This is a genomic window from Psychrobacter sp. 28M-43, assembly GCF_014770435.1.
In the GTDB taxonomy this organism is placed as follows: Bacteria; Pseudomonadota; Gammaproteobacteria; order Pseudomonadales; family Moraxellaceae; genus Psychrobacter.
Genome location: NZ_CP061739.1, coordinates 1,036,863 through 1,094,533 on the forward strand (window position 1 = coordinate 1,036,863; position 57,671 = coordinate 1,094,533).

The 57,671-nt window shown below is 42.4% G+C and carries 48 protein-coding genes and 2 tRNA genes (2 of these 50 cut by a window edge); 17 read left to right on the forward strand and 33 right to left on the reverse strand.

Annotated features, from left to right (window positions below; translation table 11 throughout):
* From IEE84_RS04505 to IEE84_RS04595, 20 genes are all read right to left on the reverse strand, one after another.
* Window positions 1–599 carry the 5' portion of a glycosyltransferase family 2 protein gene (locus IEE84_RS04505; protein WP_191115013.1) on the reverse strand. It extends 76 nt beyond the left edge of the window, so only the first 599 of its 675 coding nucleotides appear in the window; the start codon lies at window positions 597–599; the stop codon falls past the left edge of the window.
* A gap of 44 nt (window positions 600–643) precedes the next feature.
* A complete protein-coding gene (locus IEE84_RS04510; RefSeq protein ID WP_191115014.1) occupies window positions 644–1,372 on the reverse strand; it encodes a class I SAM-dependent DNA methyltransferase in 729 nt (242 codons plus the stop codon).
* Window positions 1,356–2,216 carry a PIG-L deacetylase family protein gene (locus tag IEE84_RS04515; RefSeq protein ID WP_191115015.1) on the reverse strand — a complete coding sequence of 287 codons (861 nt, stop codon included), beginning with the start codon at window positions 2,214–2,216 and terminating at the stop codon, window positions 1,356–1,358. Before IEE84_RS04515 ends, IEE84_RS04510 begins: the two co-directional genes overlap by 17 nt.
* Window positions 2,204–3,205, reverse strand: a complete 1,002-nt coding sequence (locus IEE84_RS04520) for an acyl-CoA dehydrogenase (RefSeq protein ID WP_191115372.1) — start codon at window positions 3,203–3,205, stop codon at window positions 2,204–2,206. The genes IEE84_RS04515 and IEE84_RS04520 overlap by 13 nt, the downstream gene beginning before the upstream one ends.
* A 103-nt stretch (window positions 3,206–3,308) precedes the next feature.
* Window positions 3,309–4,868: an alpha,alpha-trehalose-phosphate synthase (UDP-forming) gene (locus tag IEE84_RS04525; RefSeq protein ID WP_191115016.1), complete on the reverse strand. Its 1,560-nt coding sequence runs from the start codon at window positions 4,866–4,868 to the stop codon at window positions 3,309–3,311.
* A gap of 21 nt (window positions 4,869–4,889) precedes the next feature.
* On the reverse strand, window positions 4,890–5,777 hold the full coding sequence (otsB, locus tag IEE84_RS04530) for a trehalose-phosphatase (protein WP_191115017.1): 888 nt from the start codon (window positions 5,775–5,777) through the stop codon (window positions 4,890–4,892).
* Between the two features lie 567 nt (window positions 5,778–6,344).
* Window positions 6,345–7,355 (reverse strand): Csu type fimbrial protein, encoded by a 1,011-nt coding sequence (locus IEE84_RS04535; RefSeq protein WP_191115018.1) that lies wholly within the window; start codon window positions 7,353–7,355, stop codon window positions 6,345–6,347.
* Window positions 7,352–9,778 (reverse strand): fimbria/pilus outer membrane usher protein, encoded by a 2,427-nt coding sequence (locus IEE84_RS04540; protein ID WP_224737898.1) that lies wholly within the window; start codon window positions 9,776–9,778, stop codon window positions 7,352–7,354. Before IEE84_RS04540 ends, IEE84_RS04535 begins: the two co-directional genes overlap by 4 nt.
* Entirely contained in the window at window positions 9,750–10,511 is a 762-nt protein-coding gene (locus IEE84_RS04545) for a fimbrial biogenesis chaperone (RefSeq protein WP_191115020.1), read from the reverse strand. The genes IEE84_RS04540 and IEE84_RS04545 overlap by 29 nt, the downstream gene beginning before the upstream one ends.
* A gap of 5 nt (window positions 10,512–10,516) precedes the next feature.
* Window positions 10,517–11,059: a spore coat protein U domain-containing protein gene (locus IEE84_RS04550; protein WP_191115021.1), complete on the reverse strand. Its 543-nt coding sequence runs from the start codon at window positions 11,057–11,059 to the stop codon at window positions 10,517–10,519.
* 672 nt (window positions 11,060–11,731) lie between these two features.
* A tRNA-Leu gene (locus tag IEE84_RS04555) sits at window positions 11,732–11,818 on the reverse strand.
* 124 nt (window positions 11,819–11,942) lie between these two features.
* Window positions 11,943–12,016, reverse strand: a tRNA-Cys gene (locus tag IEE84_RS04560).
* A gap of 181 nt (window positions 12,017–12,197) precedes the next feature.
* Complete coding sequence (locus IEE84_RS13090; protein ID WP_211181310.1) at window positions 12,198–12,332, reverse strand: putative transporter small subunit; 135 nt, start codon at window positions 12,330–12,332, stop codon at window positions 12,198–12,200.
* Between the two features lie 84 nt (window positions 12,333–12,416).
* The gene (locus IEE84_RS04565) at window positions 12,417–14,066 is read right to left on the reverse strand and encodes a sodium:solute symporter family protein (protein WP_224737969.1); all 1,650 of its coding nucleotides are present in this window, start codon (window positions 14,064–14,066) and stop codon (window positions 12,417–12,419) included.
* A 782-nt stretch (window positions 14,067–14,848) separates the two neighbouring features.
* Entirely contained in the window at window positions 14,849–15,931 is a 1,083-nt protein-coding gene (locus tag IEE84_RS04570) for a formate dehydrogenase accessory sulfurtransferase FdhD (protein ID WP_224737899.1), read from the reverse strand.
* A gap of 94 nt (window positions 15,932–16,025) precedes the next feature.
* Window positions 16,026–18,347, reverse strand: a complete 2,322-nt coding sequence (locus IEE84_RS04575) for an FdhF/YdeP family oxidoreductase (RefSeq protein ID WP_191115022.1) — start codon at window positions 18,345–18,347, stop codon at window positions 16,026–16,028.
* Window positions 18,348–18,561: 214 nt separating this feature from the next.
* Entirely contained in the window at window positions 18,562–19,356 is a 795-nt protein-coding gene (locus IEE84_RS04580; protein WP_057759272.1) for an ABC transporter ATP-binding protein, read from the reverse strand.
* A 64-nt stretch (window positions 19,357–19,420) separates the two neighbouring features.
* Window positions 19,421–20,320 carry an ABC transporter permease gene (locus IEE84_RS04585; protein WP_101204314.1) on the reverse strand — a complete coding sequence of 300 codons (900 nt, stop codon included), beginning with the start codon at window positions 20,318–20,320 and terminating at the stop codon, window positions 19,421–19,423.
* Between the two features lie 442 nt (window positions 20,321–20,762).
* A complete protein-coding gene (locus IEE84_RS04590; protein WP_114700879.1) occupies window positions 20,763–21,803 on the reverse strand; it encodes an ABC transporter substrate-binding protein in 1,041 nt (346 codons plus the stop codon).
* A gap of 77 nt (window positions 21,804–21,880) precedes the next feature.
* On the reverse strand, window positions 21,881–22,930 hold the full coding sequence (locus IEE84_RS04595) for an ABC transporter substrate-binding protein (protein ID WP_102094939.1): 1,050 nt from the start codon (window positions 22,928–22,930) through the stop codon (window positions 21,881–21,883).
* Between the two features lie 604 nt (window positions 22,931–23,534).
* On the opposite strand from IEE84_RS04595, the gene IEE84_RS04600 reads away from it, so the two are divergent.
* Complete coding sequence (locus IEE84_RS04600; RefSeq protein WP_191115023.1) at window positions 23,535–23,936, forward strand: hypothetical protein; 402 nt, start codon at window positions 23,535–23,537, stop codon at window positions 23,934–23,936.
* A gap of 96 nt (window positions 23,937–24,032) precedes the next feature.
* Here the strand turns inward: IEE84_RS04600 and metG are convergent, their stop codons facing one another.
* Window positions 24,033–26,126 carry a methionine--tRNA ligase gene (metG, locus tag IEE84_RS04605; RefSeq protein ID WP_191115024.1) on the reverse strand — a complete coding sequence of 698 codons (2,094 nt, stop codon included), beginning with the start codon at window positions 26,124–26,126 and terminating at the stop codon, window positions 24,033–24,035.
* Window positions 26,127–26,465: 339 nt separating this feature from the next.
* A complete protein-coding gene (locus tag IEE84_RS04610; RefSeq protein ID WP_191115025.1) occupies window positions 26,466–27,881 on the reverse strand; it encodes a GntP family permease in 1,416 nt (471 codons plus the stop codon).
* A gap of 408 nt (window positions 27,882–28,289) precedes the next feature.
* Here IEE84_RS04610 and IEE84_RS04615 point away from each other — a divergent pair, with 408 nt between their 5' ends.
* From IEE84_RS04615 to dcd, 8 genes are all read left to right on the forward strand, one after another.
* Window positions 28,290–29,630: a short-chain fatty acid transporter gene (locus IEE84_RS04615; protein ID WP_191115026.1), complete on the forward strand. Its 1,341-nt coding sequence runs from the start codon at window positions 28,290–28,292 to the stop codon at window positions 29,628–29,630.
* 267 nt (window positions 29,631–29,897) lie between these two features.
* Window positions 29,898–30,611 carry a CoA transferase subunit A gene (locus IEE84_RS04620; protein ID WP_191115027.1) on the forward strand — a complete coding sequence of 238 codons (714 nt, stop codon included), beginning with the start codon at window positions 29,898–29,900 and terminating at the stop codon, window positions 30,609–30,611.
* Window positions 30,612–30,752: 141 nt separating this feature from the next.
* The gene (locus IEE84_RS04625; RefSeq protein WP_191115028.1) at window positions 30,753–31,382 is read left to right on the forward strand and encodes a 3-oxoacid CoA-transferase subunit B; all 630 of its coding nucleotides are present in this window, start codon (window positions 30,753–30,755) and stop codon (window positions 31,380–31,382) included.
* 141 nt (window positions 31,383–31,523) lie between these two features.
* Window positions 31,524–32,324, forward strand: a complete 801-nt coding sequence (locus tag IEE84_RS04630; RefSeq protein WP_191115029.1) for a 3-hydroxybutyrate dehydrogenase — start codon at window positions 31,524–31,526, stop codon at window positions 32,322–32,324.
* Window positions 32,325–32,520: 196 nt separating this feature from the next.
* The gene (gene apbC, locus IEE84_RS04635; RefSeq protein ID WP_191115030.1) at window positions 32,521–33,744 is read left to right on the forward strand and encodes an iron-sulfur cluster carrier protein ApbC; all 1,224 of its coding nucleotides are present in this window, start codon (window positions 32,521–32,523) and stop codon (window positions 33,742–33,744) included.
* Between the two features lie 64 nt (window positions 33,745–33,808).
* Window positions 33,809–34,246, forward strand: coding sequence for a hypothetical protein (locus IEE84_RS04640; protein ID WP_191115031.1), 438 nt, complete (start codon window positions 33,809–33,811; stop codon window positions 34,244–34,246).
* A 12-nt stretch (window positions 34,247–34,258) separates the two neighbouring features.
* Window positions 34,259–35,428, forward strand: a complete 1,170-nt coding sequence (locus IEE84_RS04645; RefSeq protein WP_191115032.1) for a DUF2804 domain-containing protein — start codon at window positions 34,259–34,261, stop codon at window positions 35,426–35,428.
* Between the two features lie 128 nt (window positions 35,429–35,556).
* A complete protein-coding gene (dcd, locus tag IEE84_RS04650) occupies window positions 35,557–36,132 on the forward strand; it encodes a dCTP deaminase (protein ID WP_058024138.1) in 576 nt (191 codons plus the stop codon).
* A 149-nt stretch (window positions 36,133–36,281) separates the two neighbouring features.
* Here the strand turns inward: dcd and IEE84_RS04655 are convergent, their stop codons facing one another.
* The 6 genes from IEE84_RS04655 to IEE84_RS04680 all read right to left on the reverse strand — a co-directional run bounded on the left by IEE84_RS04655 (window position 36,282) and on the right by IEE84_RS04680 (window position 42,652).
* Window positions 36,282–36,719 (reverse strand): ClpXP protease specificity-enhancing factor, encoded by a 438-nt coding sequence (locus IEE84_RS04655; RefSeq protein WP_102078541.1) that lies wholly within the window; start codon window positions 36,717–36,719, stop codon window positions 36,282–36,284.
* A 132-nt stretch (window positions 36,720–36,851) separates the two neighbouring features.
* The gene (locus tag IEE84_RS04660; RefSeq protein WP_058024136.1) at window positions 36,852–37,466 is read right to left on the reverse strand and encodes a glutathione S-transferase N-terminal domain-containing protein; all 615 of its coding nucleotides are present in this window, start codon (window positions 37,464–37,466) and stop codon (window positions 36,852–36,854) included.
* A 195-nt stretch (window positions 37,467–37,661) separates the two neighbouring features.
* Window positions 37,662–38,375: a cytochrome c1 gene (locus tag IEE84_RS04665; RefSeq protein WP_191115033.1), complete on the reverse strand. Its 714-nt coding sequence runs from the start codon at window positions 38,373–38,375 to the stop codon at window positions 37,662–37,664.
* Window positions 38,375–39,580, reverse strand: a complete 1,206-nt coding sequence (locus IEE84_RS04670) for a cytochrome b (RefSeq protein ID WP_191115374.1) — start codon at window positions 39,578–39,580, stop codon at window positions 38,375–38,377. The genes IEE84_RS04665 and IEE84_RS04670 overlap by 1 nt, the downstream gene beginning before the upstream one ends.
* Before the next feature lie 22 nt (window positions 39,581–39,602).
* A complete protein-coding gene (petA, locus tag IEE84_RS04675; protein ID WP_057759305.1) occupies window positions 39,603–40,187 on the reverse strand; it encodes a ubiquinol-cytochrome c reductase iron-sulfur subunit in 585 nt (194 codons plus the stop codon).
* Between the two features lie 521 nt (window positions 40,188–40,708).
* Window positions 40,709–42,652, reverse strand: a complete 1,944-nt coding sequence (locus IEE84_RS04680; protein WP_191115034.1) for an ATP-binding cassette domain-containing protein — start codon at window positions 42,650–42,652, stop codon at window positions 40,709–40,711.
* A gap of 231 nt (window positions 42,653–42,883) precedes the next feature.
* Here IEE84_RS04680 and IEE84_RS04685 point away from each other — a divergent pair, with 231 nt between their 5' ends.
* The 3 genes from IEE84_RS04685 (at window position 42,884) to IEE84_RS04695 (ending at window position 46,286) form a co-directional block, all read left to right on the forward strand.
* A complete protein-coding gene (locus tag IEE84_RS04685; RefSeq protein WP_191115035.1) occupies window positions 42,884–43,141 on the forward strand; it encodes a SlyX family protein in 258 nt (85 codons plus the stop codon).
* Window positions 43,142–43,360: 219 nt separating this feature from the next.
* Window positions 43,361–44,560 (forward strand): OmpP1/FadL family transporter, encoded by a 1,200-nt coding sequence (locus IEE84_RS04690; protein ID WP_191115036.1) that lies wholly within the window; start codon window positions 43,361–43,363, stop codon window positions 44,558–44,560.
* Between the two features lie 382 nt (window positions 44,561–44,942).
* Window positions 44,943–46,286 carry an outer membrane protein transport protein gene (locus tag IEE84_RS04695; protein WP_191115037.1) on the forward strand — a complete coding sequence of 448 codons (1,344 nt, stop codon included), beginning with the start codon at window positions 44,943–44,945 and terminating at the stop codon, window positions 46,284–46,286.
* Between the two features lie 577 nt (window positions 46,287–46,863).
* On the opposite strand, the gene putP is transcribed toward IEE84_RS04695, so the two are convergent.
* Window positions 46,864–48,363 (reverse strand): sodium/proline symporter PutP, encoded by a 1,500-nt coding sequence (gene putP / locus IEE84_RS04700; protein WP_160020915.1) that lies wholly within the window; start codon window positions 48,361–48,363, stop codon window positions 46,864–46,866.
* Window positions 48,364–48,821: 458 nt separating this feature from the next.
* Complete coding sequence (locus tag IEE84_RS04705; RefSeq protein WP_057759318.1) at window positions 48,822–49,694, reverse strand: LysR family transcriptional regulator; 873 nt, start codon at window positions 49,692–49,694, stop codon at window positions 48,822–48,824.
* A gap of 374 nt (window positions 49,695–50,068) precedes the next feature.
* Here IEE84_RS04705 and leuC point away from each other — a divergent pair, with 374 nt between their 5' ends.
* The 5 genes from leuC to IEE84_RS04730 all read left to right on the forward strand — a co-directional run bounded on the left by leuC (window position 50,069) and on the right by IEE84_RS04730 (window position 55,789).
* On the forward strand, window positions 50,069–51,487 hold the full coding sequence (gene leuC, locus IEE84_RS04710; RefSeq protein ID WP_057759320.1) for a 3-isopropylmalate dehydratase large subunit: 1,419 nt from the start codon (window positions 50,069–50,071) through the stop codon (window positions 51,485–51,487).
* Between the two features lie 141 nt (window positions 51,488–51,628).
* Window positions 51,629–52,279 carry a 3-isopropylmalate dehydratase small subunit gene (gene leuD / locus IEE84_RS04715; RefSeq protein ID WP_057759322.1) on the forward strand — a complete coding sequence of 217 codons (651 nt, stop codon included), beginning with the start codon at window positions 51,629–51,631 and terminating at the stop codon, window positions 52,277–52,279.
* Window positions 52,280–52,416: 137 nt separating this feature from the next.
* Window positions 52,417–53,136, forward strand: a complete 720-nt coding sequence (locus IEE84_RS04720; RefSeq protein ID WP_191115038.1) for a hypothetical protein — start codon at window positions 52,417–52,419, stop codon at window positions 53,134–53,136.
* Window positions 53,137–53,199: 63 nt separating this feature from the next.
* Window positions 53,200–54,303: a 3-isopropylmalate dehydrogenase gene (gene leuB / locus IEE84_RS04725; RefSeq protein ID WP_057759326.1), complete on the forward strand. Its 1,104-nt coding sequence runs from the start codon at window positions 53,200–53,202 to the stop codon at window positions 54,301–54,303.
* Window positions 54,304–54,667: 364 nt separating this feature from the next.
* Complete coding sequence (locus IEE84_RS04730; RefSeq protein ID WP_191115039.1) at window positions 54,668–55,789, forward strand: L,D-transpeptidase family protein; 1,122 nt, start codon at window positions 54,668–54,670, stop codon at window positions 55,787–55,789.
* 260 nt (window positions 55,790–56,049) lie between these two features.
* Here IEE84_RS04730 and infA read toward each other — a convergent pair whose 3' ends face one another.
* From infA to IEE84_RS04745, 3 genes are all read right to left on the reverse strand, one after another.
* Window positions 56,050–56,271, reverse strand: a complete 222-nt coding sequence (gene infA, locus IEE84_RS04735) for a translation initiation factor IF-1 (RefSeq protein ID WP_021814850.1) — start codon at window positions 56,269–56,271, stop codon at window positions 56,050–56,052.
* Window positions 56,272–56,392: 121 nt separating this feature from the next.
* On the reverse strand, window positions 56,393–57,226 hold the full coding sequence (gene truA / locus IEE84_RS04740) for a tRNA pseudouridine(38-40) synthase TruA (protein ID WP_191115040.1): 834 nt from the start codon (window positions 57,224–57,226) through the stop codon (window positions 56,393–56,395).
* A gap of 43 nt (window positions 57,227–57,269) precedes the next feature.
* A protein-coding gene (locus IEE84_RS04745) for an asparaginase (RefSeq protein WP_191115041.1) crosses the window boundary here: on the reverse strand, window positions 57,270–57,671 show its 3' end. Its footprint extends 699 nt past the window's final position; 402 of the gene's 1,101 nt are visible here — the last part of the coding sequence; its start codon lies beyond the right edge, outside the window — the gene reads right to left on this strand; it ends in the stop codon at window positions 57,270–57,272.

The following is a 57,671-nucleotide window of genomic DNA, read 5'->3' on the forward strand; positions in this document are numbered from 1 at the left end:
CTAGTCGATACACGGACACGATTGCTCCAAGTAATCGCATAGCATTGAGCTTCAAACCTACTTACTAGATCTACATCTTCATGACAAGTCAAAGGTGCAAAGCCGCCAATAGCTAGATATGCTTCTTTGCTAAAACTTAAATTTGCCCCATGAACATGACGATGCCCCATCTTGTCTTGATAATGCGTAATATAAGCTTGTTGTGTTTGTGATGACAAATGGCCCCAGTTATCGATAGACACCACGCCGCAAATCATATCGGTCTTCTGCTGGTCAAAATGTTCCATTTGCTGCACTAACCAATCCATAGGTACTGTTGAGTCAGCATCAGTACAGGCAAGCCATGTTGCACCATTAGCGATTGCGTAGCGAATGCCCATATCCCTAACTTGTCCCACGCACTGATAATAACAGCATAAGTAATCGACCCCTGCCGCTTGGACAATTCTCAATGTGTCATCAGTGCAGCTATCTAGTACGACCAACGAAGAGGCTTGAACAGTTGGAGGCAGTTGTTCAATCGCGATCTGTATAGAGGCTATGCATTGGGCGATAGCCTCTGCTTCGTTATGTGCAGGAATTACAATACTAATTTTCATAATATCTACCAATCCCGATATAATTTACGATTATTTCTGGTTTTCTATCTTAGGTTTTCTTGCATAGCAACTGACGTGGAAGAACGTTGCCAAATATCTAGTAAAAAGTCGCTATCTATCATTTGGCTCTGATGATTGAAAGCGTGATGATTTTTTTCGTTTGCAACGCTAAAGGCTTGATGCAAACGTTGATGTACAACCTCACCTGTCATTGCAAAACCATCAATAGCATATCGCCAGTGGCAGCACAGCAGAGTGCCATTTAGAGTAAGATTGTGTAGTACCCAATTGATGACTGCATCGATATCTTTGGATGATAAATAGTATAAAATCTCACTAATAACGATTAAATCAAAGGGGGGTTGATTGATAGAATTATCGTCTGATGACAAACTTTGCTGTCCCACTAGTTCCTTTAAAGAAAATAGTTTCTCGGGAACAATGCCCTGTATGACTTTGGCATGAGGTAGCGCTGCTAAACGCTCTTTAGCAAGTTCTACTGCCCGACGGTTGCCATCAATACTGATTAAAGCCTGAGAGCGATGCGCCAATAACTTGCTTAGTACGCCATTACCGCAGCCTAATTCAATCGCACATTTATAATGTGGTTGGGGTAGTAGAGCCAAGCAAGTATTACGTTTTCGTTCTTCATACCAACGAGTTTGATATTGCCATGGGTCGGCATTGTCATTATATAATTCGTCAAAATATGAATCCGAATAGGCGCTGTACTGACTTGAATTAGCCAAGCTGTCTTTAGAGGTATGGTTCATATATATAAACTTCCCAAGGTTGGCTGATTCGAGTAATCGTTTGCTTAGTTAGAATAGGCGAGTTGCCTGTACTTACATCTTTAGTGGTTTGGCTTTTGAAGCAGTGGATAGCTTGGATTTTTTTCTCTAATTGCTCAGGCGTTAAGTCCACTCTCACAGTATGGTGCCAAGGGATTCGACTGTCATCAGGTTTTGACCAATGCCACGCCCATATCAGTACTTGATAGCAGCGCAGGCGATATTGCTTGGCAAATGAGGTGACCACTTGCCCTGTAGCTTCATGGTCAGGATGCCCATCATGTGTGAAAGTCGTGACTAAAATGTCATCAGGTTGGAGGATGCTTGCTAATTTCTGATAAAAGTGAGCTTGTTGCGCGAATACATCGCCATCTGTTAAGTCTAAAGCAAGTGTCGTAACCTGGTGGTTCACGCTCAATGCTTTTAGAGCTTCAACACTTTCTTTTGGACGGATAATGTTCAGCTGTTCTGGAGAGTAAATCTTCGAGTTTGGATGACTTTGGGTACCATTAGTCACGTGGATAAGGACTATAGGGTTACCATTATCTGTTAATTGCTGTAATAATCCGCCACAGCCTAATATCTCATCATCAGGATGCGGTGCAAAGATACAGACGCGTTGATGTGAGCCGAAGCTAGTCTGAATATTCAATTGAGGCAGTTTTTGTAATCCCGTCCAGTTTTGCCATGTGTCTGAGCTAGTACCAGCACCTTCAATAATACGGTTTCCTACGATCGGATGAGCGTGACGAAGCAGGGTAGTAGGCCTAACGCTATTATCTTTGGGGGTAAGCTGTGTATACTTATCTAATTCTATAGTTGCCATACGTTTGCCTGCTCATAAGTCGAATTACTGTGTAAAAGGTTGTTCAATTCACCAATTTTCTGTAAGTCAAAAGCACCATGACTTTGGCGAATGAACACGGGAAGATCTGCTGATAATTGTGCAAAATGAGCATTATGGCAAAATGGTGCGGCTCCTAATGCTTGACCCACTACCTCTACTGTGTAGCGCGCGACTTTTTCAATTTGAGCTCTCAATTGACGTATAGTAAGTTCATGGCAAAGCGATGGCTCTGTATCTATTAGATCGGCGACGTAATAAAGATATTGTTGAGTAACTGCTAATGCAGTGCCAACTTCACCTAAATACATTGCCTTATAGTCATTCGGTTTTTGCTGATAAGCAGTGGTCAAATAGCTTGCTAGGCAAGCTGCTGCGCCATACCAACACGCAGCAACCCCTGCAGCCCCGTGCCAAAACCCTGCACGTTCTAGATAGGCATTCTCTTTTCCAACTAAACTTGCTGATACACCACAAAACTTCACAGTAGCTGTATCTGTGGCTTGCATACCTACTGCCTGCCACTCACTACTGTTAATTTCAATACCTGCCTGATGCATGTCTATAATTGCTAGTTGTGATTGATTATTGCTATTAAGATAAGTAACGAGGGCATAATCTACCATGCTAGCTCCTGAACACCATGCTTTGTGACCAATGGCTTTTCCTTGTTCATAACGTAGCGGGTCGGGATGGCCTTCTGCTGCCCAAACGGCCCATAAACCTTCATCTATCTTACTATAGCCGATTTCATGCAGAATACTTAAAGCATCTAAATGCGACTCGAACCATTTAGCAATCGTTAGATCAATACTTGCAACATATGCCAAAACTTGCCAACGGATTAAAGTATTTGAAAGCCTACTATGCTCAGCCATACCGCTTGCTGGATGAGGGATATTTTCGCTATAACTCACCAATGTTTTTAAAATTTCGTAGCGTAACGTATCGCTTAGACTAAGCGTACTCATCGCTTGGTTGTCAGTAGCTATTATTCTATCGACAGCGACTTTAATATCTTTCAATAAGTCATTTTTTATATTTGTCGATCGCATGAGAGTCTCCTAGTTATCGTTATGAGTCAGACATGTGAATATTGACGGGCTCCATGCTACTTATTTGACTGCTGCTTTCGTTGTATAAATCATCCAAAAAACTCTGCTGCCAAATCTGCAAATTATCTTTCTGTAACCCTTGCAGTAATGACCGATAACGAGACTGACGCTCTTCTAATGGCATCGTGAGGGCCGTTCTCAATCCTGTTAACATGCTATCTGAGCTATTAGGGTCTATAAGGACTGCATCTTGCATTTGCTCAGCTGCTCCAGCATAACGCGAGAGTAATAGCACACCAGGATTATCAGGATTTTGGGCAGCAACATACTCTTTAGCAACCAAGTTCATGCCATCTTTAAGTGAGTTCACCCAACCGACATCACTTTGCCAAAACATCGTCATCAATGTTTCATGGCTCAGTACGGTTTCGCTATAATTAATGGCTTGCCAAGAGCTCTTCTCAGATGAGTATTGCTGATTAATTTTATGAACCTTATTTTTGACATCGTTATAGAGACTTTGATATGCCAGCAAATCTAAACGACTAGGGCAGGCGACTTGTAATAACTGCAAACGGTTTTGATATGATGGATTTTGCGCCAGAAAATCGTCATATGCTGCAAAGCGTTCTAGCAGCCCTTTTGAATAATCGATCCTATCCACTGCAATAATCTGTTGAAAGGCAGGCTTTTTATTTTTATAAAGTGGGGTAGAGTGCAAGAAGATAGTTGAAGATAAGTGTTTAATCTGTTCTTGAATTTGTGCCACATTGACCCCTATTGGATAAGCATCCACCATTAAAGAATGCTGAGATTTCAGCGCTAAATTGAGCGTCATTTTTGCTCTAGTACAGGTATAGGGCTGAGCAAAATTTCGCTTCATATCTAACACATTTATCGGCGCGCTTGCTCCAAGCTGGTCGTGTATAAAATGATCTTTCAAATAATACTGCAAGACATTCAAGCAATTATTTCTATCTCGCTGAGTTTGCGTACCTACTAGATCATAATGAGCCAAATGATGCACAATCTCACGACTTTGTTTGAGCGTTTTCCAAAATTGTAATGAGGCAAAGGGGATATGTAAGAAAAATCCGATACGATTAAAGATGCCTAACTGTCTACAATAATATGCCACGCTTAAAAAATGATAATCATGTACCCAAATTACATCATCAGGCTCAATAATCCTTTTTAGTTGTTTAGCGAACAGACGGTTTATCGCTTGATAGCCTGTGTGATATTCTAGTGTTTGATTGATTAAATCGGTTCTCTCATGCAATAGTGGCCATAAGACACTGTTAGCAAAGCCACAGTAAAATTGGTCATATTGTTCTGTAGTGAGGGCAGTGGTCATATAGGTAAGATACGTATCACTACCTTTTACATTGACTTCATCGCTGTTAAAGGGATTAGTGGAGTCATTATAACTATGGTTATCGACGACCTTGCCATTCCAACCCATCCAAACCACTGAACTCCCTATTAAGACATTTTGCAATGCTACCGCCAGTCCACCAGCCATCGGTTTATTATCAGGGAGCTTAACTCGATTTGATAAGACAATTAAGCGACTCATGGCATTGACCTTAATTTTTTTTCAATAGTGAGAATTAACGTTTATTAGTCCAGATGGTGACACACCGCGTTTCCGGCAAAAACTTAGTAGATTATGAAGTAAATCTGTTACTTCATTAATATCATTGACATAATAATGAGCACAGGTGGATTCCCTACCCACTTTAATACCTAGTCCTTTTAGTGGCTGGTCCAAGCCCTTCCCTAGTTTGTCTGAATCTTGTATGGCTTTAAAACCCGCTTCATCAGTAATATCATCACCAATAAAAATGGCACAAGCATTGTTGCTAGCCTTGTCTATTATTTTGTCTAATAGATATAGAATAGCAGTCCCTTTATTTATACCTTTTGGTGTCGCTTCCCAAACATACTTGCCAGGCGTCAATGCCCAGGCAGGATGATTCTTTAACACTTTTTTCATGATGGTATGAGCCTCAGCAGCCAAACAAGGATTCTGCCGAAAGTGTAAAGCGATAGAGTAAGGTTTGCTTTCTATAATGAAGTCATCATAAGCGGTACAATAATGGATAATAGTTTGCTTGATTATATCTAGTTCTAAAGCATCGTTAGAAAAAGTATCTATATCATTACGATTGCTATCTTTACTAGTAGTAAGACTATGCTCTAATCCTATTTCTAGACCATGGGTTGCCGCAATTGGTAACGATAAGGGCGACAGCATTTTTTTGGCTTCTGTAAGGCTACGACCAGTCACTACAGCGATATTAATGCCATGGTCTTGTAACGCCTGTAGAAGATCTAAGGTAGGGCGGGGAATAATACTGTCATTAGGATTTATGGTGAAATTTGAAAGTGTGCCATCTATATCTAAAAATAAATAGTAATCTTGCTGATGGCTTAGATAGTCAGCAAAATTGTTCGGTTGAATATATATAGGTCGTTTACTCATATTAAAAGTAGCCCATACTTGTATGATATTTAAGAGAGTATTGTTTTTGATATAGTATTTCTGCTTTGCTGTATTATAAAAAAATTGTATAAAATAAACTAAAGTCCATAAATCGTAATAAGATTGCCATAAAATTAACGGCGTTCTGGTAGTAATAATAAGTAATTTATTATGTTTTATGTAATTGATTAAACATTATGGAAATTAAAGGATATTGATTAAGCAGTGTTTTACAAAGGTAAATGTACTTGGTGAAATTTATTTTTAAATAACTAAAGAATAAGCTTTTAAGAAAATTCGATTGGTTGTCTATAATGCTTGCAAGGAATGAGTGATTATAAAAATTATGGAAGGGGGATCGTAGCAATTAGCGTTGATAAGTCTTTATAGGTTTCTTTTTAAATTTCATCAAGGCCAATTGAGGTTTATACAAACAACACTGTAGTAGATAAGGGGGCGACAGATGTTCTTCGTCTAATCATATGCGTAAGGGAAGGTGCTTAGCATGAGTGAGTGAAGCTGTTTAGAGAATAGAGGATAAGGGGGTCAGCTTTATATAAACAGCTGCTAATAGTTTACATAAATTGTTACTGTGTCCACATATTTGGCAGGTTTAACATCAGTGTTTGGCACTTTAACATACACGGTATGCGATTGAGCAGTGCCCTTACCTTGTCCAGTGACACCGTTGGTTAACGTGTCATAAGTGTTGCCATTGTTGCCCCATACCATTCCTGAAGGGTTTGAACTCAGTTGATAAGGAAGTCCATAGTTTTCGTTATCCGTACTTATCATAACACCTGCACCGTTTTCGTCCTGGTTAGATGGGGACAAACCAATATTGTAAAGAGTACCATTGGTACAGATCATGTTAATAGCTTCGTTGTTACTGCCTATAAAGCTAGTGGTACTTGCAGGTTGACGGCCTAAGACAATGTCAGATGTTGTATTTATTTTGCAATCGTTAACGACAGTCGCTTGCACTTTAAACGGGAAGGAATTATATTCATAAATGCCTGTCTGGCAGTCATATGAAGCTGGCTTGGAAAAGTGAGATTGGTAAACCAGTGTCGTATGACTATTTTCAAAACTGCTACTATAAAGTCCCTTGGTAGCATAGGCGTTGTTAAAATTTGGTAATAATGAAACATTGATAACTACATTGCCATTGATGGTTCCGTCTTTAGGAATGAGAAACGAGTCAGGTTGGTAAAAAGAGCTACTATCATTCCCCCAGAGTGTTCCGTCCGGTAATGTCATAGTGAATGCCAGTTTAGAGCCATTCGAGTCAGTCATATAACGTGGGTTAAGAGTAGTACTGTCATAATTGCCCCCGTCAGCGCCAAGGCAAACGGAAACATACCTATCTGATTCCGTGTTATTGGTACAGCTGTAGCTTAAAGTCCCAGTAATTTTCGCATTGTTAGCAGTAGCAGGTGTAACAGTATTGCTAATGTTGATAGTATTGCTACTCATGCTCGCTGTACAAATGAGGTCAGCATGCGCACTATTGATTGAGAACCATACTATAAGGGTGAGCAATAGTAATCCGTAAGGCCATTGAACTGATTTCATCATGGTTGTACCTTGTGACAGACAAAAGGACCAATAAGAGGTATCTCATCACCTTGTTTGGAATAATCGAAACTAACAGTGCAGATATCATTAGAAGGGGTGGTTATCTCTAGTACATTATGTTTATCAAGGGTGTCGAGATATACTTCTCCGTCAAAACCAATGACGGTTGCTGGTACTGCTGCATTGCTAAGCTGACGTACTTGACTGCCAAGCGGTAGTGGCTGGTCACTGCTATCTACTAATATGACAGAGGCTGAGCGTACCGGCATGATATCAAAATTGACAAAAATACCAGCGCGCTCGGTCGGCGTCGCATTTATGTTTACTTTATCAATACGCAGGTCTGCGGGCAATTGCATAGGATCAATGCCAATCTTATTTTCTTGATAGGCATTCAGTGGTGTTACCAACAATAGACCCTTGCTATTGGTCGTGCCAATGGCGCTGTTTTGTAAAGACACAGGTATATTAGCGATGCCACTTGTAGAAACTACGGCAAAGCCGCTATTTATCTGTCGAGTAGCAAACAAGCCCCCTCCCATCGTAACCACGGCGCCTGTAGCACTTGCATAGCTTGAATAGTCACCACTGTTGCCTGCAATACCTGCTTGTATTTGACCATAGTGACCACGGTAGTTCAGCTCAGCAACGCCACTAGTGCTATCCTTGTTGTTTTTGCCAGTATTTAGGCGGTGTCTTGCTTGTGCTCGCCAGCCAATACCTCCAGTGTTCGATGCTGGCTTTGAGAGGTCAGTTGCAAACAGAGTATCGTTATCGGTGTGCTGTACACTATTACTTAGCGATATACTACGATCCAATGATAAAGAGGCACTGACATACAGGCTATTATTTTCAGCGCTGTTGATATCGTGATTGTAATTGGCGCTCAGGCTCAATTTACGACCAAAGGATTTCGACCAATAAGCGCTAGCAAACTGTGCCTTGTCTTTTTCTGATTGCGACACTTGATTGTAGCTTATACCAAAACGACCCATAGACTCTGTACTATAACCAGTTGATATCTGCTCACTTCGACTAGCAGGAGCAGAGCCGTATTGGGTGCCGACATCGCGATAATCGCCATAAGTGCCCAAAGCACTGAGGCCAAAGTTGAAGCGGCTATTGTTCCATGAGTAGTTTGCGCTGTACTGCATACCTTTCTGACCTTGGCTCTCGCTACCTGCTAACGATGCGAATAATATCCCTCCTGACTTACCTAGTAACCATGTCCCTGCTATACCCCCGTTGCTGAGACCGTTAGTCACTTCAACATGTGTCTCTGCAGTAAAGCGATCGCTAACCCCATAACGCCATGTTCCACTGGCAGCAATATCGCTACCGTAGTCAAAAGAATGAATGCCGTAGCTTTTTCGCACCGTCCCAAGCTCTACGGACCAGTCAGAGAGATCTGACTGTAATAAACGGTGGGCATCATATAGAGAGAAATTAAGTGTGGTGCTTTGTCCTAAGGCATCGGTCACTATTAGCTGAGCAGTACCTGCCCCACTGAAACTAGGTGCTGTATTGAGCTCAAATGGTCCTGCCGGTACGTCACCGTTATATTGTTTGAGACCGTTGACATAAAGCTCTACCGCTGAGGGTAGCGTGGCTGTGCCAAAAAACGAAGGTAAGGGTGTAGTTGATCTATAGGGTTGGAGGGAGAAATTAGTGCCAATTTGTAGACCCCCCAATCGCGTGGAGCGAGTCCATGATAGGGCGCTCGTCAAGATATCGCCTGCACGAACTGTTATGAGTTTATCTGGAAATGACTGACTCCAACTAGTATCCAAACGCATGCTATGCCTATCCCAATCACTGTTATTACCAGTTCCACTATTTGCACTGGTTAAGGCGGTAGAGCTGAGTACACCTAGCTTATTGAATGCGCGCAGCTCGGTGTAAGCGCTTAAGCTTTTCGTGTTGTCTTGAGTTTGAGTACCATAGATATTGTAATTGAGCAACATGCCAGAAGATGATGTAGCTTGGGGTCGTTTGTTAGTACGAGTGCTACGGATAGTAGTATCTAGATTGAGCATATCTAGAGGTGCGATAAGACTTAGTGTTTGTTGTCGAGCATCATAATCGATCTTAAGATCAGGTAAGCTATTTAGTAATATGGCTTCAGCGTTATTAGCAGGTACGACAAAACCAAGCTGCTGCAGGATGTTAGGACTTGCCCACAGTTGATCGTCACGATAGTAAAAATGGGTTAAACCTGCACTAGCACCATTTAAGGTGACGTCTAGATACAGATCTAACCCATCTTCATCGTTGTCAGCGTTGTAGCTGTCTAAATTAAGCTGGGCAAGTTCAGTGACGTGAATGTCTGTAGCAACATCATTTAGTTCTACGGCGTGACTGGCTGATACTGCCACGCACTGTAGAAAAACTGCTTTAGCGAATGGATGAGTCCATCGTGACATCTGGTATCGTCTGAGTGCCATTCATCATAACCTTGAATTTACCGCCTGCCCTCAGGGCAGAGGGCGGTATTTTCAGTGTCCAGTTCATAGTTGCACCGGGTAATACATACCCTAGCAGCCCCGGATTAATCACCGTACTATTATCCGCTGTATCTACAAAGCTCAGACTAGATAATTTGGCGTGACCATTACCAGTATTACTGACACGAAGTTTTGTCGCTTTGCCATCCGGTTGCAGATATGTACTCCACTGCAACTGTGGACTGGTGTTAGTCACCCCAACAGGCTGTACAAATACAGGGAGTGAATAGCTGAGCGCAAATTGCAAACCTGTGGTTTGGCTGCCAGATTTGTTTGGTATCTCATTGACCAAGATTCGGTAAGCATCTTCTACCGCGTCAGAACCTTGCGGCGGTGCCTTCGCACGGATGATCCGGATGAGCTGTTTTTCACCCGGTTTTAGCTCAATCATCGGTGGACTGGCCAACAGTCCCCGCGAGGGGATGAGCTGATCACCCTTCTCGTCCTGCAACCACTGATACACACGCACTTGCGCGTGTACTATATTGCTACCAGAATTACTGAGCGTCAGACCACTGGCAGTCTCACGGGCTTCTAAGCTCAAAGAGATGGGAGAGACCTGCAATCCGCTTGCTACTGCCAAACTAGGCGACAGTAGCAAGGCTGAGATAATTATAGGTCGGGCAACGCGGTATAACCAAAAATTTAACATAATTATTAGTAAGTGATAGAAGCAGTAATAACGTCTTTATAAGTATCTTCTTTAACGTCAGTGGTAGATTCTATTGTGGCATAGACGATGTGCGAAATAGATGTAGATACGCCAGCTCCTGTACCAGTCACACCGTTAGTTTCAAGATTACCCCAAGGTGTTATTGCATCCTCTATCTTAGCATTTAATTGATAGTTAATAGTATCAGTGTTATCGGTTAACACGCCCTTCATCGTACCTTTACCATCAGTACCATCTGGGTTACTAGCCGCTTTTAGGTTGATAATATAAGGTGCGTCCTTAGAACATTTTACTAAGATACCTGTACCAGATTTCTGATCAGTAATAGATGCATCTTGCAATGCAGTACCAGCGGCGATAGTTGAAAAACTAATATTGGCAGCAGTAGTGTCTATTGTACAACTAGCGTCAATTGTTGTCTCAACACCGAAAGTAGATTCGGTTGAATCAGCATTTGCACTAGAGATAGTGGCAAATCCACCAACAGTAAGTATTGTAACAGCGAGTAGCGTTTTGTTGAATTGCATGGTAAATCTCCATTGAGTATAAATCATTTAATGACGTTCTATAAAATCGCTAATATACGGATAGAAGGTATAAACTACAGTTACCTATAATTTTACACATAAAATGTAAACCTTTTATCGCCAATATAAACCGTTTGTCACTTTTGTTGGTGCATTGTAATACAGTCGTTACAAAATTGCACGATTAATGTTTGATTAATATTGGCTATTTATAAAGTAGTTAAAGCTAAGAGATTTTATAGTTTGCAAGAGAGGTACTTATGATAGGTGATAGGAGTAGAGCAAAAGAAGTGATATATTTATGTTTTTTAAGATGTAATCTTAGTATCTTCTACTATTCCTCGAATGGTATGGGAACAGTTATAAACTAGCCATTAGTATTTTAAGAATAAATATAATTGGAGGGATACAATTTAAATGCAAAAGCATTCTGAACTTTTGCGAATGCAGTTCTCGTTTAAGAAGAGTATGGAACGGTTTTTAAAAGGAGGGCAATAGTTTTTTAGACTCATGCATGTTGATAGCTCAGGGAAAACTATAAATTTTTATAGTCCACATTTTTACGATAATGAAAGTAGATAATTATGGTAAATCAGACAAAATGCCAGATACAACAAAGCCCCTGATATCAGGGGCTTTAGCTGTTCTATAAGATAGTATAGGACTATGTAATGGTACCCGGAGCCGGACTTGAACCGGCACGCTATTGCTAGCGAGGGATTTTAAATCCCTTGTGTCTACCAATTTCACCACCCGGGCAAAACTTGTTTTATCTAACATGTAAACTAGCTGATAGACCATCTAGTTACTAGATAAGTGGTCGCTATTATAATCGGTTGTGATAATAATGCAAGCCAAAATTAACGTGAAGTTAATAAATAATTGGAGGCTGGAGTCGGAATCGAACCGGCGTTAACGGAGTTGCAGTCCGCTGCATGACCACTCTGCCATCCAGCCAATCAAGGTCGCCTATATTAGCAAAAATATAGTAAATTACAAGTCCTTTTTTAATTAAAAACAGCTTATTTATTATCTTATCTATATTTAGCCCCAATTTCAGGACATTTATTCTATTAATAAGCTTTTTTAAGCCGTCAGTAACCCAGCGTTTAATGATGGTTGTTTAAAATATAGTGCGCTAAACTATATCTCTATTGTCACGTTTAGCACTTTTCACATCGCGATAAGTGGCCGTGCAAATTAATACGAGTACGCCAAGAGTAATGGCTGGCCAAATTAAGATATATAAGCCGTAGATAAAAACGTTGTCCATGATATCTCCTTATAATATTGCTAAGTAAGTAGCGATTAGCCAGATACTCCTGACTAATCATTACTCGGATAAAGCGACTTTGGTTTAAGATTTAAGTGACGATGGGATTTCCGACTTTTTATCGTAATTGCCCACACGCTGCTTAATTAAGTCGAAGTCGAAGTGTTCGTCTCCCATTAGGCTGATAATCACACAGACGACGGTACTAGCGCCATAAGCTGTTAGAGAGGCTAGTAGAACCATATATTGACGTAAGAAGCCAGTAGCGAAGATAAGCATCAACACAAGCGTAATAGCTGCGGCGACCATGCCAATCTTACGACCTAAGAACCCAAAGACCATTAGACCAATAACGACTGCTGCACCGACACTGGCCAGTATTTCAAAGAATAGGGCGGTGACACCAGTGATTGGAAGTAATTCGAAACGGGCAACGCAAAATAAGAGTAGTCCGACGATAACTGCTGAGGTAAAGGCAGTATTGGTGACGCGATTCCAAAACACACTGGCAATTACAGGGAAGACGATAGCGCCCCATAGTGCCCCAACGAACACTAGCATGACGAGAATATCAAGCTTAAAGCTCGCAAAAATTAGTCCAGCTGCTGTCGCAACAATCATCGTGCCGCGACCAATTAGCATCATTGTTTTAGGTTTAACATGGCCTTTTTTGGCGATGTTTTTACCGTAGACATCTGCCATCATAATGGTTGATAGCGCTGATAAATCTGAGTCAGCGGTTGAGGACAATGACCCAATCACTAAAATGAAGAATAAGGCGATAAAGACGGGATGCAGATAAGTACTGACCATTTGAGGGATAAGGTTGTTCATATTGCCATCGAGTGGCTCGACGCCAATCGTTACAGCCATTAGTCCAATCATCCCAAGACCAATAACGATACCAGCATAGCCGACTGTAGCAGTGATAAACGTCGCTTTAATCTTGGTTTTATCAATCGCAAATAGGCGCTGAGTGATGGTTTGGTTACCGATAGCATATGCTAATACAGCGACAAAATAAGGTGCACCTTGTTGAAAAAATGCCTCAGATGAGAAGAAGTTCTGCTGCTCTAATGTCAGGTTTGATAGTCCGCTGACCATAACCTCAGGACCACCCATGGCAAATAACACGGCGGGAATAATGACAATACCAATGGCCATTAGAGCGACCAACTGGGCGAAATCCGTAAAGACGGATGCTCGAAACCCTGATGTCAATGTGTAGCTCAGTACACCGATACCTGCGATCATTACCCCTGTTTGGAACGACAATGGCGACAGGACTGACACCAATGCTCCAGCAGCGGTAAAGTTGACCATCAAGCTAATTAAACTGCCCATAATATTGGATATGGCTAAGATTAATTGGCTTGATGAACCGTGGCGGGCATGAATCAGTTCACCTAGTGTATGACCGTCTGGCGCCAATTCACGAAAGCGCATACCGAAAGGGTAGATGAATAAAATCATCAATGCACCCCAAAAGCCATAATGTATCGGCCCTGAGACGCCGTATTTATAGCCAGAGGTGGCCGCAGCGTAAAATGAGGCGGCCCAAATCCAAGTGGCGGTCATGCTGGCTGCACCCATACCGAAGCCAACACCATGACCTGCGACCATAAACCCAGAAGTTGTCTCTTTATCTTTTTTGATTAATAAAGACAGTAAATAGGTGCCGCCATAAAATGCTAATAATAATAAAATAATCGTTAATGATGAAAATTGGAACAATGACTCAGTTTTCAAACTCAGACCTCGCAATTGTTAGTTGATGAATAAAGTTCAGTAAAAACGAAAGATACCAAACCATTAGGAATACAGCATAGCCTACACAGCCCTCATACAGAACGTATGTGGCTAATATAAATAGCGAAAATACCAACTGTAGTGGTAAGCAAATGCTAAGTGTCGCGCCCAAATCTTGATAAGACAAATAGTGTCAAATCAAAAAGACAGGGACTACTTTCGATAGGCGTCAGTTAATGGGTAAACCATCACGCTATTAATAGGCATACACAAAGGTAGCTACATGCTAAAGAAAACTCATGTGATGAGTGTCTATAGCGGAATTACGAATAAGCACTAAGCCATGATGGCATGACCCGAACTCGATTTAGACAGCCTTGTCAGCTGTAACAAGCAATAGGTAGGAAGTCTCTACTTATCTATTGCGATTGATGTATTACTAAGCGGCATTAATAAATAAAACTACATATTTGTTAAGTACCTGTAACATATTTGCGCGGTAAGAGTAACCTATTATGTCACCAACCTCAAACATTATCCGATATTTACCAGATAATTATCTAAGATGACATATAAGTGTTTAATTAAAGAAATTTAATAGGATGTTTAATAAGGTATTGAAAAATAGTGGTTTATTATGAGCAGCATCGAGTGATATATCACTATGAGCTAAATTATAAGTATGAGTAAGTAACTAAAGCTTTCATTAAAAAAATAGATGATGAGCGATAGATAGTTGCTCTTAACGAACAAGTAGCAGTAAATTTTTATATATTATCTTGTTTGGTATAGTAAGTGACTCGGTTATTACGTAAAAATCCAGCCAATCCAAGACCATAACGCTCAGCCACGCGCACTGCTGTACTGGTAGGCGCTGACATGCCAACTAGCCAAGGAATTTGACTTCGAATAGACTTTTGAACCAGTTCAATAGAAAGACGCGAGGTCATAAGCACACAGCTAACATCTGCTTTTTGGCGTAATTGCCAGCCGATGAGTTTATCAAGTGCATTATGACGGCCTACATCCTCAAATAAATATAGCTGCTGATTATGTATCGTCGCTGCAGCATGTACCGCACCTGTCAGTTGATGTGTATGCTGCGCGGCATCCACTTGTTGACGCAGTGCCAATAGGGAGTCAAGGCTTGGTGCGCTCGTTTGAATGCCAGTTATACCTGTCTGTCGGTTAGGTTCATGGTGTAAATGATCTGGTGAGTAAGCACTTAAATCAGGCAAAGCTTGCGTTAGTCCAGTAATACCGCACATACCGCAGCCTGTACGCCCTGCAAGCTGCCGTTTTTGTGCTTGGATACGTTGATGGCAGCGTTGGCTTAATACTAGTTCCACGACATAGATATCGTAATCTTGAAATTGTTCTAAGCTTTGTTCAATTGATACTGAATCAAAATCTTCGTCATTCGAATCTTGAGCAAACTGCTGATAGCTAGCTAAATCTGCAAGATGAGTCACTTCCCAGTCGAGTAACTCGTGACTGTATTGAATTAAGCCTTCGCTAAATAAAAAACCAACAGCTAAATACTCTAACTGATGAGGACTGGCCATCAGCACAGCATAATGAATTCCATTAATGATGATAGAGACCGCAGCTTCTACGGCTAAGCTGGTGCTCTGAGGCTCGATTTGAAGGTGAGAGTCATTATTAGGGCCACTACTAATTGACGGGTAATGATGCTTTTGTGCTAAGTGGCTACGAGCAAGAGGTGTCTCTGACAACCTATTATCACTAGGCAATTCAGGTACACCTCTCTTAATATTAGTTAAGTTATCTATCATAGCGGGGTCGATAAGAGCCTCACTTTGTTCAGCATTATTTTCAATGGTTATCACGGTTTATCATGGCCTAAAATTATGAGTGTGCTTATGGTCATCTAGAGGTAGAGCCAATGAAATTTTCATTCTCATTGGCTCTTCGCAGTATGATTTACGCAGGCGTAGCGATCGATGTATTTGCCTCTACGCGCTCTAAAATGATAGTGGTCGATTTGTACGCTGGGATATGAGAGTCTGGCGCATGTGTCTCTAAATCAAAGAGGTCATTGCATTCAGGATAGTAAGCGGCAACAGCGTTAGAGGCAATATCCATCTCACTTAATACCAATGGGCCTAAGACGCGTGGTTGCTCTAGGCTATCTTTAGCACGCTGGCGAGTGACCATAACACGGTCACCTTTTTGCCAACCTAAACGACTTATTTCATCAGGGTGCATGAATAGCACATCACGGCGATCCGTCTGACGATAGCGGTCTTTAAACCCAAAAATCATAGTGTTGAATTGGTCATGGCTACGGACACTGGTCAATTGCCAAACCTTTTGTGCTGTATCTGCATAGTCATCGATATCATTTGCAGCTGCCATTTGTGCAGCGACAAAAGTAATCGGATATTGTGGTACTTCAAACTGAGCTTTGCCGCTCTCGGTATTCCATACACGATGACGCGCCGCATGATACAAATGAAAGCCACGCTCAGAGGTGCGAATACGCTGATTAAATTCTTCAAATCCATTAATCGCTTGAGCGATATAGTCTCGAATAACATCGAAATCCTCACTCATTGCCAACCAAGGAATAGACGAGTCGGCGCCGAGTACATGCGTCGCGATATCCGCTACGATTTGCGCTTCAGATTTCAAAGTATCACTAACAGGTTTGAGCTTGCCCTGAGTGGGTACGATCTGACACATAGAGTCTTCGATAGTGGCAAATTGCTCACCCTTTGTGGTGACAATACGTTCGGTACGGCCTAAGCAAGGTAGGATCAAATTATTAGCACCTGGGTATAGCATAGTTTCGTTGAGCTTAGTACCGACAAATATATTAAGCTGAGTAGTGGTTAAGGCCTGCTCAATCGCGCTGGTATCAGGGGCAGCTACGGCGTAGTTACCACCCATGCCCATAAAGACTTTCAGTTTACCTGCGATAAGAGCCTTGGCACCTGTGACGACATCGTAGCCATGCTCTTGCGGCATAGGGTGCTCAAATACATGCTCTAAACTGTCTAGTAAGCTTTTGCTAGGGCGTTCATGGATACCCATAGTGCGATCGCCCTGTACGTTGGAGTGCCCACGCACTGGAGAGGCACCGGCGCCATCGATACCAATCATACCCATCAACAGGAGCAAGTTGGTAATCATCGCGACGTTGTCATCGCCTTGCACGTGCTGAGTAATGCCCATGCCCCAAGTGCAAATCGTTGCTGGGCTATCAGATACCAGCTCAGCGAGATTGATAATCTCCGCTTGAGATATACCGCATCCAAGCGTGATATCTGTCCAATTTTGCGCTGTTAACCACTGTTTTAAAGGCTCAAAACCTGACGTGTGAGTGGTAATAAAGTCATGATTGATTTTATCGTTTTCGATCAGCCATTTGGCAATACCTGTCAATAATGCAGCATCGCCACCGATTTGAATCTGAATGACCTCATCGACCATGTCATCACTTTGACCGGCTGCCATGTGAGTTGGTTTTTGTGGATTTCTGAACTTGCTTAAACCTTGTTCACGCATGGGGTTGATTGAGATGATTCGACAGCCTTGCTCATGCGCATGAGCGAGCATCTCTAGCATACGTGGATGGTTAGTCGCTGGGTTTTGCCCAAACATCAATATCAGCTTGGCCTGCTCAAAATCTTCTAGCATCACGGTCGCTTTACCAATACCTAGCTGTCTGCTTAGCATTACTGAGGTTGGCTCGTGACACATATTTGAGCAATCAGGCAGATTATTGGTCCCAAAGCAGCGAACAAACAGCTGAAATAAAAACGCTGGCTCATTGGTGACACGGCCTGAGGTGTAAAATAATGCTTCATGGGGTGAATCAAGCTGCCCCAATTGTTCAGCGATGATGCGATAAGCATTTTCCCAAGGGATAGGGACGTAGCGATCTTGCGCGGCATCATAATACATCGGCTCTGATAAGCGGCCGCTATGCTCAAGCTCGTAACCAGACCATCCTTGTAGCTCGGTGACGGTATGTCTTGCAAAAAAATCGGCATCTGCTTTATGGGTCATGGTCTCGCCGGCAATGACTTTAATACCGTTCTCACAAACATCGATGGCTTTGTGTGACTTATGGTCAGGCCAAGCACAGCCTGGGCAGTCAAATCCGCCTTGCGGCTGATTGCTTTTGAATACGCTTATACCACCGCGCAAAAATGTCTTATAGTCCATTAGCTTTTGGGTAGAGGAGATCAGCGCAGGCCAACCAGCAGCAGGGTGGGAATAAATAGGGATTTTGCGCATGACAGACCTCATAGATAGATGACAATAGCGAAGATTTGATAGACGACAACTATATAATGGACAGTGAAAAGTTCATATGATCATTAACTATAGATAACAAAAAACCTCCAAGAAAAATCAATTCTCTTGAAGGTCTTTGAAGTTGTCGAAAATGGTTATATCCGACAGGTACGAATTTATAAGTCGTAAGTTATTGGCAGTATTAGCTCAAAACTTAGCTTAAAATCAGGCTATCGTCTTCAACTTTTTCGCCACGTGTTTGCTCAAACATATCGAGTAGATCATGTACAGTCATGCCTTTGCGAATGTCACCAGCCACATCTAGCACTACTTGACCTTGGTGCAGCATAACGGTGCGTGTACCATGTGCCAATGCTTGTTGCATAGAGTGGGTAACCATCATCGTAGTCAGCTTATTGTCCGTGACAATCTTATCAGTCAATTCTAAGACAAACGCCGCAGTCTTAGGATCGAGAGCTGCAGTATGCTCATCAAGTAGCAAAATCTTAGAAGGCTGCAATGATGCCATTAGAAGACTTACTGCCTGACGTTGACCACCAGAGAGTAGACCCATACGATCGGTTAGACGATTTTCTAGACCTAATTTTAAAACGGATAGTTTTTCTCGAAACAAATCACGGTTGTTCTGGTTCAATGCAAATTTCAGACCGCGATTACCGCCGCGTTTGTAGGCCAAAGCCATATTTTCTTCAATCGTTAGCGCTTCACAAGTACCGGCCATCGGATCCTGAAAGACGCGAGCAACCCAATGCGCACGTTGATGAGCAGACTTTTTGGTCACATCAATGCCATTTAGCAAGATTGAGCCACTATCGACGCGCGTCGTACCGCTTACCGCGTTCAAAAAAGTAGATTTACCTGCGCCATTGGTACCAATGACAGTGACAAATTCACCGTCAGCAATGTTTAAGCTGATACCACGTAGGGCAGGGTTTTCGATAGGCGTGCCTGGGTTAAATGTCAACCGTAAATCGGTGGCTTGCATCATAATCATTATTCCTTATTGTCTCTTCAAGCGAAGCAAGTGTTATTAATACCTGCTTTGACTGTCATTAGGCGCGAACTTTGCGTGATAAAAACTTGGTTTTCGCTTTTGGCAATACCAAGGCTAGTACCACGAGCAATGCGGTAATCAAGTTCAAATCCTGTGGACCAAAGCCGATGCTACGTAGCGTATCGCTTGATAGTGCGACCTGAATAAACAGTTTGTACAATACCGCGCCGACAACAACGGCAAAGGTGATCAGCCAAATACGCTTGGCAGGAATGATCGTCTCACCGATGATGACCGCTGCTAGACCAATGACGATTGTACCGATACCAATGGAGATGTCCGCGCCACCCTGAGTCTGAACAAACAGCGCTCCCGCTAAGGCAATCAAACCGTTAGAAATCGCCATACCGATGATGGTCATCCACGAGGTATTGATACCTTGCGCCTGTGCCATTCTTAGGTTTGAGCCAGTAGCGCGCATCGACAGACCTGTCTCAGTGCTATAGAACCAGTTCAAAAATAACATGGCAGCTGCGACAACGACACCAATAATCAGGCAGCGCATCCAATAACCATTACCATCGGTCACCAAGGTACTAAACACTGTGGTTTCGCCAAGCAAGGGTAGGTTTGGCGCGCCCATGATGCGTAGGTTGACAGAATATAAGGCAACCATGACCAAAATACTGGCAAGCAGCTGCAATATGCCAAGTTTGACATGCAACCACGCAGTGACGATACCAGCGACTGAACCTGCTAACATCCCAAAAGCACAGGCCAACCATGGGTTGATACCAGCGATGATAGAAATACCAGCGACTGCGCCCCCTAACGGAAAACTACCGTCAGCGGTCAAATCAGGGAAGTCGAGCGTACGAAATGAGATAAGCACACCGAGTGCTACTAGGCCATAAATCAGACCACTTTCAAGCGCACCAAAAAAAGCAATTAAAGACATAAGAGATCAGTAAGTCATAACCAAGTGTCTAGCGTATGGTACTAAGATAAGTAAATGGCAATTGCCAAAATCATCTACCTGCTAAACAGCTAAGCGGTGAATTTAACAGATTAAGCAATCTGCGGTTAGGGTAAACCAAAACATATCACGATTAACAACGATCATAAGCTACCTTGGTTTGAAGCGATGGTTCAAGGCACTGTAATGTAATCAATAGACCTATCCTCTACTTAACAAGTATCAGATAAATGGCCAGACAAATACAGTACTATTAAACACGCTTGCAAAAAAAGACTCTGTTTAGACAAGAAGCCCAGCCTAATGACTCATAGCTGGGTTTCTTGTCTAATTATTAGCCGTATATCTAAGGTATACAACACAGTATTAATTCGTGTCGCTATCTTATTTATACCTGCTATTGTGAGCCAAATACAAAGGTGCGTTATTCTACCACTTCTTTAGCTTTATCGATAACCGCTTGTGGCAATGTGATGCCTTCTTCTTTAGCATGTTTTGGACTGACGTATAGATCAAGCGCTTGTGGAGTGTAAACTGGGATAGCACCTGCTTTTTCACCGTTTAAGATACGTACGACAATTTTACCAGTTTCACGGCCAAGCTCATAGTAGTTCACGCCTAAGGCAGCAACAGCACCGCGCTCAACTGAGCTAGTGTCCGAAGCAATGAGAGGAATCTTACTTTGTTTGGCGATTTGATAAAGTGACTCGTACGCTGATACCACGTTGTTGTCAGTTGAAGTATAGATCATATCGACCTTACCTTCGAGACTACGTGCTGCCATCGCAATGTCGTTACTACGCTGTGCAGGTGCTTCAAGTACATTGATACCGAGTGGTGTTAGCTTCTCTTTAAGATTTTTTAAGATAATCGTTGAGTTGACTTCACCTGGGCTATAGACATAACCGACGTTCTTTAATGATGGAATGATTTGACGCATCAAATCAATCTGTGGCTCGTACGGTAGGGCATCTGATGCGCCTGTAACGTTGGTGCCAGAACCATCTAGCTTAGGTACCAGTTTTGCGGCTACTGGGTCAGTAACTGCTGAGAATACCAATGGAATGCTGCTAGTAGAAGCGGCAACAGATTGAGCAGATGGCGTTGCGATAGCGACGATAACATCTGGCGCATCAGCGACAAATTGCTTGGCAATCTGACCAGCAGTAGCAGTGTTTCCTTGCGCGCTTTGGAAGTTAACCGTTAGGTTCTCACCGTCCTTGAAGCCTGCTTCGTTTAGCTCGTCGATGACACCTTTACGTACATCATCAAGCGCTGGATGTTCGACGATAGCGGTAATAGCAACGGTTTTCATAGCTGTCGCTGCATCACCAGTAGCGGCAGCATCCGTGGAGCCATCATCTTGCGCTGATTGGTTACAACCAGTCAAGATAGCCGTACATACACCGCCTAATAATAAAGCCTTACCGAAATTAAAACGACCAAAACGATTTTGAGACAACATGGGTCTTACTCCTAAAATAATAGTGTGTCCGTACACTATATAAATAATTGACGAGCTAATAGATAGCTTACTACTTTTTATTTGGTTTCGGCATCAATATCAACATTGATGGCGTTTTTTAGTAACTCTGCTGGCAAGCTGACACCTTGTGTTTTGGCATGCTTAGGACTGACATATAAGGTCAGATCATTCATGACTTCAGGTTTGATGGTGTTGACCGCTTCGCCATTTAACACGCGATATACCATCTTGCCAGTGGTACGACCAAAGTCATAGTCATTAACACCAAGCGCAGCAGTCGCGCCGCGTTTTACACTGAATTCATCAGACGCGATAATCGGTAACTTGAGCTCATTTGCTGCTTGAGTCATGGCCTCAAAGGCAGAAGCAACATTGTTGTCAAATGAGGTATAGATGATATCTGCGCGTCCTTGCAAGCTGCGCGTCGCCATACCGATGTCCGTTGGACGATTGGCAGGAATGTCTAATAGTGACAGACCTCGTGCTGGCAGAGCTTGTTTTAGATTTTCACGTAATGATACTGAGTTTGCCTCACCTGGGCTATAGACATAACCGATGGTCTTTAAGTCAGGTTTTATCTGCTGCAACAAATCCAACTGCGGCTCTAGTGGTAATTGGCTTGATAGTCCAGTCAAGTTGCTTTGAAAAGGCTTGCCATCTGCCGTAATGAGCTTGGCACCCAATGGATCTGATACAGCGGTGTAGATAATAGGGATAGTGGTGGTCGCGGCTACTACTGACTGCGCAGAAGGCGTTGAGATTGCTACGATCGCATCAGGATTGTCTCCTGCAAATTGCTTGGCAATCTGTCCAGCAGTCGCTGTGTTACCTTGCGCACTTTGAAAGTTAACAGTTAGGTTTTGCCCTTCGACATAGCCGTTATCTGCCAGCTCATCAATAATACCGCGGCGCATATCATCTAATGATGGATGCTCAACGATTTGAGTAATGGCAATTGATTTGGCAGGTTTGTCTGTAGCCGTGCTATTTTCAGCAGTCGCTGCGGTCTCGGTAGAGGAGTTTGAGCAGCCGATTAGTCCAAGTGTGCTAATGGCACTAAGAGCAACGCCATATAGGCTTAAGCGTAGAGTAGAAGCGATAGTCATTATTAGGTTAACTCATAGGTTATATCAATCGCGAAAACCAAGTAGATACTGCCAGACTGATTGAGCCTACTAAATTATATAGTAGTCATTTTACTCATCTGTTTGGTGTACTTTGGTTGTTTGCCATGATATTGAAGAATGCAGATTAGCCAAGTCAATGCTATGTTGATGCTGAGATAGCAGGCTAACAATTAAATAAAGTAATCGTTCCATCGATTATTATGTTCATATTATGACAGTAATGTAAGTTATCGCAATAAGAAATTAATGTGTAGCGGTCATGGTGATGGATAATAAAAAAATCATCACTTCTTTTTATCTTATTAAGACGCGTGAGGCATTGAAGCTCTTGTGTAGATCTGAATATAACAGATGCCGCTAGGGTACTTTTGTTTGCTCAAACCATATGCAAAACGCTTACATCCTAGCAACGCATCTATTACGTACTCACTTCATAATTAACGTAAGCTAATTTTCATACGAGAAACATGATAATTCTAAAGATAATCCAGTCATTTTGGTGACATTGTGCTGCCATAGTGGATGTGAAATAGACTTTACTATTTATCTAACTTTTTTGAATGACTATTTTAAGGATAGTATTATGAACACTGCTAATCTTAAATTATTAACCATCGCTGGTATCACTGCTACTTCTTTGATTGGATTGCCTGCTATGGCAAAAGATGGTCATGGAAACGGGCACGGTAATGGACATGGTAACAGCAAAGGTAACTCTGCCCATGTTAGTAAAAACTATAAGCATAGTGGCAACGCCCACCCAAGTATTAACGCTTATCGCAATGCCAGCCCGAATGCTTCGTTTAAGCGCGATCTTGATAGATACGGTTATAGAGTAGTCGGCAAGATTGATAGAAGAGATTATGACCGCTCTGTCGTTTTAGATCGTTATGATGACCGTTACGTTCGTATTCGCACGCCAGAGAATAACATTGTGACGGTGATTAATGATACGTTGCAGATTATCGATATTTTGAGTAGATAAGTATCAGGCTTGGTTTTTAGTCATTTGCTAAATCAACCATAAAAAAAGATGCCACTTAGAGCATCTTTTTTTATTTCTTAATCCTAAAAATAACCGTTAAGCCAATACATCACCAACAACACAAGCATCAGGTAAGGTAACGACGGTTAAGCCTGTCTTTGGCTCGCCAGTTGACAATACCATGCCTTCTGATACGCCAAATTTCATCTTGCGCGGGGCAAGGTTGGTCACGCAAATGACTTTCTTATTAATCAATTGCTCAGGCTCATAGAACTTACGAATACCGCTAAACACGTTGCGTGGTTTGTCTTCACCAACATCTAGCGTGAATTGTAATAGCTTATCAGCACCTTCGACATGGTTACACTCTAAAACGTGTGCGACTTTCATCTCGACTTTGGCAAAGTCTTCGATACCAATATAGTCAGTTTGCTCAGCATCCGCATTTATTGCAGGTGCTTTGTCGTTTGCGGCAGGCTTACTATTATCAATCGCAGCAGGGGCGTCTGCTTGAGTTAAGGATGCTTTAGAATCTTCTACCATTGCTTCAATATCTTTTTCTTCGATACGTTGCATCAGTGGTTTGAACTTATTGATTTTATGACCTAGTAACCACTCATTACGACTGGCAAAACTTAAATCATCAAGGTTCAAAAACTCTTTGGCATTATTAGTCAGCTCAGGTAATACTGGCGCAAGATAAACCATCAATTGACGGAAAATATTGATAGCGACCGAGCAGACGTCTTGAACCTCTTGCTCAGTACCCTCCAATTTCGCGAGTGACCATGGTTTTTTGGCATCGATATATTCGTTGGCCTTGTCCGCACACTGCATGATTAGGCGCATAGCACGCGAGAATTCACGATTCTCATAAGCAGCAGCAATCTCATCGCCCGTTTTGGTGATGTCTTCTAACAGCTCTGACTCGACGCAAACTTCTGACAGCATGCCGTCGTACTTCTTAACCAAGAACCCTGCACTACGACTGGCGATATTGACGACTTTACCAACCAAGTCAGAGTTGACCTTTTGCATAAAGTCTTCTAAATCTAAGTTGATGTCTTCAACTTTGTCAGACAGTTTGCTGGCGAAATAATAACGCAGGTATTCAGGATGTAAGTGCTCAGCATACGTCTCGGCCTTGATAAAAGTACCGCGTGACTTACTCATTTTTTCGCCATTGACCATCAAGAAGCCATGGGCAAAAACACCAGTCGGTGTACGGTATTCGCTACCAGCTAGCATGGCTGGCCAAAACAAGGCATGGAAATACACAATGTCTTTACCGATGAAGTGATAGACCTCGGTTTTGTGCTCGTTTTCTTGTGCCCAGTAGCGGTCAAAATCAAGCGCTTGGTCTGTCCCTGCACGCTTATCACATAGGTTTTTAAAGCTTGCCATGTAGCCCACTGGTGCATCTAGCCATACGTAAAAGTATTTGTCTGGCTCATCACTTGGGGTATCTGGAATTTGGAAGCCGAAGTAGGGCGCATCGCGTGAGATATCCCAGCTGGCAAGTCCTGCCTCAAACCATTCTTGAAGTTTGTTGGCGACTGATGTTTGCAAACGGTTGTCACTGCGCGTCCAGTCTTTTAAGAACTGTTCAAACTCTGGCAAATCAAAGAAATAATGCTTAGAGGTTTTGAGTACTGGCGTTGCATTAGACAGTGTCGAATGCGGGTCTTTTAGATCAGTTGCATCATAAGTGGTGCCACACACTTCACAGTTATCGCCGTACTGGTCTGGTGAATCACACTCTGGACAAGTACCTTTAACAAAGCGATCGGCTAAGAATAATTGCTTTTCAGGATCAAATAATTGCTCGACATCTTTTGTGCTGATATGACCAGCATCATTTAGACGACGATAAATCAGCTCAGAGAACTGTTTGTTTTCTTCTGAATGGGTGCTGTGGTAGTTATCAAAGTTGATAAGGAACTTTGAAAAATCCGCTTCATGTGAGGCTTTAACTGAGGCAATTTGCTCTTCTGGCGTTACGCCATTGGCCTCTGCTTTGAGCATGATTGCCGTACCGTGTGCATCATCCGCGCAGACATAGGTGACCTGATGGCCTTGCGCTTTCATCGCACGTACCCAAATGTCAGTTTGAATATATTCTACAAGATGCCCCAAATGGATATAGCCATTGGCGTAGGGCAGCGCACTGGTTACTAGAATCTCACGCACAAAATCACCTATATTTTTATATAAACGGGTTAGTTATCGAGCATCTCAAGCGGTTCACCGCTCTTTGATGCGACATCGTTAATGCTAAAAACTTCTAAAAATAATAAAAATTCAAAAAGTGTGCCTATGATACCGTAAATCAAATAAATTTGTGATATTCCTTGGTAATTACTTCTCATTTGGCAGGCATTTAGTAACCATAAACAATAGCCTTGCATCGCATTTGGTAGTTATAGAATGGTTATCAATCAACCATAAAAAAACCCACCAAGCAGTATGCCAAGTGGGTTTTTGTTTATGTATTACTAGCTCAGGTATTAGTAGCAAATCCCGATCAATTTAGAATGAACCGAACATCGTACCTAAAATAATAACAGCGACCACAGCGACCAATGGAATGACCATTGTAACCATCGCCAAGTTCAAATAAGACTGCTTATGGGTCAGACCACAAATCGCTAGCAAGGTGATGACAGCGCCACTGTGCGGAAGTGTATCTAGACCACCTGCCGCCATGACGGCTACGCGATGCATCAACTCAGGGTCGATACCGGCATTGACTGCCATTCTTAGATAATCTTCACCCAATGTCGACAGCGCAATACTCAAACCGCCAGACGATGAACCTGTGATACCAGCGAGCGTAGTCATAGCGACCGCTTCTGAGATCAGAGGGTTGTCAGGGTTTAAGTTCAGGATGCTATCACGAATGATAAGGAAGCCTGCTAGTGACGCGATAACCGCTCCGTAACCCACTTCTGATGCAGTATTAAAAATCGGCAACATAGAATCATAAGTACCACGGTTAATGGTTTTTTGTAGATTATTCCAATGTCCGATACGGAGCAAAATTAACACCACACAAGCCACGACCAACGAGATAATAATTGACCATAACCCAAGTGAGCCTGCGACATTTAAGTCTGGGAACTGAGTTTGTAAACTACTGAAATCTATCGACGGGAATACGATATAGGTCAATATAGCGTTTAAACCAATGACTAGTACGAGTGGGATCATCGCAATGGTAAAAGAAGTATGGTGAGTGTTTAACACCTCAGCTTCTTTTGCCGTTGCGCCAACACCGCCTACATCTTCTTCGTCATGCTGACCATAACCTTCGCCCGCTGCATTGGCTTTTCTGGCGCGTGACTGAAGCCACATCCAACCACAAACAAACATGATCGTACCACCGATGATGCCCAAAATAGGCGCGGCAAATACATTGGTGTTGTAATAAGGAATTGGAATAGCGTTCTGGATAGCTGGCGTGCCTGGCAGTGCAGTCATCGTAAACGTAAATGACCCTAAAGCAATCGCTGCTGGAATCAAACGTTTTGGAATATCTGCTGCTCTAAACAAGTCTTTGGCGATTGGATAGATAGCAAAAGCCACAACGAACAACGATACGCCGCCATAGGTCAAAATAGCACAGACCAAAATTACCGCAAGAATGGCTTTGCTAGCACCGAGCTTTTCGACGACCGTATTGGCAATGGCGGTTGCTGCGCCAGAGTCTGCCATTAGGCGGCCAAATAGTGCGCCTAGCAAGAATATCGGGAAGAATTTGAGTAAGAATCCACTCAACGCGCCCATAAAGACATCGGTATAAGCGGGAATGGTGCTTAAGAAGTCACCTGACAGTAAGACTGCTAATGTCGCCATAATCGGTGCTAGGATCAGCACAGAATAACCGCGATAAGCAAAGAACATGAGTAATAATAGGGTAATGACAATAGCAAGTGTACTAAACATGACGGCCCTCCTTGGCAAAAAATAAGGCAGCGAGTATGCCGTGCCTGTCGATATAGGTCAATAAAATTAATCAAAATAAGCCTATGTCGTCTGTTTTATCAAACATAAATCTAGACTCATAGACTGCTAATCATTAATACCTCGACAATTTAACTCCTGCACAGCGTTGACCCACATGCGCTGATGGTTATTTTCTAGTCGCTACGAAAATAATATGTTAAGTTAGCACAAGTGTTTCACGCATGATATAGCGAGATAGAATGTATTGTTATGAACGCCAATGTAAAATATAATGCTTGCCCTTTATCAGACGTAGTGGCAGTAACCGCACTCCACTCTGATAAAAGTTTAACAAAGCCTTAATAACAACTCTTAAAACCAAACATCAAATTTACAAGGAATGTGAATATGTTTAGTGCCATCACTAATATGAGCGTGCAGTTAGTCAATCGCTATCTACCATCCCCATTCGTATTTTCGATCGTTTTGACCCTTATCGCGTTTGCTGTAGGACTGGCTACTACTGGCCAGGATATGATTGCTATGGCAGGGCACTGGGGCAACGGACTATGGTCATTACATAGCTTTGCCATGCAAATGGCGTTGGTCCTAGTAACCGGTTATGCATTTGCTAGCGCACCATTTATTCAGCGCTTATTGGACAATCTCGCTAGTAGAGTCCACTCTCCTACGACTGCCATTATCGTATCAACCTTGGTTGGTCTGGTCGGTTCATGGATAAACTGGGGTTTTGGTTTAATCATTGGGGCAATCTTTGCAAAGGCACTGGCCAGAAAAGTGGCTAACGTCGATTATCCTTTGCTTGTCGCGGCTGCCTATTCAGGCTTTGTAATTTGGCATGGCGGTTTTTCAGGTTCGATACCGCTGACACTTAGCTCGGGCGGTGATACGCTACTGACGCTGTCAGGCAATACCATGACCGAAGCAGTGCCTTTATCGCAGACGGTATTTGCAGGCTACAACATGCTGCTAGTAGGTTTACTTATCGTTATTTTGCCACTCGTCAATCGCTTTATGCATCCTAAAAACCCTACAGTTATTGATCCTAAACTGATCAAAGAAGAGATCTACGTCGCGCCTCAAAGAGACACACCTGCACAAAAGCTAGATGATAGCCGTATTATCGCTGTCATCTTATTGGCCTTAGCACTGATGTACTATATCAGCGAGTTTGGTAGTAACGGTTTTAACCTAGGGCTAAACATCGTCATTGGGCTATTCTTATTCATAGGTTTGCTATCGCATGGCACGCTAGAGCGTTATTATCGCGCCGTACACTCAGGGATAGGTGGCATCACAGGTATTGTGCTATTGTTCCCGTTCTACGGCGGTATCATGGGCATCATGACGGGTGCTAATGCAGATGGTATCTCTATCAGTACGCAAGTGACCGAATTTTTTGTCAATTCAGCTTCCGCAGACAGTTTTCCAATCTTTGCCTTTTTAAGTGCAGGTCTGGTCAATGTCTTTGTACCGTCAGGCGGTGGGCAATTTGCCGTACAAGGCCCTGTTATGATTCCCGCTGGTATTGAGCTGGGTGTGAATCCAGCCATTACTGCGATGGCGATTGCGTGGGGTGATGCATGGACTAACATGATTCAACCGTTTTGGGCGTTGCCATTATTGGGTATCGCAGGTTTGGATGCACGCGCTATCATGGGTTACTGTCTGATAGTACTGGCAGTCTCTGGTGCCATTATCATGGGCGTGTTCTGGCTATTGGTATAGTCATTCCACTATAAAAATATTACTGCGTTAACCTCGCTTGAAGTATTTAATATACATCTACACTCGGTTGCCTTGTACTATTTTTAAATTGAATCGACTATATGGCGTTATAACGCTTAAAAGAAAAATAAGCATGATGAATTTTCACTGTTAGATTTTATTAAAAGCAACAATCAAACGGATAATTGAGATATTTAATTCAGCATTAGGGCATGTCCTAATATATGCACGGATTAAAAATATAAATAACAGTCATAGGAGACAAGCATGAGTCAGTCAAAAGTATATAACAGTGCCGAAGAAGCGCTAAAAGGCGTCGTTAGTGATGGGCAAACGCTCGCAATCGGTGGATTCGGTCTATGCGGTATTCCAGAAGCATTAATCGAAGCGCTGCGTGATAGCAAAGTTAAAGAGCTTACTTGTATCAGTAATAACGCTGGTGTCGATGACTTCGGTCTAGGGCTATTGCTACAAACACGTCAAATCAAAAAAATGATTTCATCTTATGTGGGCGAAAACAAAGAGTTTGAGCGCCAGTATTTGGCAGGCGAGCTAGAGGTTGAATTGACGCCACAAGGTACATTGGCTGAGAAATTGCGCTCAGGCGGTGCTGGTATTCCTGCGTTTTATACCGCAACAGGCGTAGGTACATTGGTCGCTGAAGGCAAAGAAACTCGTGATTTTGATGGTCGAACTTATGTGCTTGAGCATTCATTGCGCGCAGATGTCGCACTAATCAAAGCACAGAAAGCCGATAAAGCGGGTAATTTGATGTTCAATAAAACCGCTCGTAACTTTAACCCAGACTGTGCAATGGCGGGTAAAATCACCATTGTTGAAGTCGAAGAGATTGTAGAGACGGGTACATTTGATCCAGATGAAGTACATCTACCGGGTATCTTTGTTCAACGGATTGTATTGAATGCCAGCCCTGAAAAGCGTATCGAAAAAACCACGACTAAAGCCGTAGAAGGCGCGTAAATAAACACGTAGTCGACGCTTAATCGTACGTGAAATCAATAGTTAATTTTAGATGGATAATAGTTTAGACAGCCAATTGATTCGATAACTGGCTGTCTAAATGAATAAAAATAGAATATCGCAAAAAATAAGGAAATCAGCATGGCATGGACAAGAGAGCAAATGGCGCAACGCGCCGCACAGGAATTACAAGACGGCTATTACGTGAACTTAGGCATTGGTCTGCCAACGTTAGTCGCCAACTATATTCCTGAAGGTGTGGATGTGTGGTTACAATCAGAAAACGGCTTACTAGGGATTGGCGAGTTTCCAACAGTAGATAAAGTCGATGCTGACTTGATTAATGCTGGCAAGCAAACGGTCACAGCAGCGCCAGGCTCCAGTTATTTTAGCAGCTCAGAGTCTTTTGCAATGATTCGCGGTGGCCATGTTAACTTGGCGATATTGGGTGCGATGGAAGTATCAGAAAATGGTGATTTGGCTAATTGGATGATTCCAAAAAAGATGGTCAAAGGTATGGGCGGTGCGATGGACTTGGTTGCAGGCGTACAGCGTGTGATTGTATTGATGGAGCAAGTTAATAAACACGGCGATCCAAAAATCTTGGCAAACTGTGAGCTACCATTGACGGGTAAAGGCGTGGTCGATCGTATCATCACTGAGCTTGCTGTATTAGACGTTACTGATGAAGGCCTAAAACTGGTTGAGTTAGCAGATGGTGTGAGCTTTGACGAGCTACAAGAAAAAACACCAGTAAGTATTACTCAGTAAACTTTGTACAGTAAAGTGACTGTCCTAAGATTAATATATTTTCTCCCGCAAATAAATACGCCACTATGATTATAGTGGCGTATTTGTTCAGTTCAATTTTATAAAAACTAATAATATTTTAGACCATGATAAGGAATATGTATGGCGACCCAATTAGAACAAGATTTGACAGGCAAAGTAGCATTGGTCACTGGCTCTGCAAGTGGTATCGGGCGTGACATCGCTGAAACTTATGCAAAAGCAGGAGCAGCGGTTGGTATTGCTGATATCAACCTTGAAGCGGCACAAAAAACCGTCGATGCTATTGAATCTGCTGGTGGACGTGCTCTGGCGATTGCCATGGATGTTACCTCAGAAGATGCAGTAAACGATGGTGTACAACAACTAGTTGATACTTTTGGTAGTATTGATATTTTGGTTTCTAATGCTGGTATTCAGATCATTGATCCAATCGATAAAATGGCATTTAGCGATTGGAAAAAAATGCTGAACATCCACTTAGATGGCGCTTTTTTGACCACTAAAGCCGCGATTAAGCACATGTATAAAGGTGATAAGGGCGGCACAGTTATTTATATGGGCTCTGCTCATTCGCATGAGGCCTCATTATATAAAGCCCCTTACGTGACTGCTAAGCATGGACTACTAGGACTGTGCCGTGTATTGGCGAAAGAAGGTGCAGCGCATAAGGTACGATCGCATGTGATTTGCCCAGGATTTGTCAAAACGCCATTGGTCGAAAAACAAATCCCAGAGCAGGCAGCTGAAAAAGGCATCAGTGAAGAGTCAGTTATTAACGATATCATGCTGGTTAATACCGTAGATAAAGAATTTACGACAGTAGAAGATATTGCCCAATTGGCGCTATTTTTAGCGGCTTTCCCAACCAATGTATTCACTGGACAATCTATCGTGGCCAGTCATGGTTGGTTTATGAATTAATATATGTACAACTTGCATATACCACGACGTCAGACCTACTGGCGTTGTGGTTTTTTTATGCGTCCAATTCAGCTACACTGTCACGATAGAAGGTTTGGCTAAGATACTCATTAACGCTATCGGTTGCGATATACGCAATGAGACGACTTGAGCGATTTGCCAGATCTACCCACTTGTATAGGCCATAATAGTAGCTATGTTTAACTTTATGAAGAAAAAAACCACAAAAACCGAGACGCCTCAGCAGCAGGCAGAGCGTGATAGTGCCGTCGACAAAGTCCTACTTGGATATGAAATAGGTGCTGTCAGTATTGCCACGATGGTCACAGGGCTTGAGCGTGATGGTGAAGCACTTACCTTAGACCTGCGTTTGCCAAAAGATAGCAACCCTGAAGTTATCCAGCAGGAGCTTGGGCAGTTGCTACATCCGCATGGTATTACCACGATTCATATGAACGTGCGTCTGCCTGCGCCAGAAAAAGGTTCAGGCTCGAGCTTACCAAAGCAGATGCCAAAGACAACCAATGCGATGGACTCCCAGCCTTCATCTGGCGCTAATAACAATGCTAGTAGCACTAACGCTGAGCCACCGATTACAAAAGCTGCACCTACCCAAGCATCGTTGGCCGCGCATCCTCGTATCCGTCATATTATTGTCGTGGCATCAGGTAAGGGCGGTGTTGGTAAATCGACAACGACGGTCAACATCGCACTAGCACTACAGAAGCTTGGTAATCGCGTTGGTGTGCTAGATGCAGATATCTATGGTCCTAGTATGCCAACGATGCTAGGCGTTGCTGATGTGAAGCCGCAACTAGAAAACGAGCAATTCGTACCAGTCGATGCGCATGGTATGGCAATGCTCTCTATCGGTAGCTTGCTCGATGGAGATAATACTCCTGTCGCATGGCGTGGACCGAAGGCAACGGGTGCATTGATGCAGCTATATAATCAAACCAATTGGCCGCAGCTGGACTATCTAGTGATTGATATGCCACCAGGTACGGGTGATATACAGCTGACATTAGCGCAGCGTATTCCAGTCACAGGTGCTGTCATTGTCACGACACCGCAGCATGTTGCCTTGCTCGATGCGCAAAAAGGCGTTGAGATGTTTAACAAGACCAATATTCCTGTGCTTGGCGTGGTTGAAAACATGGCGCTACATACTTGTAGCAACTGCAACCACACCGAAGCAATCTTTGGTACGGGTGGCGGTGAGTTTATCGCTGAGAAATATCAGGTACCACTATTGGGTCAGCTACCACTTGCCAGTGGCATTCGTGCACAAGTGGATAAAGGTGTGCCAAGCGTCTTAGCTGATGATGAGTTTGCGACCTATTATTTGAGCATTGCCAAAAATGTCGAAACCAATATCAATAAATTCGCAAAGCCTGTCGATGATAAGCGAATTTTTTGATAATGGAGAAGTAGCCTAAGCTAGCGACTTTTAAAGTGAATGTATTGTCTAAAAAGAGGGTATTTTGAACTTATCTATTTATCAAAGCCATTTAGACAATACTCCCAAGCAGTATAGAGTCTTACGATTATTTCGCCCGCCGATATACATCATTGAACTCTTAAACAATCAGTTGATTGCCGTTTGCTACTACAAAGATGGTAGTAGCAAACGCTATCAGATTAATGCTGACTTTAGCAATCGCCGAATGGTAATTGCCGATTTTAACAAATTCACAAAGGCTCTCGCTGAGCTGTTAAAAAAGTTTCCAAGACACTTTTTATGGGTAAGTGCGCTTGCATCAATCAATGTTACAGAAACACTAGCAGATGGATTAACCAATATTGAAGTTAAGGTGATAACTGAAGCATTTTTTGTGGGTTCTGTACAGGCAAAAAGAAGAATTTTACATAGCACCGTTAGCTATCAAGGACAGATAGTACCTTTAGGCAAATTTGGCTAGGATGCCGATATCATGAATAAAAGCCACGACAAACCGTATACTGCCGCAAACTTAAAACTGGCAAATCTCGAATATCTTATCCAAAATGGTCAGCCTGTTTTTGGTGTCTTCTCCCAAGTCAAAAGTATCAACTACTTAGACTATCATAGTCATCTCATTTCACAAAAATCCTTACCTAACTGGCGTAAAGAACTAAAAGCCAACCAGTTCTGCTTCATTCAGATACTCCAGCCCCCTTATAGAGTGTGCCTCGCGCTCGCAACGATTAAGCTTGCGACTAGTGCTTTCGTTTACATTTATAATGAGGATACTCAGCAGCTAGAAGTCTGTGAGGCGCTACAGCCTTTGAAGCATCATACGCACTTAGACGGTGATGGTTATCAAGGGCAGATGGCATTTACACATACAAAGCTCAGCGTCACCTTGGATTTTAGTCCTGCTCAGATGACTATTGCGCTCGACAGTCAGTATGTTGCAATAACGGCAGCGTTAGCACGAAGCGCACAACCGTTAGCCATATGTACGCCGACTGGTAGGCGTGGCTGGACGTTTACGCAAAAAGAGCCGTTGACCGCACTATCTGGGCATTTACTCATTAAAGCCAAGTCAAAATTTCGTACTGATGCTCCTGATGCTCCTGATGCTCAACCTCAAAAAATAAAATTCACCGATGCTACTATTGCCAATCTAGATTGGACGCTCGGCTATATGCGTCATGAGACCAATTGGTTTTGGAGCTGTATCACTAGCTATTTGTCAGATGGCCGTCGCTTTTTGCTCAATCTGTCTATGGGTGTCAATGAGACAGGAGCCGGTGAAAATGCTTGTTGGCTTGATGGGCAGATATTCTATTTACCACCCGTTATGTTTGCTCGTGAGGATTCAAATATTCGATCAAGTCAGCCAGACAGTCTTGAGCCAAGCATAGAAAGTGTAGAAAGTGATGCTAGCGCCACAAAGCCGTGGCGTATTTATCATCAAAATCTCGGGTGGAGCAATGTCGATATTGATTTGAGCTTTACACCGATTACCGTTTATAAAAAGACCGATAATTTTGGTGTGATAGCCAGTATCTTTGAGCAGTGGATAGGTTTTTATAGTGGTGAAATTCGAATAAGAGATGAAGTTATTAGGCTTGATAATGTCATGGGGCTCGCAGAAGATCATTTTGCCAAATGGTAGTTTCTGAGATATAACATGGGGGTAAATGAGATTATTGGCTGTATTCAGTTTTAAGTAGCCGCCCCTCTATAAATCTAGCCGTCAATTCCGTATAATCGTCGCTATTAAATATTTGCTAAGGAACAACAATGTCTATCAAGTCTGACCGCTGGATTCGTAAAATGGCTGAAGAGCACGGCATGATTGAACCGTACGAGCCGGGTCAAGTGCGTTTTAATGATGCAGGCGAGCGTTTGGTTAGCTACGGCACCTCAAGCTACGGTTATGATGTGCGCTGTGCTCCTGAATTTAAAGTTTTTACCAACGTACATTCAGTGGTCGTTGATCCTAAAAACTTCGATGATAAAAGCTTTATCGATATCGTTGGTGACGAGTGTATCATTCCACCTAATTCGTTTGCTTTAGCTCGTACTATGGAGTATTTCCGTATTCCGCGTGATGTATTGACTATTTGCCTAGGTAAATCAACGTATGCGCGTTGCGGTATCATCGTCAACGTGACGCCACTTGAGCCAGAGTGGGAAGGGCACGTTACTTTAGAGTTTAGTAATACCACCAATCTGCCAGCCCGTATCTATGCTGGCGAAGGCGTTGCGCAAATGCTGTTCTTCCAAAGCGATGCTGATGATGTCTGTGAGACCAGTTATAAGGATCGTGGTGGTAAATACCAAGGTCAGCGCGGCGTGACACTGCCAAGAACCTAATCAGTAGGTGTCCGTTTAAAAGCTTATCAGTTATAGAAAGTTAATAAGCCTTTAAATAGTTAATAAAAAAGCTAGTCATATTAAATATGGCTAGCTTTTTTATTGTGTTAAAGAGAACTGGTCTAAGGTTCTATTTACTTCCAGAATTTTTATTTTAGGACCTTTAAACCCGCTTTATTATCGCGCTTTGGTTTAGGTGCTTTAGCAGGACTGTTGTTAGACATTGGTGCTGAGTCGTCTTCTGGCTGATAGTTGTCATACTCTTTTGGATCAAAGAACATCCCTTGTGAGTTCTCTTTAGCATAAATCCCCATCACAGCAGTAAGAGGTACCCAGATTTCTTGTGAGACGCCACCAAAGCGCGCACTAAAATGAATATAGTCATTTTCCATGCTCATGTTACCCGTAGCACGGCTAGCGATATTTAATACAATACGACCGTCTTGCACATGCTCGGTTGGTATTTGCACATTGTCAGCGGTAGCATCGACCATCAAGTATGGCGTCAGAGCGTTGTCTTCTATCCATTGATATAGTGCGCGTACCATATAAGGACGGGTAGGTGTAATAGAGGTGGTTTCGCTCATCTAATGATTTCCTATACTAATAATTTTTAATAATGAAAAATATCTCGTTTAGCAATTTATCAAATGACAGATGCTAATTAACGTCTATCTTATTTATACTTTATTTTAGGACAGCTTTTGATACTTGTCTAATCAACGCACGCTTTTTTGGAAGCTACTGCGCTCAAACACTCTCGTTTGGTATTCAAACAATGGACGGCTAATGGCACGTGGCAGCTCAATACCCATCTCGTCTAATCGCCATAATAGTGGTGCTAATAACACGTCACACCAACCAAACTCATCAGCCATGAAATAAGGCTTATGAGCGAACAGCGGTGACAGAGTGATCAACGAGTCACTGAGCTGTTTTTTGGCAACGGCAGCCTGTGCTTTATTAAAGCTATCTGGATGCGTCAACAAGCGCTTGCCTAGTACTAACCAATCACGCTGAATGCGCCAAGCCAATTGGCGAAACTGTGCACGCTCTTGCGGTGTCTCAGGGAGCAGTTTATTTGTGTGATAGCGTTCCTCAAGATACTCAAAAATGACATTAATCTCATAAAGCGCAATCTCACGCTGCTGCAAAACAGGCAAGGTATGATAAGGGTTTAGCTCAGTCAAATCTTCAGGGCGCTCAGAATGTAAGCGAGACAAATAGTAAGCGAGCTTTTTTTCTTCAAGTAATAGGCGTACCACATGACTGTCGTAGCCGTCATCAGCATACAAAATTAGCTGACTACTTGGAATGTCATTCGCATCAATCATGAAAGCCTAATGTTAATAGTGAAGGTTGTCATCGTAAACAAACTCGCAACGTTTATCAAGGTAGTGTACGTAAACATTAGTGCTGAGCGACTTATTTTCCGGCTTATCTAGTATTTACACTTTATATCAAGGCACAAAAAAGCACTACCGAAGTAGTGCCTTTTTTATTTCTAAAAACTATCTGCTGACTATGACTTATTTGACATCTTTCCAGAATTCTTTATTCAATAAGTAAACTGGGATGAGCAGTACTAATAAGAATAGAATTACGAAGAAACCAATGACTTGACGGTCGTGACGAGCAGGTTCACCCATCCACGCCATAAAGTTAACCAAGTCACCAACTTCAGATTCAAACTCTTCTTGGCTCAACTCTTCTTGCATGTTATGCAAAACATGAGGCATCGCTGCATTGGCCAGTACTAAGTTGTTTGCACCCCAAGGACGGCTTGGATCTTCATAGAACGAAAGTAGGTAAGTATATACCCAGTCGTCGCCACGCAGACGTGTCTCAAGTGATAAATCAGGAGGCGCTGCGCCAAACCAAGACGCTTGAATTTCAGGATCGATCTCAGCAGTAATGTGGTCACCGATTTGATCGGTAGTAACCATCAAATACTTTTCGACTAACTCAGGCGGTATCTCTAAATCTTGTGCAATACGAGAATGACGAACATATTTGGCTGAGTGACACCCAGCACAGTAGTTCATAAAGATTTTTGCACCGTTTTGTAGTGAGCCCTTATTGGTAAAATCAATAGGAGCAGTACTACAAGCCAAATGCTCTTCAACGCCTTCAGCATTAGTAAACGTGCCGCAACCACTGCCTTCAGCCATTGCTGTACCAGCAGTCAACGTCAATGCCGCGCCTAAGCCTAGACCAACTAGGGATTTAATTAGCGTGCTCATTAGTGACCTCCGGTAACGCGTTCTGGTGGCTGTTTGCACTTCTCAATGGCAGTGTAGAATGGCATCAGCAAGAAGAACAAGAAATATAGAATCGTAAATATACGAGCCATCAAGGTCGCTGTTGGAGTCGTTGGGGTTGCACCCAAGTAGCCTAGTACGACAAAGCTAATCGCAAATACTGTTAAAGCAATCTTAGACAATATGCCTTTATAGCGTATAGAACGTACTGGTGACCTATCCAGCCATGGTATCAAGAATAGTACGGCAATTGCAGCACCCATCGCGACGACACCGCCAAGCTTATCAGGAACCGCACGTAAGATAGCGTAGAACGGTGTGTAGTACCAGACTGGTGCAATATGTGCTGGTGTTTTCAGTGAGTTCGCTGTCTCAAAGTTTGGTGGCTCAAGGAAGAAACCGCCGCCTTCTGGGAAGAAGAATACCACTGCAAAGAAACAGATAAAGAATACTACGATACCAACCATGTCATGCACGGTGTAGTACGGATGGAATTCGATACCGTCTAATGGCACACCATTTTTGTCTTTTAGCTTTTTGATGTCGATACCATCAGGGTTGTTCGAACCCACATGGTGCAACGCCACAATATGCATAAATACTAGGCCCACGAGTACTAATGGAATAGCAACAACGTGTAGAGCAAAGAAACGGTTTAGGGTAATACCAGAGATGATATAGTCACCACGTACCCATTCAGCAAGGCCATCACCAATAACAGGTAATGCTGCAGGTAAGTTCAAGATAACCTGAGCACCCCAGAATGACATGTTGCCCCAAGGTAGTAGGTATCCAAAGAAACCTTCTGCCATAAGTGCGAGGTAGATACCCATACCGATAAGCCAAATAAGCTCACGAGGTTTTTGGTATGAACCATATAGCAAGGCTCTAAACATATGCAGGTATACAACGACGAAAAACGCAGATGCGCCGGTTGAGTGCATATAGCGAATGAGCCAGCCACCTTTTACATCACGCATGATGTATTCAACAGACGCAAATGCCCCTTCGGCACTTGGGTTGTACATCATCGTAAGCCATATACCAGTCACCAATTGGTTGACCAATACAATCATTGATAGCACGCCAAAGAAGTACCAAAAGTTAAAGTTCTTTGGTGCGTAGTACTTTGACATATGGTATTCATAGGTTTCGGTCGCTGGAAAACGCGCGTCCACCCAATGCATTAACTTTTTACCCATACTCATATTAAGCCTCCCCAACCGTCAAGATGGTACCATCCATACCATATTCTGGAACGGGTAAATTAAGTGGTGCAGGGACGCCGCTATATACGCGACCTGCTAAGTCATATTTTGACCCGTGACACGGACAGAAAAATCCGCCGTACCAATCATTACCACCTAAATCCACCGCGCCCACATCAGGACGGTAGTTTGGTGCACAGCCCAAATGTGTGCAAACGCCTTCGACAACCAATACGGTTGGATCTAAAGAGCGAGTAGGATTTTTACAATATTCAGGTTGTAGAGACGCATCAGATTCAGGATCAGATAATAGAGGTTTGACTGACTCTAGTCCTGCAACCATGTCTTCGGTGCGCTTAACCACATAAATAGGTTTACCACGGTATTTGACGACGATCATTTGTCCATCTTCGATAGAACCAATGTCTTGGGTCACTGCAGCCCCTGCAGCCTCAGCTTTAGCGCTTGGGTACCAAGAACGGACAAAAGGTGTCGCCACGGCAGCTACCCCAGCTGCACCAATCGCGGCAGTTGAGGCAATAAGAACTCTACGGCGTTGTACATTAACGCCTTCGGCTTGGCTCATTAATACTTCCTCCAGGTGAATGAAATGGGATTATCCCACACTGGGTTTGTGGCTTAGAAAATATACAATATCAAGCCACTTTAGCTGTGCCTAATTTTGCTAATTGTTGCTATTCTAAGCTATTTCGGTGATAAAATAAATTATTGCGTTAAAAATAAAGCAACCTCAATAGGACATATTAGAAGGTTGAATATGACAATCAAACCAAAACAGTTGGATTATCAACGTCTAACGCTAACTTTGCTTTAACAAGGATTATGATGTGATGACCTTATAAATAATAAGGATTTTCAGCAATAGCGAATGATACTTTAAATTAAGGTAATGTTCACTAACTTTCACCATCTAACTACTTTGTAAGTTGCTGTAAAACAAATAACACCACTCTACATAATAAAGTGGTGATGTCTTCACAATGATTAATAAGGTTTTGTCAGGCTATCAGAAATTGGTTTATTGAAATAGGCAGTGCAAAATACATATGTGATATTCCAATAAACTCAGCTAGAGAGTTGCCAATACTAGCCTTCAAGCTCGCTCCAACGTTCAAGCTTGTGCATCATCTCATCTTCGATGGTTAGGAGACGCTCACTAGCAGCTGTCGCCGCATCAAAGTCAGTATTGAACCAAGAGCCATCGGCCAGCTTTTCTTGCAATTGAGCTTGTTCGGCTTCGAGTGCAGCGATTTCTTTTGGCAAGTTATCCAGTTCGCGTTGATCATTATAATTTAGCTTTTTGGCTGCCTTATTTGGTTTCACTGCTGCGCCAGACTTGTTTGTCGCTTTATTACTAGCTGCATTGTTGGCAGGTGCTTTGGCAGCACGGGATGCTTCTTCGCGGTTCTTTTGTACGAGGTACTCTTGATAACCACCTACATACTCACTGACCACTCCTTTACCGTCTTCATCTTCGCCAAACACCCACGTAGAGGTAACGACGTTGTCCATGAATGAACGATCATGACTGATTAGCAAAATAGTACCACCGAAGCTGGCGACTGATTCTTCTAATAGCTCAAGTGTTGCCATATCCAAATCGTTGGTCGGCTCATCGAGTACCAAAATATTGGCAGGTTTCAATAACTGTTTGGCCAGTAGTACTCGGTTACGTTCACCACCAGACAAGGCTTTGACAGGTGTGCGTGCGCGCTCTGGGGCAAATAAGAAATCTTGCAAGTAGCTCATGATGTGCGTCTTACGGCCGCCAACTTCTACAAAGTCAGAACCTTCCGAAACGTTTTGCGCAACGCTTGCTTCAAGATCCAATTGATCACGCAACTGATCGAAAAAGGCGATTTTTAGATTAGTACCTAATTCGACGCTACCAGACTTGGTCACTTCATCATCAGACATGTCGAGTAGGGCTTTAATAAGCGTAGTTTTGCCAGCACCGTTAGGACCGACAATACCAATCTTATCGCCACGCATAATAGTGGTCGTAAAATCATCTACTAGTACGTTACCATCATATTCAAGATGTAAGTTTTTAACTTTACAGACAAGCTTGCCGCTTTTCTCGCCTTGACCCATTGTGATGTTTACATTGCCCACTTGCTCACGGCGATCACTACGCTCTTCACGTAAGGCTTTTAATTCACGGACACGGCCTTCGTTACGGGTACGACGGGCCTTGATACCTTGGCGAATCCAAACTTCTTCTTGTGCCAGTTTTTTATCAAAGTTGGCATTGTTCTTTTCTTCAGCCTGTAACTGTAGCTCTTTTAGCTCTTGATAGCGCGCGTAACCACCTTCGCCTTGCGTCACGTCATAGCTGGTCAATTGGCCACGGTCAAGCTCAATAATGCGAGTCGATAGTTTATTCACAAATGCTCTATCATGAGTCACGAACAACAACGTCAGGCCTTGCCAATCAAGCAAAAAGCGCTCTAACCATTCGATACTTTCAACATCCAAATGGTTGGTTGGCTCATCTAGGAGTAGTACATCAGGCTTAGTAACTAGCGCACGAGCAAGTAACACGCGGCGTTTACGACCACCAGATAGTGATGATAAGTCGTCTTCTGGATTAAGGCCCATGGTCGTAATCAGACGCATGGCATCGCGTTCTAAGTCCCAACCATGTACCGCATCGATATCATGTTGTAGGGTCGCCATATGCTCACAGGCATCCATATCGCCATTCGCGCACATATCGACTTGCTTATTATAGTTAATGAGCAAATCAGCTGTGCGACGACTGCCGCCCATAACGATGTCTAATATGCGACCGCTAGTTTCAGGAACGTCTTGTTCTAGCATCGCTACACGCATGCTACTGTTGGTAATAATCTCACCACTGTCAGGCTGCAATGAGCCATTGATCAGTTTAAACAAAGTGGATTTACCTTCGCCGTTGCGACCAATCAAGCACACACGCTCGCCTGTATTGATAGAGAAATCAACACCATCAAGAACAGGCGCGACGCCAAAGGCTAAGTGAATGTCTTTTAAATGAATCAGTGCCATAGAGTATCTTAAGCTTATATAATAGTGAGGTAGGGGTTGTTGCAAAATTGCCTGCAGTATAACATGCCACCGCGTCACTGTAGTGCGAGTAAATAGTTTTATCAGTACTATTTACTGCTTTTACTAACTGCTGCTATTCCATGACTATGTTCGTAGATTTATCGCTAATCTACAGCACCCCTTAATAATCCATTCTTTCACTTTAATACTTACTATAATTTAGAGAAAAATATGAACCAACCTAAAATTACAGATGATACTTCTGATATTCAAAATGATTTGCAAGCCCAAGTAATCGATTTGCAAATGAGTCTCGCGCATCTTGAAGTGACCGTCGAACGACTGGATGACGTAATTACGCGACAAGACAAAGATATTCATACGCTGCAACGTCAACTACAGCTGATTTATAAACAGATTGAAGGTCAGGATACGGAAAATGGTATTGCACCGTTCGATGTAATGGCAGACAGACCGCCACATTATTAATAAGTAGAATTTGGAAAGAAAAGCTTTTAATAACGGAAAATATATACATATTTTCATATATAGATACTGTCTGATGACTATGTGGTCATAACATAGAAATAATGTGTTTTCGTAGTTGTTTTAGTGTTAAAAAATCTTTACTATCTTCCAACTCGGATACTGCTTATCTATGAAAATTAGGTATGACAGTAAAACAATGCGGATGTTTGGAGATATATAATGCGCCACACCTTTCATTTAAAAACTCTTGCAGTAGCTGTTGCTACTCTTTCTGTTGCTAGCGTCGCTAGTGCTGCTGGCCTTGATCGCTCAGGTCAAGATATCACCGCATTCCTACAAGACGGCACGTATGCAGAAGCTGTCTACACTTATATCGATGCTGATGTTACCGGTAAAGATACCTCAGGTAATAAGATCGATGACATCGCAGAGTCTTATGACTTTTTCCGTTATGGTGTAAAAACAGATATCAATGATACGTTTAGTGTTGGTATCTTATATGACGAACCTTTTGGTGCTGCCGCTGACTACGTTGGCGAAAACAATTTCGTAGATCAAAATCCTGCTTCACCTAGAAATGGTGAAGGTACTAATGTAGAAGTACGTACTGAAAGCATTACAGGTATCCTAGGCGCTAAATTTGGCGAGAATAAGAATTTCCAAGTATATGGCGGCCCAGTCGCTCAGCGTGTACAAGCTGATGTAAAGCTACGCGGTACTGCTTATGCAGCTGCTAATGGCTATACTACTCATATCAATGCTGATCAAGACTATGGCTGGCTAGCTGGTGTAGCTTATAGTAAACCTGAGATCGCACTAAAAGCGGCACTGACTTATCGTTCTGAGATCGAACATAATGCGCAAGCTTTTGAAAGTTATCCTGCAGTAGCCCTTCGTCCTGGATATGGTCCACAATCAGGGGATATCGAAATTACTACTCCTAAGTCAGTAAACTTTGATTTCCAGACTGGTATTAATCCAACAACATTAGCGACTGCAAAAGTGCGTTGGGTACCTTGGAGCGATTTCGCAATCGTACCATCATTATATACTGAGACTAGTAAGCTAAATCCTGCTTATCCTGATGGTTTACCGCTTGTTAGTTATGACGATGATCAGTGGCAAGTAGAATTAGGGCTGGCAAAACGTTTGGCTCCAGCTTTAGCGGTAAGTGGTACCGTCGGATGGGATAGTGGTGCTGGCAACCCTGTGACATCATTAGGTCCTACTGAAGGTTACTATAGCGCGGGTCTAGGTGCTAAGTATAACGTCACTGAAAACTGGGCGATATCAGCTGGTGGTAAATATCTATGGCTTGGTGATGCAGAAGGACAAATACCAAGCAAGGCAATTGTTAGCAATTTTGAGAGCAATGATGGCTTTGTACTTGGTGTAAAAGTCTCTTACCAAGCTCAATAATTTGCATCTTAGTTATATAGCAAAATTTCTAAATATTATTAATAAAAAAGCGACTTTTTAGGGGTCGCTTTTTTTTGTGAACGATTTCTTAATGAAATATATTTAGAAGATTTCAAGTAAGAATGAGAGTTTACCTCCTGACTATGGGCGCTATCTCAAAATCATACTAAAGACAATAAGTAAACGACATTGTTTTATTTATATCTTATTTGTACTGTTCAGTCATAATTGAGAAATAAAGCACTTTAATTGTTGTTTTAGTGTCAAAAAGGCATTAGTATTCAACTTAGGACACGACTTTGATAACTTCAATGTTAAGCGCAGCAATGCTATATATTGGTTATCAAAGTAGTAATACAACAAGGACCGTTGGAGATACACAATGCGCACTACTTTTCACTTAAAAACCCTTGCAGTAGCAATCGCTACTCTCTCTGTCGCTAGCATGACTAATGCTGCTGGTCTTGATCGTTCAGGTCAGGATGTTACCGCTTTTTTCCAAGATGGCACTTACGCTGAAGCCGTTTATACCTATATCGATGCTGATGTAAGTGGTTACGATAGTTCTAACAACGATCCTTTTAACAACACTTACGTACGTGGCAATAAGACAGGCGACATTGCCGAATCTTACGATTTTTTCCGTTACGGTGTAAAAACTGATATCAATGATACTTTTAGTATTGGTATCTTATATGATGAGCCTTTTGGTGCTTCTGCTGAATATAAAGGTGATAACAATTTTGTTGCAAACACTAATCCAGCTGATTCAGCAGGAGAGTTCGCAAATGATCCTGCACCTAACAATCCTGTAGATGGTGCTACAACAGCAGCATTAGAACCAGCTATAATAGGTGCTGAAAACAGTACTGCAGGAGAAAATACACAAGTTGAAGTTCGTAGCGAAAGTTTAACAGCTATCCTTGGTATGAAGTTTGGTGCCAATAAAAACTTTCAAGTGTACGGTGGGCCTGTTGCACAGCGTATTCAATCCGACACAAAATTACGAGGTCTAGCTTATGGTCTGGCTACTGGCTATACCTCACATATGAATCCTGATATGGATTATGGTTATATTGCAGGTATTGCTTATAGTAAGCCTGAAATTGCGTTAAAGGCAGCATTAACATATCGCTCTGAGATTGATCATGACGCTGATACATTTGAGTCTTATCCTTTAGCTGGATTATTAAGTGGGGGAGCTCTTCCAACGAGCCGGGATGGTAAAATTGAAGTCACTACTCCTAAGTCAGTTAACTTTGATTTCCAGACGGGTATTAATCCAACGACATTGGCTACGGCAAAAGTACGTTGGGTACCATGGAGTGATTTTGTCTTGACGCCACCTCTATATAACGAAGTAAGCCAACAGAGTGGTCGTTATGGTCCTGATGGATTGAACTTGGTTGAGTATGATGATGACCAGTGGATGGTAGAGCTTGGCTTAGCGAAACGCGTAGCACCAGCACTTGCTATTAGCGGTACCGTTGGTTGGGATAGTGGCGCTGGTGACCCAACTACATCGTTGGGCCCAGTTGAAGGCTACTATAGTGTTGGTCTGGGTGCTAAGTACAACGTCACGGAAAACTGGGCAGTATCTGCTGGTGGGAAATATTTATGGTTCGGTGATGCTCAAGGTCAACTACCTAGTGATAAAATTGTTGCCGATTTTGAAGATAATGATGGTTATATCGCTGGTGTGAAACTTTCTTATCAAGGTAAATAGCCTTTTTATATAACTGTTAAGTAATAAAAAATCGACCTATCATAGGTCGATTTTTTTGTGAAATTTCTATTAAGTATTTGACTATTAGTGCTTAAATATAGGAACAATAGCAAAGATAATCTTCATAGTACTAATCATATAGTATAGCTACATTTTATTTGCTTAGTTTAGCTCCGTAAATATACACAACAAATACCTTTTGGCTTAAGAGTAGATACGCATTTATGCCTGATTGAATGAGCTATTAACACGTAGCATACTTGAGGTATACAAGGAAAAAAACTGAATAGGTAATCAAATGTGATATTAAGAAAAGATAGTATTGTTGATAAAGGCTTACTTTGTAAAAGTGAGCAGCAGTTGGACTATCAAATAGGCTAGGATAATTTGGCTTAGTATATCCAGCACAGAGCGAGCAAATACTACTATCACTATTCATACAACTGTCTCACTTGCCGTAAGTTCTCTTGGTTTGATACTGTAGTAGATTGCATATATTAAATCGTTACTCATAAAAAAACCTCGCCAATAGTGACGAGGTTTTTTTATAGCAATAATCTTAAGATTTTACGTAAACTTATTTGTTTAAGTTTAACTCCATCTCTTTGTACTTAGCAGAAACTGAAGGTCTTGGGCCACCAGTCATGATACTAACAGCAAAGATAGCAATAGTACTTAAGATAAAGCCTGGGACGATAGCGTACAACCAGCTATTTAGTGCCATACCATCTACTTGGAAAGGACCATAAATCCATAGGATAACAGTCAAAGCACCAACAACCATACCAGCAACAGCACCATTACGGTTCATACCACGCCATGTCAGACTGAAGATTACTAATGGACCAAACGCAGCACCAAATCCTGCCCACGCATTAGAAACAAGGTTCAATACTGAGCTATCTGGATTAGACGCTAGCATAATGGCAACGATAGCGACGATGATCACTGAGATACGACCAACCAATACCTGACGAGCTTCTGGTGCATCTTTATCAAAGAATAGTTTGTATACATCTTTGGTTAGAGAGCTTGATACAACCAATAGCTGCGATGAGATAGTACTCATAATTGCCGCTAAAATAGCTGCTAATAGGAAACCTGAAACCAATGGATGGAACAAGAACTGAGTGAATACTAAGAAGATAGTCTCAGGATCGTCCAGCGTCATCGCAGTTTTTTGTACGTAGGCACGACCAGCAAAACCAGTCATTAGTGAACCAATAAGGCTCACAACCATCCAGCTCATACCGATGTTACGTGCGGTCGGTACATCTCTAACTGAACGAATTGCCATAAAACGTACGATAATATGCGGCTGGCCAAAGTAACCTAAACCCCATGCCATTAACGAAATAATACCGATGACACTCATACCGCTAGTAACGTCTAAAAGGGTAGGGTCGATATTTCTAACCGCTTCTGTCGTGGCTGAAATACCACCAAGATCAGTAAAGGCAACGACAGGTACGATTACCATGGCAAACAGCATGATGACACCCTGTACGAAATCGGTCATAGATACTGCTAAGAAACCACCGAATAGCGTATAAGCCACAACCACACCAGCAGTAACCCATAAGCCAGTGCTATATGAGAGGTTAAGTGAGCTTTCGAAGAGTTTACCACCACCTACAAGACTTGCAGCGGTATAGACGGTAAAGAATAGAATGATGACCACAGCTGAGATGACGCGTAGCATGTGCGACTTGTCTTCAAAGCGGTTGGCGAAATAATCGGGTAGGGTGATAGCGTTGTCAGCCACTTCGGTATAAACACGAAGGCGAGGTGCTACGATGAGATAGTTTAATAATGCACCTAACGTCAAACCTAGCGCAATCCAAATACTGACCACACCATCGGCAAACATATAACCAGGTAAGCCAAGTAGTAACCAACCTGACATATCTGATGCACCTGCAGAAAGTGCGGTTACTGCTGGGCCTAAGTTACGACCCCCTAACATATAGCCTTCAGTATCATTGGCTTGCTTAAAATAAGCGTAAACGCCAATCCCAATCATTACTAAGAAATAGGCGCCGAGTGATATCAGCACGCCACTAGAAACTCCGTTCATATAAATTGTCCTTAACCAACATGGTTGGCTGTAATTATTTTTTAACTATAAAAGTTCTGTCCTACAAGGCGATGTCCAAAACAATATTTAAAGACAAAAAAAGCCATTAATTAAGACATAATGGCTTTTTTCAGTATCTTCTGTAGTTATATATGATTGATGTCGTTCTATGGCTAGCACTCATATAGAGATAGAGAACAATGGGAATTTCGCATTCCACTTATCTATTGTTATTGCTCGCATCTGCTATTTGTATATGAGTATTAGCAACCTACACAATCAATCAAAACCATTAAACCTACTGTTAACCATCATATCTTACTAGAAGTATTCAATATATGACTATCAGTGTCCTTGTGGTAAATTTTTGTTATACAAACAACGTCAAGCGTATTATAACGCATGAGAGGTACAAATGCGAATAGGTTGAATTTATATATTATTATATCCAGCGAGTTTTATTCAATAGGAGCCAGTAAATCTAAAAGCGCAGTGACACTGCTAGACTGTGTAAGCTTCGGATTGATGACCACACCTAGATAACGCTGTAGCTCAATATTGTCTGCCATATCAATACGTTCCAAATCTTGGCTGACCATCGTTTGAGGCAGTACTGACCAGCCAAGACCGACAGATACCAACATACGAATTGACTCAAGCGGGTTGGTACTCATCGTGGCATAAGGCTTTAGATTATGCTTGGCAAATTCGGCCAAAGTAATCTGACTGGTAAAGGTATTGGCAGACGGTAGAATAGCAGGATATCGGGCTAGCTGCTCTAAAGTGACATTTGATTTGGTTGCCAACGCTGATAGCGTACCAGTCATAAAGTAGAGAGGATCCGACCATAACGTATGGTAGGTTAGCCGCTTATCGTAGACAGGTGGAAGCGTAACAAAGGCTAGAGATAAATCACCATCCAATACGGCTTTGTGCGCTTTTTCAGAATCTACGAAGTGTACTTCTAACTGAACAGCTGGATAAGCTTGAATGAAGTGTTTCAGGACAGGTGCTAAATGATGTAGGCCAATATGATGGCTAGTACCAATGACTAACTTGCCAGAGACAATGTGCTGAGAATGCTGCAAGTTGATTTTAAAATTCTCATAGTCTTCTAGCCAACGCTTGGCATGAGGTAGCATTTCACTAGCCGCTTGAGTAGGTACAATCCCGCGTCCTACCGTATCAAACAAGGTAATGTTAAACTCGTCTTCTAAGTTTTTGATACGTTTACTGACAGCAGGCTGCGTGATAAACAGCTTTTCTGCGGCGCCTGAGATACTGCCAGTGTGCATAACGGTAACGAATGTCGTCAAGTTTGTGGTGTTCAAACGAATGTCCTTAGCTACTTTACGAGCTATAAATAAAAGTTGGCTGACCCAATCACAACGTATTAGAAATAAAAGTTTGCGTCTGGTTAAAAATCATCAATTATTATTATAGGATTTGCCTGCTATAATCACAAGACATCGAGGCATATTGTGACATATTTATTCTAAAAAATTGGCTATTTGCCATTTAAAACGTATTTTAAGCGTTAATTTTAGTCATATGTTGAGTCTGATGAAGAAATAATATTTAAATCATAGATACGACAGTAATTATTAAACATTATAGATAGACATAGTATTTACATAGAATCTTAGCTTGGCAATATGCAAGTAAGTAAAAATTAAGTAATTAGTAACCTATAAAGGATAGCAACATGGCTGGTCAAACGTTATATGACAAACTTTGGAATGCTCACGAAGTCACTAAGCGTGACGATGGTTCGAGCCTGATTTATATCGACCGCCACCTGTTGCACGAAGTGACGAGTCCACAAGCATTTGAAGGGTTGGAGTTGGCAAATAGAGCGCCATGGCGTTTATCGGCTAACATTGCCAGTCCAGATCATAATGTGCCGACCGTCACTAAAGAGCGTCTAGAAGGGGTGCCTGGGATTAAAGACAAGGTATCACGCTTACAGGTTGTCACGTTGGACGATAACTGCACCAAGTTTGATATTGCTGAATTTACTATCAATGATGCCCGTCAAGGAATTTTGCACGTGGTCGGTCCTGAGCAAGGTTTGGTCTTGCCGGGTATGACAGTTGTTTGCGGTGACTCGCATACAGCGACCCACGGAGCACTTGGTTGTTTGGCTCATGGTATCGGAACCTCCGAAGTTGAGCATGTATTGGCAACGCAGTGTTTGATTCAAAAGAAATCAAAAAATATGCAAATCCGCGTCACTGGTCAACTTGGTGCTGGCGTCACTTCAAAAGACGTAGTGTTAGCTATTATTGCAAAGATCGGCACAGCAGGTGGAACAGGACACGCGATTGAATTTGCAGGTCAAGTGTTCGAAGATATGAGTATGGAAGGTCGTATGACCGTCTGTAACATGGCGATTGAGGCAGGCGCGCGTGTCGGTATGGTTGCGGTCGATGACACGACGATTGACTATGTTAAAGGTCGTCCATATGCGCCAAGCGAAGCACAATGGGAACAAGCGGAAGCCTATTGGCGTACACTATATTCAGACGATGACGCGGTATTTGATACTGTAGTGGAAATCGACGGTAGTCAGATCGCACCGCAAGTATCTTGGGGTACATCGCCTGAGATGGTAGTAGATATCACGCAATCTGTACCGACACCAGATCAAGCCATTGATGAAGCTCAAGAAGAAGGCTGGTTACGCGCTTATACTTATATGGGGCTAGAAGCAGGTCAGAAAATTACGGATATTCAACTTGACCGTATATTTATTGGTTCATGTACCAATTCACGTATCGAAGATTTACGTGATGCGGCAGCGGTAATCAAAGGTCGCAAAGTTGCTGATAACGTAAAAGAAGCGATCGTTGTTGCAGGTTCTGGACAGGTGAAACTGCAAGCAGAGGCTGAAGGCTTGGATACGTTATTTACTGAAGCTGGTTTTGAATGGCGTGAGCCGGGCTGCTCAATGTGTCTTGCGATGAATGCAGATAAACTTGAGCCGCAAGAGCACTGTGCCTCAACGTCTAATCGTAATTTTGAAGGTCGTCAGGGTAATGGTGGTCGTACGCATTTGGTAAGCCCAGCAATGGCAGCTGCCGCAGCATTGGCTGGTCATTTTGTAGACGTTCGTACGTTTTAAGTCTGATAATAAGTAGCTGACATCATGCTTGTATGAACGATAAATATATGAGCATGCTGTCAAAGATGGTAAAAATTATTTACTGTTTAATACGCTTATCAAGATCATCAGCCAGCAAAAATATAATTGATAGGAAATTTTATGCAAGCTTATAACACCCAAACAGGTATCGTTTGCCCGTTAGATCGCGCAAACGTCGATACCGACCAAATTATCGCAAAACAGTTTTTGAAGTCTATTAAACGTACAGGTTTTGGCGTGAATCTATTTGACGATTGGCGCTATCTTGATGAAGGCTACCCTGGTCAAGACAACAGTACACGAGTCATCAATCCAGATTTTGTATTAAACAAACCACGTTATCAAGGTGCTACTATCTTGCTAGCACGTAGAAACTTTGGCTGTGGCTCTAGTCGTGAGCATGCACCTTGGGCGTTATCAGAGTATGGTTTCCGTACGGTAATTGCGCCTAGCTTTGCAGATATATTTTACAATAACTGTTTTAAAAATGGCATGTTGCCGATTGTGTTGGATGAAGCGATTGTAGATACGTTAATGAAGGCGACTTTTGATAACGAAGGCTATGAATTGACCGCAGATCTTGAGCGTCAAGTCGTTATCACACCAACTGGTGAAGAGTATGCCTTTGAAGTGGATGCCTTTCGCAAACATTGCTTGTTAAACGGACTGGATGATATTGGTCTAACTTTGCAACAAAGTGATGCTATTAAAGATTATGAGCAACAAATGATGCAAAAAACACCGTGGATATTTAACGACGTAAGAGCGTAGAAGGTCATTCTATAATCTACTGCTTATAAAACTGCGAGTAGTTGCAACGCAGCGTTGAGTTATGGCGGTGAACTGTCTAAAATGAAGAATAGTTTTTCACTACATTTTATTATCTCTCTTGAATAGTAGCCGCCATTATGAATACAAAACGTTATGCTCTATGGACAAGTACAATTGTTGCTGCAAGCTTATTATTGTCAGGCTGTCAGCTATTGACGGGCTATCAAAAAATAAATGAGGCAGAGAGTGCTGAAGCATGGGTGGGTAAAATCAAACCTATCGCTGGTGAAGTAAATATTGCATGTGTGGGTACATATCATTGCGAAATTGTGCAGATAGATAAAACGCTCATTATTGCGCCCAACAGTCACGAGCCAATCAACCCTCAGATTGTAACAGTTTCACCACGTCAAGAAGGCACGGCAAAGACATCGATGAAGATGGATATGACACCACTCGTCAATAAAAATGCCATAAAAGTTGTGCCGTTAGCGCCTTCGAGTATGCCAGGATTGACCAACTACTATGCACGGGTCATGCCTGCCAAACACGAAGTACATGTGAATTTCTATCCAGAAAATAACATGGGCTATGTTGAGCGTTTTGCGATGATTCATGACTTCACTGAAGCAGGTACTTATCAGCTGCGCGCTTATCAAAAGAAGAACAGCGAAAAATCAGGCAGTCTATTGGACACAGCATCACCTGAGCCTTTATGTATTGAGCTATTGCAAGGCACTCAAGTACAGCGCCGATTCTGTAAACAACTAGACGCTGAGCATCAAGGCGAATTCGTAGAAACGGGTATGGCCAAAGCAGTAACATCAGCACCTAAAGTCAAAAAAATGGCAGCATAAAATATGAGTATAAAAAGCTCGAAAATATAATCAACTAATAAAAATATTTCCAAAAGGATCAGTATGGCAACGATTTTAACATTAGCGGGTGATGGTATTGGCCCTGAAATCATGACCCAAGCCATTGACGTGCTCAAGGCTGTCAATGATAAGTTTTCACTTGATTTAACGCTTGAGTCTGGATTGATTGGCGGTGTGGCTATTGATGCAACTGGTGAGCCTTTGCCAGATGAGACATTGGCCCGTGCTCGCGCTGCAGATGCTGTATTGCTAGGTGCAGTTGGTGGTCCTAAATGGGATGCGATCGAGCGTAGTAAACGCCCTGAGCGCGGTTTACTTAAGATACGCGGTGAGCTTGGTTTATTTGCCAACCTACGCGTAGCCAAGCTCTACCCACAGTTGGCTAATGCCTCAAGTATCAAACCTGAAATTATCTCAGGCCTAGATCTATTGATCGTTCGTGAACTGACAGGCGGTATCTATTTTGGCGAGCCTCGTGGTATCCGCACACTAGAAAATGGTGAGCAGCAGGGCTATAACACGATGGTGTATAGCACAAGTGAGATTCAGCGCATTGGTAAAGTTGCCTTTGAGTTAGCAAAAACGCGTGCGCAAGCGGCAGGCACAGCAGCTAAGGTATGTTCAGTTGATAAAGCCAATGTATTAGAAGTCACCGAGCTGTGGAAACAGACGATGATCGAGATGCAACAAGCTGATTATAGTGATGTGGCGTTATCACATATGTATGCTGACAACGCCTGCATGCAGTTGATTAAAGATCCCAAGCAGTTCGATGTCATGGTGACGGGAAACATGTTTGGCGATATCCTATCTGATGAAGCTGCAATGTTGACAGGCTCTATCGGTATGTTGCCATCAGCGAGCTTAGATGAGTCAGGTAAGGGCATGTATGAGCCGTGTCATGGTTCAGCACCTGATATCGCAGGACAAGATAAAGCCAACCCATTAGCGACTATCTTGTCTGTTGCTATGATGCTGCGTTATACCTTTAAGCAAGAAGATGCGGCACAAGCAATTGAACAGGCAGTCAGTGATGTGCTTGATGATGGTCTACGTACGCTGGATATTTTAGATAGCAGTGAAGCTGGACTTAAGCAGGTAGGCTGTAAAGAAATGGGTCAAGCGGTCTTGGCCAAACTGATATAAGTTAACTTGCGCTTAAAGGCTATTCCTATATAGCATTTTCCACAGTCTCATTTTGCGTGTTATATACCCATAAGCTACCAAGTGGCTTATGGTTTTTTATTGTTTATCTGTTAGCAAAACTTATCTACAAGCATTGTCTTAACAGAGACGCTGTACAACAAAGCTCCTTTTAACACAAAGCTGTTATATGCTCACAAGGTAATATGACAATATTAGTAGCTTATAAAGGAGCTAAAATATTTCGCTTTTAGCAAAAGTAAAATATTCAAAATCTAGATGCCGAAGGTAAGTTCTAAAAATCCAAAAAACTGTAGTATTTGCAAACTTAAAACAAAAATAGAATTTCTTAAATTAGGAGTGTTACATGTATCAATTAACAAGAATCAGTAAAGCATTGACAGTGGTTAGTTTCTCTAGCTTACTATTCATGGGGCAAAGCATCGCAGCAGAAACAACGGATAGTGTGAACGCAAGTAATAGCGTCAAGTCTCCGGCTGAAGTGAGTCCAGTGACTAATGGCGTAAGTCAAAAGTTAACAGGAGATAGTAAAGCCGCGACTTCATTGAATAAGCTACTGCCTACTATTAAATACACAACTGAGAACCTATCTGACAATGCAAAAAAGATAAACAATGTCACTTGGACGGCAGATGCAGATATTGATCGTAATATAGGAACAAAGCTGCAGGCTCTATTAAACTGGCATCACAACGGAGTAGGGCCTGTCGATGGCTACTGGGGCAAAAATACTCGCAAAGCCATGCAAGCGTTTCAAAAAGCAAATGGTTTAGACGTAACCGATACGCTAAACGCTGAGACGTGGCAAGCGCTGACTAAAAATGAGAAGCTCACAACTCAACCAGTACTAGTCAGCTATCAGCTCACTGAAGCAGATGTGAATGTCAAAACCACAACCATACCTGCTGATTCTGTTGCCAAATCCAAGCTTGAGGGGATGTACTACGAAAGCATTACTGAGGCGTTGGCAGAGAAGTTTCATATTAGTGAGAAATATTTAAAGTCGCTTAATCCTGATGCTAATTTTACTGCTGGTGAAATTATCACGGTATATAACCCTGGTAATCCTAATACCAAGCCGGTGCATCGCGTTGTCGCTGATAAGGCCACTGAAACACTCTACGCATATGATGAGAGCAACAATTTGATTGCTAGCTATCCGACGACAGTAGGCAGTACAGCGACACCATCACCAACAGGTACGCATACTGTCAAGGTAAAGGTGCACGAGCCCAACTATACTTATACGGCCAATGACGGCAGCAAGTCTATCATTCCACCAGGTCCTAACAATCCAGTTGGTTCGGTATGGATTGGACTTAGCAAACCTACTTATGGCATTCATGGATCGCCAGATCCTGCTCGTATTAGTCGTCAGGCATCAGCAGGTTGTGTGCGTTTGACCAACTGGGATGCGCTTAGTTTGCTCGGAGTTATAAAAAACGGCGCGACTGTCGAATTTAGTTAAATACGATAATACTAAGTCATAAAAAACGGACAAAAAAATACCGCTAAAATCTAGCGGTATTTTTTGTGGTAAGTAGAAACAGTCAATACTAAATAACTAAAATATTGATAGGCAATAATGAGCAGATTAGCATTTTCATTATTATTATCAGTTTCACTACCCAAGCGTCATATCAGCTATCAGCGATAACGTAGCTATTCGGCTATTGGCTGTATCTTACCAATGCTAATACTTTCATAACCATATTGGTTAGTCAGTATTTAGTTTTTACCACGGTAGGTGATACGGCCTTTAGATAGGTCATAAGGCGTCATTTCAACTTTAACCTTATCACCTGTCAAGATACGAATATAATGCTTACGCATCTTACCAGAGATATGCGCAATGATTTCGTGCCCGTTTTCTAAACGAACTTTGAACAAAGTATTAGGAAGGGTATCAATGACTTCGCCTTCAAATTCAATAATATCGTCTTTTGCCATAATTTGTATCAATCAATTAAAAAATAAGCCCATATTATACGTAAGTTAGCGGATTAAAGCAATACGAACCTGCTTTTGACTTGACAGCATGTAAGTGATATGTATGCCAAATGATATTGATTTAATCAGGTAGATTTAACCAAACAGGTGTTAGCGGTGCATCTGGCAATAAGCTTTGAAAACGCTCAGGATAATAAGCATTGATAAAATACAATCCATCACCTGAAGCAGTAGGTGGTGCAATCGTTCGGTCTTTTTTATGCAGAATATTTAAAAAATCTGCTGGCTCTAGCTCATGTCTACCAATGGCATACAATGTGCCCATCAAATTGCGAACCATATGATGCAAAAACCCATCTGCTTGTATATCAAAAACGATAAATTGACCATGAGCAAAAAGGTTGGCATGGCTAATCGTGCGCACTGGCTGATTGGACTGACAGGCCGCAGCACGATAACTGCTAAAATCATGTGTACCGACGATATCAGCTGCTGCTTGCTGCATGGCTTTCAAATCAAGCGGCTCATAGATATGAGTTACTTGATGATTTAGTATGGCAGGGCGCTGTGCTTGGTTGAGCGTAATATAACGATAGCGACGAGCAATAGCACCAAAACGCGCGTGAAAATCAGCTGGCATGGGTTGTATCCAGCGTAGAGCAATATCATCGGGAAGTAGGCTGTTCACACCGCGCAACCAATTATGAGTAGGGCGATACGCATGAGTTGTAAAATGGGCAATCATATTACTCGCATGGACGCTGGCATCAGTACGCCCAGCTGCGATGACTTCTACAGGCTCATTGGCAACTTTGCCGATAGCTGTTTCTAGGGCTTCTTGTACACCCAAAACCTCTCGTTGCCGTTGCCAGCCATGATAATGAGTTCCTAAGAACTCAATAGCAATCGCTAAAGTGTAGGTTGGTTCAGTTTCAATAATTTCAGTCTCAGACATTAGGGTTTCTAAACTTATAAAATGGGAATTAATTAAAAGTCGCTTAGCGCTTTTTGATGCTAGTGCCAGTTTGATTGACATTATTCAACCAACGCTGTCTACGTCTGGCAGGACTGTCATAGCGAAGTAGCAACCATAGTAATCGGGCATAAATAGCAGGTATGGTCAAACGTCCACCAGCAATGACATGATGCTCGTACTGCCAACTACCTGCTGCATAGCTATCGCTGACGCCGCCAAACGGACATTGGCTGGCTGATATCACCATATGTCCACGCTCATGAGCAAGGGTTAGTGTCTCTGCTAATGCAGCTGAATAAGGGATGTTACCGGCGCCAAACCCTAATAGAATAATGCCACATGGTGGCTGCGACAATAAAGCTTGTAGCTGGTTGTTTATCATCGAAACATCGTTAGGTAGGCAATATAGCGCATGAACACTCGC

Coding starts and splice junctions, on each gene's coding strand:
- IEE84_RS04680 (WP_191115034.1), bottom strand. CDS start 42,652: ATGGCACTGATTCATTTAAAAGACATTCACTTAGCCTTTGGCGTCGCG.
- IEE84_RS04595 (WP_102094939.1), bottom strand. CDS start 22,930: ATGACTATCGCTTCTACTCTACGCTTAAGCCTATATGGCGTTGCTCTT.
- IEE84_RS04695 (WP_191115037.1), top strand. CDS start 44,943: ATGCGCACTACTTTTCACTTAAAAACCCTTGCAGTAGCAATCGCTACT.
- IEE84_RS04525 (WP_191115016.1), bottom strand. CDS start 4,868: ATGAGTCGCTTAATTGTCTTATCAAATCGAGTTAAGCTCCCTGATAAT.
- putP (WP_160020915.1), bottom strand. CDS start 48,363: ATGAACGGAGTTTCTAGTGGCGTGCTGATATCACTCGGCGCCTATTTC.
- IEE84_RS04690 (WP_191115036.1), top strand. CDS start 43,361: ATGCGCCACACCTTTCATTTAAAAACTCTTGCAGTAGCTGTTGCTACT.
- truA (WP_191115040.1), bottom strand. CDS start 57,226: ATGTCTGAGACTGAAATTATTGAAACTGAACCAACCTACACTTTAGCG.
- IEE84_RS04515 (WP_191115015.1), bottom strand. CDS start 2,216: ATGGCAACTATAGAATTAGATAAGTATACACAGCTTACCCCCAAAGAT.
- IEE84_RS04600 (WP_191115023.1), top strand. CDS start 23,535: ATGAACACTGCTAATCTTAAATTATTAACCATCGCTGGTATCACTGCT.
- IEE84_RS04620 (WP_191115027.1), top strand. CDS start 29,898: ATGAGTCAGTCAAAAGTATATAACAGTGCCGAAGAAGCGCTAAAAGGC.
- IEE84_RS04665 (WP_191115033.1), bottom strand. CDS start 38,375: ATGAGCACGCTAATTAAATCCCTAGTTGGTCTAGGCTTAGGCGCGGCA.
- IEE84_RS04575 (WP_191115022.1), bottom strand. CDS start 18,347: ATGCGCAAAATCCCTATTTATTCCCACCCTGCTGCTGGTTGGCCTGCG.
- leuC (WP_057759320.1), top strand. CDS start 50,069: ATGGCTGGTCAAACGTTATATGACAAACTTTGGAATGCTCACGAAGTC.
- IEE84_RS04520 (WP_191115372.1), bottom strand. CDS start 3,205: ATGAGTACGCTTAGTCTAAGCGATACGTTACGCTACGAAATTTTAAAA.
- IEE84_RS04590 (WP_114700879.1), bottom strand. CDS start 21,803: ATGTTGTCTCAAAATCGTTTTGGTCGTTTTAATTTCGGTAAGGCTTTA.
- IEE84_RS04670 (WP_191115374.1), bottom strand. CDS start 39,580: ATGCATTGGGTGGACGCGCGTTTTCCAGCGACCGAAACCTATGAATAC.
- IEE84_RS04540 (WP_224737898.1), bottom strand. CDS start 9,778: ATGTCACGATGGACTCATCCATTCGCTAAAGCAGTTTTTCTACAGTGC.
- IEE84_RS04720 (WP_191115038.1), top strand. CDS start 52,417: ATGAATACAAAACGTTATGCTCTATGGACAAGTACAATTGTTGCTGCA.
- IEE84_RS04660 (WP_058024136.1), bottom strand. CDS start 37,466: ATGATTGATGCGAATGACATTCCAAGTAGTCAGCTAATTTTGTATGCT.
- IEE84_RS04580 (WP_057759272.1), bottom strand. CDS start 19,356: ATGATGCAAGCCACCGATTTACGGTTGACATTTAACCCAGGCACGCCT.
- dcd (WP_058024138.1), top strand. CDS start 35,557: ATGTCTATCAAGTCTGACCGCTGGATTCGTAAAATGGCTGAAGAGCAC.
- otsB (WP_191115017.1), bottom strand. CDS start 5,777: ATGAGTAAACGACCTATATATATTCAACCGAACAATTTTGCTGACTAT.
- IEE84_RS04545 (WP_191115020.1), bottom strand. CDS start 10,511: ATGTTAAATTTTTGGTTATACCGCGTTGCCCGACCTATAATTATCTCA.
- IEE84_RS04585 (WP_101204314.1), bottom strand. CDS start 20,320: ATGTCTTTAATTGCTTTTTTTGGTGCGCTTGAAAGTGGTCTGATTTAT.
- IEE84_RS04730 (WP_191115039.1), top strand. CDS start 54,668: ATGTATCAATTAACAAGAATCAGTAAAGCATTGACAGTGGTTAGTTTC.
- leuB (WP_057759326.1), top strand. CDS start 53,200: ATGGCAACGATTTTAACATTAGCGGGTGATGGTATTGGCCCTGAAATC.
- IEE84_RS04535 (WP_191115018.1), bottom strand. CDS start 7,355: ATGATGAAATCAGTTCAATGGCCTTACGGATTACTATTGCTCACCCTT.
- IEE84_RS04510 (WP_191115014.1), bottom strand. CDS start 1,372: ATGAACCATACCTCTAAAGACAGCTTGGCTAATTCAAGTCAGTACAGC.
- IEE84_RS04645 (WP_191115032.1), top strand. CDS start 34,259: ATGAATAAAAGCCACGACAAACCGTATACTGCCGCAAACTTAAAACTG.
- IEE84_RS04655 (WP_102078541.1), bottom strand. CDS start 36,719: ATGAGCGAAACCACCTCTATTACACCTACCCGTCCTTATATGGTACGC.
- IEE84_RS04630 (WP_191115029.1), top strand. CDS start 31,524: ATGGCGACCCAATTAGAACAAGATTTGACAGGCAAAGTAGCATTGGTC.
- infA (WP_021814850.1), bottom strand. CDS start 56,271: ATGGCAAAAGACGATATTATTGAATTTGAAGGCGAAGTCATTGATACC.
- IEE84_RS04610 (WP_191115025.1), bottom strand. CDS start 27,881: ATGTTTAGTACACTTGCTATTGTCATTACCCTATTATTACTCATGTTC.
- petA (WP_057759305.1), bottom strand. CDS start 40,187: ATGAGCCAAGCCGAAGGCGTTAATGTACAACGCCGTAGAGTTCTTATT.
- apbC (WP_191115030.1), top strand. CDS start 32,521: ATGTTTAACTTTATGAAGAAAAAAACCACAAAAACCGAGACGCCTCAG.
- IEE84_RS04615 (WP_191115026.1), top strand. CDS start 28,290: ATGTTTAGTGCCATCACTAATATGAGCGTGCAGTTAGTCAATCGCTAT.
- IEE84_RS13090 (WP_211181310.1), bottom strand. CDS start 12,332: ATGGACAACGTTTTTATCTACGGCTTATATATCTTAATTTGGCCAGCC.
- leuD (WP_057759322.1), top strand. CDS start 51,629: ATGCAAGCTTATAACACCCAAACAGGTATCGTTTGCCCGTTAGATCGC.
- IEE84_RS04550 (WP_191115021.1), bottom strand. CDS start 11,059: ATGCAATTCAACAAAACGCTACTCGCTGTTACAATACTTACTGTTGGT.
- IEE84_RS04625 (WP_191115028.1), top strand. CDS start 30,753: ATGGCATGGACAAGAGAGCAAATGGCGCAACGCGCCGCACAGGAATTA.
- IEE84_RS04685 (WP_191115035.1), top strand. CDS start 42,884: ATGAACCAACCTAAAATTACAGATGATACTTCTGATATTCAAAATGAT.